The sequence below is a fragment of the Planifilum fulgidum genome (genome assembly GCF_900113175.1).
GTDB classification, from domain to species: Bacteria; Bacillota; Bacilli; order Thermoactinomycetales; family DSM-44946; genus Planifilum; species Planifilum fulgidum.
Map to the genome: position 1 here is coordinate 1 of NZ_FOOK01000003.1, position 56,781 is coordinate 56,781.

Here is a 56,781-nt window from a genome sequence, read left to right on the forward strand (position 1 = left end):
TGGGTTCAGAACGTCGTGAGACAGTTCGGTCCCTATCTGTCGCGGGCGCAGGAAATCTGAGAGGATCTGCCCCTAGTACGAGAGGACCGGGGTGGACGCACCGCTGGTGTACCAGTTGTGCCGCCAGGCGCACCGCTGGGTAGCCAAGTGCGGACGGGATAAGCGCTGAAAGCATCTAAGCGCGAAGCCCCCCTCAAGATGAGATTTCCCACTCGCAGGCTTGCCTGCGAGGTAAGACCCCTCGGAGAAGACGAGGTGGATCGGTCCGAGGTGTAAGCGCAGCAATGCGTTCAGCTGACGGATCCGAATCGGTCGAGGGCTTCTCCTTGCACCTCCACGCACTTGATCCCGTAGCCAATTTTGAGGGTGCGGAGCATCCTCAGCCACAATGCCGTCTGGTGGCAATAGCGGAGGGGACCCACCCGTTCCCATTCCGAACACGGAAGTTAAGCCCTCCAGCGCCGATGGTACTGGGGGCGGGAGCCCCCGGGAGAGTAGGTCGCTGCCAGGCGGCCAAAAAAGACCCGGTCTTAGTGACCGGGTCTTTGATTTTTTGAAGAAAGACATCCAGGGAAAGCGGGAAATGCATCCCGTTTTTTTGTCCGTTCCTTTAAGCCATCGTCCGCCAAATCCGGCAAGGTTTTCTTCCGATTTTCAAGGCCAAAACCTTCCCACTCCGCTGATCTATCGCGCCACTTCGGCGGCGAAGCTGAGCGGAGTCGAACCGCTGACCTCACGTTTTCAGGACGGCTCAACGGCGCCGCAGCCCACATGCCAGCTTCCTTCAGGGGAAAAAAGGAATAAACCAGCGGCTTCCGCGTTTTACCGGGTGCCGGAGATGAAAAGGGCCGGCGGATCGCCGCCGAAATTCCCGGCGCGACCTGCCCTTCGAATGTCTCGATCCTCTGTGGTGAAGGAAAAGGTCCGGGGCTGGCAGGGACCTTCATCCTATGCCGCTCAGACCCGCAGTCTGACTTCCGGAAAGCGAGTCCGCTCCCTTCGAAGTTTGACTCGGCAGCTGGGGAGGTCCCCCTGCCCGGTGTTCCAGGTCATCTTTCTGCATCATCCGAGGCCGGAAAAATTTTGGGAAAGAAGTGGCAATTTTCATTTCGTTCGATTATAATCGAATCAAGCATATTGTTCGATGGAGGACGAACGATGGGCATCCGGATAGAGATCGATGCGGCGCCGGCCTATGAATTGTATCCCAGCCTGTTGGCTTATCTGGGGAAAGACAAGAGTCTCGACCGGGGGCCGTCGTGGGCCCGGCAGGTCAGAAAGGGGTTGGACAAAGAACTTGCGGAAGACCTGAAATCCCTCGGGAAACCGGTGGCATTCAGCGAGCCGAAGAGGAAGTTTTCCGACAACCCCCTGTTTCAGCTGATCTGGCTGCTTCCTCCGCTGATCCGGGATTGTCCGGAGGATCGAAGCGTCTCCGGTTTTTTGCGCTGGTTGGAGGGACTCAGCTCCGGCGAGCTCTACGAGCGGGCGGCCGAACGGCTGCCGGAGGGAATGTTCCTGCCCGCCGGGATCGGGGTTGTGCGGGATCGGGCCGTGTCGCTGTTGAGGCGATGGGACCGTCAGTATTTGAGCCGGCTGGATTCCGCCGTCTGGGAACATCTACAGCGGGATGCCGAGCGGAAGCGCCGGCGGTTCGACTCCCTGAAACCCGTAGAGTTGATCGAAGAGGCGACCAATGGCCTGTGGCTGTCTCCCGCAGAGAAGGATGTCACGGTGCTGCTGGTGCCCCAGGTCCATTGCGTTCCCGCAAACCTTTATGAGAGGTACAAAGACCTGCTCTTTATTCAATATCCCTGTGAATTGCCCTCCGGCGAGGGAAATCCTCCCACTTCCCTCCTCCGGATGGCCCGCAGCCTGGCGGACAAAAACCGCCTGCGCATCCTCCGCTATCTGTCCGGAGGCCCCCGCAGCTTTATGGAAATCGTCCGCCATACGGGACTGGCCAAGAGCACCGTGCATCACCATATGGTTTCGCTGCGGTCGGCGGGTCTGGTCCGAATGATGCTGGAAAAGGAGCGAAACGAGGCCCGCTACGCCTTGCGAAGGGAGGTGCCGGATCGCCTTCATGGCCTGCTTGCGGAATATCTGAAGGGGGAAAATCGTCCTTCCGATCCGCCTTGATGTTTCGGTCCTGCTGAACCGGCACGCATCTTCCCGCACGCATCTTCCCGGGGGTGAGAGGGAAACGATGAAGGAATTGATTCGAAACCGCAGGTTTCTTCTGGTCTGGCTGGCCCAGGCCGCATCAGGACTCGGCGGAATCTTCGCCATGTTTATCGAGGCGTGGTTGGTGTATTCCATCACCGGATCCAAGATGGCCATGAGCGGATTGGTCATGGCGTTCATGATCGCCTCCCTCACCGTTCAGTTGGGGGCGGGGCCGTTTCTGGACCGCTGGGACCGGCGCCTTGTGATGGCCCTTTCGCAGTGGTCCCGGGCCGTGGGATATCTGGTTCCCACTGCGCTGTATGTCCTGGATTCCCTCTCCTTGTGGCATCTGTACCTGGCGGTCGTGATCGGAGGGATGGCCGAGCCCCTATTTCGGTCCTCCAGCATGGCTTACCTTCCGGATCTTCTTCCCGAAAAGCAGCTGGTCAAGGGAAACGCCGTGTTGGAAGGAACCATGAACGGGATGGCCCTGGTCGGCCCTCCCCTGGCAGGGGTGGCGCTGGGGTGGCTGGGCCCGGAGATGATCCTGTCCGCTTTGGTCTTTTTGCTGGCGCTGTCGGGAACTCTGCTCATCCTGTTGCCCGGGAGCCGTCCGGACGCCAAGGGCGAAAAACAATCCTGGATCGCCCAGTTCAAGGAAGGGTTGGGCATTTTCAGGGTGCATCCGATGCTGCTGGGGACGGCTCTGCTGATCATGACGAGCAATTTCGCCTACGGGGCGATCGAACCCCTGTTTCTTCCCTATGTGTCGGAACTTCTCCACGGCACACCGGTGCAATTCGGCCTGCTCACCTCCGCCTTCTCCCTGGGCATGCTGTTGGGTTCCGTGTGGATGAGTTTTCGGGAGGAACCCCGAAACCGCCGCATGTACATGATTTTGTCCAACGGGGTGGCGGGGGTGGCCATTGCCGTGATGGGCGCTGTTCACCTGTTCCCCGTCGCACTCTTGATGGGCTTCGTGTCCGGGATCTGCGCCATCGTTTTCAACGTGCTGAACACCACCCTTTACCAGCGCTTTGTTCCCAAGGAGATTCGCGGTCGCGTCTTCACCGTCCGCATCCTGCTGGCCCAGTCGGCCATTCCCCTCGGCGCGTTTTTGGGCGGCGGATTTGCGGAGCTGTGGGGTCTTGCCCCCCTGTTTCTCATCGCGGGAGGGGTGGTGATCCTGGTGACGGTGGTCGCCTGGTTCCATCCGGTGTTCCATCGATTGAACCAGCAGGTGTCCGCCCCGCAGAAGGAGGAAATCTCCTTGTCGGGCTGAGGTCACTGGCTGCCGAAGGCTTGGGAACGCGATGAGACGTGCGCAGGGCGCGGAGGGCTGCCGTGTCGTGCCCCGAGCGTGTGAACCGGAAAATGCGGCGGAACTTGCCGGCTTTCGGCCGGGGCGTTTTTTGATCGGAGAGAGGTTTGCGGGAAGGGGGTGAAGAAGAGAAATAAAACCGAAAATATGTTCCTGTTCCTGGAGGCCGGGCTGTCGATGCATTCCTTCTTTATTCACACGGCCTTATCTTCCGATCTGGATCGGCCAGGCGGCCGCCGGGATGGGCGGCAGTTTCGCCACCTTTGTCCAGTCCTGGCTGATGTATGAACTGACGGGCTCCAAACTGGCGATGGGGAGCCTGTGGCTGGTGTTTATGCTGCCGGGCGTTTTGGTGAAGCTGGTGTCGGGGCCCTGTCTGGACCGGTGGGATCCGAAGCGGCTGATGATCGCCGTCCAATGGTCGAGGGCGGCGATTTTTCTCCTGCCTTTCGGGATGTTGGCGCTGCATGCGCTGGAGGTATGGCACCTGTGCCTGACGACGATCGCCGCGGGCATGACGGAGCAGCTCTTTCGCCCGGACGGCATGGCCTATGTGGCCGGGACCTTTCCGGGGGAGAAGATGGCGAGGGTCAATTCCCTCCTGGAAGGAACCATGCAGTTGACGCAGCTGACGGGACCGGCGCTGGCGGGCTGGGCGTTGGCGGAAGCGGAGGGGGACAGTTTACCCGTCTTGGCCGCTCTGGTCGCGATGACCGCCGGTTCGGGAGCGGCGCCCCTTCCTCTGCCCCGGGCGGAGGGAGGAGTGCGGAGAAAAAAAGCCGGTTGGTTGGGGCAGTTGATCGAGGGATTCCGCTTTTTCCGGCTGTCTCCCCTTTTCTGTGGACCGGGTTGCTCATGACGGCGGTCAACTTCTGCACCGGGGCGTTTCTTCCGATGATCCTCCCCTTTGTGACGGAGCGGCTGGGGGGATCATCGGCGGAATATGGCTTGTATATGGCCGCCTATCCCTTGGGCTTCATGTTGGGGGCCCTTTACACCGGGTGGATCGGGGAACCCTCGGACCGACGGCGGCGGATGCTCGGTGCGCTGTTCTTCCAGGGCGGCTTTATGTGCCTTCCCGCATGGACCCGCTCCTTTCCCGTCGCGCTGGTGCCGGAGACCGGTGTCGGCGTCTGCGCGCCCTGTTTACCGTTCAGAACACCCCCTTTTACCGGAGGCACGTCCCGGCGGATCTGCGCGGAAGAGTCTTCGCCCTGCGCATGTTGATCGCCCGGTCCGGTTTTCCCCTGGGTGCGCTGTTTGCCGCGGGATTTACGGAATGGATGGGCCTTTCGCTTCTGTTCACCCTTCTCGGAGGGATTGTTTTGACGGCGGCGGCATCGGCCTGGTTTTCCCCCGTGTACCGGGAGTTAAACCGGGCGGCGATGCGGAATTCGGAGGAGGGAGCGCGGCGGGTGAGGATCAGATAATTTCTTTTATTCGGTAAAAAATGCGAAAACTTTCCTTCCTCATCAATATAAATGGTATACTAAAGAAGTGGTGTAAAACCGCTGCTTTCGTGAAAAATTCCTGAAGTTCCGGGGAGGTTCCCTTTGAAAAAGGAGTGATGGGATGAAGTTAACCACCAAGATCTTGATCGGGATTGTGCTCGGCCTCATTGTAGGTGCGGCGCTTCATTTGTACTTTCCGTCGGTCTTTGACGTTTTGAATGAATATATCTTCGATCCCGTTGCGGTGTTGTTCATCAAGGCGATCAAGATGATCGTGGTTCCGCTGGTTTTCTTCTCGATCGCGTCGGGAGCGGCGGGAATCGCAGATCCCCGGAAGCTGGGGCGGATCGGGGGAAAAACGATCTTATTGTATCTTTTGACGACGGCGGTGGCGATCACCGTCGGGTTGATGCTGGCCAACGTCATCGCTCCCGGCGAGGGAGTCCACATCGGAGAAGCCTCGGAAAAACCCGATATCCAAGAAGCTCCTCCGATCAAGGAGACGCTGCTTAACATCATTCCGGAAAACCCGGTCCAGGCGATGGCGGAGGCGGAGATGCTTCAAATCATCTTTTTCGCCCTGTTCTTCGGGATCGCCATGGCACTGCTGGGTGAAAAGGCGGACCGGGTGAAAGCGGTGATCGAACAGGGGAACGAAGTGACCATCAAGATGGTGGATCTGGTGATGAAAACCGCCCCCTATGCCGCCTTCGCCCTGATGGCCCGGGCCATCGGTCAAGCGGGGATCGAACTGATCGGATCCATGGCCTGGTATATGGTCACCATCCTCGGGGCGCTGCTTTTGCATATGGCCATTATCTACAGCTTGCTGATCTGGGCATTGGGGAAAATGAATCCGCTTCAATTCTTCAAGGCGATGGGGCCGGCCATGGAAGTGGCCTTCACCACCAGCAGCAGCGCGGCAACCCTTCCGGTCACGATGGAGTGTGTGGAAAGGGATCTGAAGGTGCCCAAAAGCATCAGCAGCTTTGTCCTGCCCCTGGGCGCGACGGTGAACATGGACGGCACGGCGATCATGCAGGGGGTGGCCGCCGTATTCATCGCCCAACTGTACGGCATCGATCTATCGCTGGTGGAGCAGGGAATGATCCTTCTGACCGCCACCCTGGCCTCCATCGGAACGGCGGCGGTCCCCGGGGCGGGTCTGGTGATCCTGTCGATGGTGCTCACCTCCGTCGGATTGCCGGTGGAGGGAATCGCCATCATCATGGGCGTGGACCGGCTTTTGGACATGAGCCGGACCGTGACCAACATCACCGGCGACGCCTGCGTGGCCGTCTGCGTGGCGAGGACGGAGGAACGACGTGCGGAGGCGGCTTCCGCGGCGGAACTCAGTGCGTAAATCAAACCCGGCGCCTCATGGGCGCCGGGTTTCTTGGCTCTGGAAGGAGAGGCTGGATGGCTGACTTGATCCGTGGAAGGGGCGGATTCCGACGGAAGGGAAGGGCCGGGTGGTTTAATCCCCGAGCCTGTAGCGGAAGACGCCGCCTTTTTCCTCTTTTTTCACCGCCCCCCATTCCTCCAGCAGGTCCAGGTGGCCGAGGGTTTCCGACATGGCCAAGGGAAGCTGTTCCAAGTACTTGGAAGGGAAAAGTCGCTTGCAGAGCTCGAAGCAGGTCAGCGCTTCCCCCTCCGACAGGAAGTCGCGCAGGGTGAGGGCGCGCTTATCCTGCTGGGCAAGCCGCTCCCTAATCAGGGAATGGGCGTGGGAGATCTCTTTTCCGTGGCCGGCGAGGACCAGGGCCAAATCCATATCGAGACAGCTCCTGAGGGACTGGCGATACTGAAGGAGCGGCTTCGCCCGCTCGTCCTCCCCGGGATAGGGCGGTTCGATTAATGCATTGGAGGATACGTGCGCGATCAGATGATCTCCTCCGATCATCAGTCCGTCCGCCTCCCGGTAAAGGGAGATATGGCTTTGGGCATGGCCCTTCGTCTCCTTCACCCGCCATCCGGGCATCCCCGGGACCTCGTCTCCCTCGGCGATTTCCCCGTCCAGATCCGTCCGGCAATTGAATTGCTGCAGCAGTTTGTGCAGCTCGATGTTGGGTCCGATGAGGGATTCCGCCACGCCTCCGGAGTGGAACAGCTCTTCCATGTACCGGTACCATCGGCGGTAAAAGGATTCGTCTTGAAGGATCCAGGGGCGGTTTCGCGGGTGGCCGATGAGGCGGAAATTTCCGTGTTCCCGGAGATAATCGAGCAGGCCCACATGGTCGATATGGTGATGGGTGAGCACCACCTGTTCGATGTCCGAAGGGGAGTAACCCCGCTCCCGCAGCTGGGTTTTCAGGCTTTCCCACGCTTCGTCCGTTTTTGGCCCGGCGTCCACCAGGGTGAGCGATTCGCCCTCCACCAGATAAACGTTGACGGGGCCGATGGGAAAAGGCGTGGGCAGGGAGATCCGATGAATGCCTTTCAGTTTCGCGGAAGTGTTCAACGCCTTCGCCTCCGGTTCGCAAAATGATCGAGGGTCGTTGCTGCGGTTTCCGCCGGTTTCGCGGCGGAAGGCGGGGATGGAACCGAATTGTGAATGAACGGTCATTCATTATATATTATCCATATTATAATGGATTTCGGGGAATTCGGCAACCCAGGAGGGAAGAGGGGCGTTGAAAAACGAACGCTTAGATATAATTACCGTCTTAATGTTCGTCTTTTCCGTTGACTTCCCCTTTCGGGGCTGTTACACTGGGGGTGACGGGATTTTTCTCATATATGCTCGGGAATAGGGCCCGAGTGTCTCTACCCGGAAACCGTAAATTTCCGGACTATGGGAAAAATCCTCCTTTCGGCGTGCGCAAAAGCGCCCGGACGGTGGATTTTTCGGAGGTCCGAAATCCTTGTCCGGGCTCTTTTTGTGAGAAGGAGAAGGGAAGATCCCTCTGCTCATTCATATCGGATCCTTCCGTTGAAAATACTTGCGGATAGGGGAGAAGGCGCATGGAGAAGCCGCTGGTGGGAATCATCATGGGATCGACGTCCGACTGGCCGACGATGAAACGGGCCGCGGAGGTGCTGAAAGAACTGGAGATTCCCCACGAGAAGCGGGTGGTGTCCGCCCACCGGACGCCCGACGAGATGTTTCGTTACGCGGAGGAAGCCGCGGACCGGGGCATCGAAGTAATCATCGCCGGCGCGGGCGGGGCGGCTCACCTGCCGGGGATGGTGGCGGCGAAGACGGTCTTGCCCGTCATCGGTGTGCCGATCAGGACATCGGCGTTGAACGGCCTGGATTCGCTGCTCTCCATCGTGCAGATGCCCGGCGGCGTGCCCGTGGCCACGGTGGCCATCGGGGAGGCGGGGGCCATAAATGCCGGTCTTCTGGCGGCGGAGATCCTGGGCGTCAAGGATCCGTCCATCCGGCAGCGCCTGATCGCCCGGCGGGAGGCGATCCGCCGGCGCGTGCTGGAGGCGGCCGATCCGGAGGCGCAGGGATGATGGGACAAAAGGACATGCCGGGGGATGCCGCATGGGCGTCCGGTGACGGCAAACCACATGCGAAGTGAGTGATCATCCGTGAAAGCGACAACGGAGAGAAAGCGGTCCACCGGCCGGGTGTTCCTCCCCGGGAGCGTGGTGGGCATCCTGGGCGGGGGACAGCTGGGGCGCATGGTGATCCTGGAGGGGCGCAAGATGGGATACCGCTTCGTCACCCTGGATCCCGCCTCCGATTGCCCCGCAGGTCAGGTGGCCGACCGGCACATCGCCAGGGGATTCGATGACCCGGAGGGAGCGGAAGCCCTGGCGGAGGCCGCCGATGTGATCGCCTACGAGTTTGAGAATGTCAGCGCGGATGTCGTCAAGCGTCTGGAGCGGAAGGCGGCGCTTCCCCAGGGGAGCCGGCTGCTGGAGGTGACGCAGCACCGCTTGCGGGAAAAGGAGACCCTCGCGGCGGGCGGTCTCCCGGTGACTCCCTTCCGGGCGGTGAGGAGCCCGCAGGAGGCGGAGCGGGCAGCCAAAGAACTGGGCCTCCCCTGTGTCATGAAGACGGCCACGGGCGGATACGACGGCAAGGGACAGCGGCTGATCCGCTCCGCCGAGGAAGCGGCGTCCAGCTGGACCGAACTTTCCGCCGGCGGCCGGGAACTGATATTGGAAGCGTTCGTCCCCTTTCGGAAAGAACTGTCCGTGGTGGTGGCCCGGGGGATCGGAGGGGAGACGGCCGCCTTTCCCGTGGCGGAGAACATCCACCGGGACCACATTTTGCACATGTCCATCGTACCCGCCCCTATCGACGGGGAGATCGCCCGGCGGGCGGAAAAGCTCGCCCGGGATGTGGCCCGGCACTTGGGGGTTGTGGGCTTGATCGCCGTCGAGATGTTTCTTCTGGAGGACGGGCGCCTCCTGATCAACGAGCTGGCGCCCCGCCCGCACAATTCGGGCCATTACACCTACGACGCCTGCGCCACTTCTCAATTTGAACAATTTCTGCGGGCGATATGCGGGCTGCCCCTGGGTTCACCCCGGCTGCTCACTCCCGCCGTCATGGTGAATGTCCTGGGACAGCACCTGCCCGGCCTGCTGGAAAAGCTGCCCTCCCTGCCTCCGCAGGTGAAGGTGCACCTGTACGGAAAGCGGGAGGCCCGGCACGGAAGAAAGATGGGACATGTGACCATTTTGGCGGACGCGGCGGAAGCGCTTGAAATCATCCAACAAATCGGCCTTTGGGAAAGGTAGAAAGGGTTGGGACATCATGATCGAACGTTACACCCGCCCCGAAATGGGAGAGATCTGGACGGAGGAAAACCGGTTCCGCGCCTGGCTGAAGGTGGAGATTCTCGCCTGCGAGGCCTGGGCGGAGCTGGGGGTGATTCCCCGGGAAGACGTGGAGAAAATCCGGAAAAACGCCCGGATCGACGTCGCCCGCATTCACGAGATCGAGCGGGAGACCCGGCACGATGTGGTGGCCTTCACCCGGGCGGTGTCGGAAACCCTGGGTCCCGAGTCCAAATGGGTCCATTACGGTCTCACCTCCACCGACGTGGTGGATACGGCCTTATCTTATCTGCTGCTTCAGGCCAACCGGATTTTGCTTAAGGATATTGACCGCTTTCTGGAGGTGCTGAAGAAGAAGGCCCTCCGCTACAAGGACACCGTGATGATGGGGCGCACCCACGGGGTGCACGCGGAACCCACCACCTTCGGCCTGAAAATGGCCCTGTGGTACGCGGAGATGAAGCGAAACCGGGAGCGTTTCGTCCGGGCGATGGAGGAGGTGCGGGTGGGGAAAATCTCCGGCGCCGTGGGCACCTACGCCAACGTCGATCCCTTTGTGGAGGAGTATGTGTGCCGGAAGCTGGGCCTTGAGCCCGCGCCCATTTCGACCCAGACCCTGCAGCGGGACCGCCACGCGGCGTACATGGCCACCCTGGCCCTGATCGCCACCTCCCTGGACAAGTTTGCCACCGAAATCCGCGGCTTGCAGAAGAGCGAGACCCGCGAGGTGGAGGAGGCCTTCAAGGCGGGACAAAAGGGCTCTTCGGCCATGCCCCACAAGCGGAATCCCGTCGGTTCGGAAAATGTGAGCGGCTTGGCCCGGGTGATCCGGGGACACATGATTTCCGCCTACGAAAACGTCCCCCTGTGGCACGAGCGGGACATCTCCCACTCCTCCGTGGAGCGGGTGATCCTGCCCGATGCGACGATCCTCCTCAATTACCTCCTCAACCGCTTTGCGGGAATCGTGGAAGAGCTGACCGTGTTCCCAGAAAACATGAAGCGGAACATGGAGCGCACCTTCGGCCTGATTTATTCCCAGCGGGTCCTCCTCACCCTCATCGACAAGGGAATGAAGCGGGAAGAGGCCTACGACCGGGTGCAGCGCCTGGCGATGCGGGCCTGGGAGGAGCAGCGCCCCTTCCGCCCGCTGGTGGAGGCGGACGAGGTGATATCCAAGGTGCTCACGCCGGAGGAGGTCGCCGACTGTTTCGACTACCGGTACCATCTGAAACACGTGGACACTCTGTTCCGCCGGCTGGGCCTGTTGGACGAGTGATCGGGCCGGCCAAACCTGTGGAGAGGAGTCGGAAAACATGAACCGGGGTGAACTGCTGTACGAGGGGAAGGCGAAAAAGCTGTTTAGGACGGAGGACCCGGATGTGGTGCGGGTGGTGTACAAGGATGATGCCACCGCCTTTGACGGAAAGAAAAAGGGGCATCTTCCGGGCAAGGGGGAGATGAACAACCGGATCAGCGCGTTCTTTTTCCGCTATTTGGCCGAGAAGGGAGTGGACAACCACTTTGTCCGCCGCCTTTCGCCGACGGAGCAGCTGGTCCGGAGGGTGAGGATTCTTCCCCTGGAAGTGGTGGTGCGGAACCGGGCGGCCGGCTCCCTCGCCAAGCGGCTGGGGCTGGAGGAGGGGACGTCCCTGCCCCGGCCGGTGGTGGAGTTTTATTACAAGAACGATGAGCTGGGGGATCCCCTGGTCAACGAGGATCACATCGCCGCCCTTCAGCTGGCGTCTCCGGATCAGCTGGAGGAGATGAAGCATATCGCCCTGCGCGTCAATGGGCTCCTGAAGGAGCTGATGGAGGAGCGCGGGGTGATTCTGGTGGATTTCAAGCTGGAGTTCGGCCTGGACCGGGAGGGCCGGCTTCTGCTGGCGGACGAGATCTCGCCGGATACGTGCCGCTTTTGGGATGCCCGGACGGAAGAGAAGCTGGACAAGGATCGCTTTCGCCGGGACCTGGGGGGCGTCGTGGAGGCGTACCGCGAAATTTGGCGACGGCTGGGAGGAGAAATCCGTGATTAAGGCCACGATCACCGTGAAACTGAAACCGGGCGTGCTGGATCCCCAGGGGGAGGCGGTCAAGAAAGCGCTGCACACCCTGGGATTTGATGAAGTGTCCGATTTGCGCATCGGGAAGACGATGGAGGTTTGGCTAAGCGCCGATGATCCGGCGCAGGCGGAGGAACGGGTGCAGGCCATGTGCGAGAAACTGCTGGCCAATCCGGTCATCGAGACCTATTCCTTCTCGGTGGAGGAGGGGCTCTGATGCGCTTCGCCGTTCCCGTGTTTCCCGGTTCCAACTGCGACGTGGATTGCGTGAAGGCGGTGGAGGAGGTTCTGGAGCAGCCCGTGGATCTGGTGTGGCACACCCAAACTGATCTGTCCGTCTATGACGCCATCATCCTCCCCGGCGGCTTCTCCTACGGGGACTACCTGCGGACGGGGGCCCTGGCCCGCTTTTCCCCGGTGATGGAAGGGGTGAGGGAGGCGGCCGAAAAGGGCAAACTGGTCGTCGGCATCTGCAACGGCTTTCAGATCCTGCTCGAGGCGGGGCTGCTTCCCGGAGCGATGAGGCGGAACGATCATCTGCAGTTCCGCTGCGACATTCAGCTTCTGCGGGTGGAAAAACGCCCGGCTTCCCTTCACCCGGGATTACCGGGAGGGGGAGACGATCCGCATCCCCATCGCCCACGGCGAGGGAAACTATTACTGCGACGAGGAAACCCTGGCGGAGATCAAGCGAAACAATCAGATCGTCTTCCGCTACGCCGGGGAAAACCCGAACGGTTCGGTGGACGACATCGCCGGGATCGTCAACCGGGAGGGGAATGTGCTCGGCATGATGCCCCATCCGGAACGGGCGGTCCACCGCTGGATGGGTTCGGCGGACGGAGTGCGATTCTTCACTTCGATGCTGAAATATTGGAGGGAGAGCGGTGCAGCCTAAGCAAACGACCCGTTCCCGGGAGCCGGGTCCGGAGAGGATCCGCGACAGGAAGCTGTACCGGGAGCTGGGATTGACCGATGAGGAATACGAGCGGGTGGTCCGCTGTCTCGGCCGGCTGCCCAACTGGACGGAGACGGGCATCTACAGCGTGATGTGGTCGGAACACTGCAGTTACAAAAACTCCAAGCCGCTTCTCAGGCGCTTTCCCGTCGACGGCCCCCGGGTTCTGCAGGGGCCCGGGGAGGGGGCCGGCGTGATCGACATCGGGGACGGGCAGGCGGTGGTGTTCAAGATCGAAAGCCACAACCACCCGTCGGCCGTGGAGCCCTTCCAGGGGGCGGCGACGGGCGTCGGCGGGATCATTCGCGACGTTTTCTCCATGGGGGCGCGTCCGGTTGCCCTGCTCAATTCCCTCCGGTTCGGAACTCTGGACCGGCCCCGGGTCCGCTACCTGTTCGGCCAGGTGGTGGCCGGAATCGCCCACTACGGCAACTGCGTCGGGATTCCCACCGTGGGCGGGGAAGTCTGCTTCGACCCCCGTTACGAGGGCAATCCCCTGGTGAACGCCATGTGCGTGGGCATCCTCGACCACGAGGACCTGCAGAAGGGGGTGGCCTCCGGCGAGGGCAATCCGGTGATCTACGTGGGGGCCAGCACCGGACGGGACGGCATTCACGGGGCCACCTTCGCCTCCGAAGAGCTGAGCGAAGCTTCCGAAGAGAAGCGCCCTTCGGTGCAGGTGGGGGATCCCTTCAAGGAGAAATTGCTCCTCGAGGCGTGCCTGGAGATGGTGAAGGAGAACCTGCTGGTCGGGATCCAGGACATGGGCGCCGCCGGCCTCACCTGTTCCAGCGCCGAGATGGCGGCCAAGGGAAAGGTCGGCATGGTGCTGGATCTGGACCGGGTGCCCCAGCGGGAAGCGGAGATGACTCCCTATGAAATGATGCTGTCGGAATCCCAGGAGCGGATGCTCCTGGTCGTGGAAAAGGGGCGCGAGGAGGACATCAGGCGCATCTGCGACAAGTGGGGCCTCATCTGCGCCGTGATCGGGCGGGTGACGGGGGACGGGCGGCTTCGCCTCCTTCACAAGGGAGAGCAAGTGGCGGACATCCCCGTCCAGACCCTGACGGATGCGCCGGTGTACGTCCGGGAAGGGAAGGAGCCCGGTTACTACCGGGAGTTTGCCGCCTTCGATCCGGAGCCGGAGCTTTCGGGAATCGATCCCCAGGAGGCGCTGAGGAAGGTGCTCGCCTCTCCGACGGTGGCCAGCAAGCGCTGGGTGTACCGGCAATATGACCACATGGTGCGCGCCAGCACCGCCGTCCGGCCGGGTTCCGACGCGGCGGTGATCGTCCTGCGGGGGACGGACAAGGCGCTGGCGATGTGCACCGACGGGAACGGCCGGTATGTTTATCTCGATCCGAAGCGAGGCGGGGCGATCGCCGTCGCCGAGGCGGCGCGCAATGTGGTCTGCTCCGGGGCGGAACCTCTGGGAATCACCGACTGCCTCAACTTCGGCAACCCGGAAAAGCCGGAAATTTACTGGCAACTGGCCGGGGCGATCGACGGGATGAGCGAAGCGTGCCGCGTCCTGGGCACCCCGGTGGTCAGCGGGAATGTGAGCCTGTACAACGAGACGAAGGGGCAGGCCGTTCTTCCCACCCCCGTGGTCGGCATGGTGGGGCTGATCCAGAGCCGCCGGCACATCACCACCCAGGACTTCAAGGAGGAGGGCGACCTGATTTTCCTCCTGGGGGAGACCCGGGCGGAGTTGGGCGGAAGCGAGCTGCAGCAGGTGATCACCGGCCGGATCGCCGGGCGTCCGCCGGCGATCGACCTGGAAAAGGAAAAGCGCCTTCAGGATGCGGTGCTTGAGGCGATCCGAAGGGGCTGGGTTTCGTCGGCCCATGACCTGTCCGAGGGCGGGCTGGCCGTGGCGCTGGCGGAGTCCTGCATCGGCGGCGGCCGGGGGGCGGAGATCGATGTCCGGACGGATCTGTCGGCCATCGCCTTCCTCTTCAGTGAAAGCCAATCCCGGGTGCTTCTCAGCGCTTCTCCGGACGCGGCCGAGGAACTGGAACACTTTTTGCGGGAGCGGGGAGTTCCCTTTGAGCGGATCGGGCGGGTGACCGAAGGGCGACTCCGGGTGCGCCTGAACGGCAGGGAAGTGATCGACGCCGGCGTGGGCGAGCTCTCCGACGTGTGGGAAGGGGCGATACCGTGCGCGATGAATCCGTCTTCGACGAACTGAAGGAAGAATGCGGGGTGTTCGGCATCGCCGGCCATCCGGAGGCGGTCCGGCTCACCTATTACGGGCTGCACGCGCTGCAGCACCGGGGACAGGAAAGCGCCGGCATCGCCGCCACCGACGGGGGGGCTTTCCGGCACCACCGCGGCATGGGGCTGGTGACGGAAGTGTTTGATGACGACGGGCTGCGAAAATTGTCGGGGCACACCGCCATCGGCCACGTCCGCTACTCCACCACCGGGGAGAGCGGCCTCCTCAACGCCCAGCCCCTGGTTTTCAACTATCCCTTCGGGCCCTTGGCCCTGGCGACCAACGGCAACCTGGTGAACGCGGGACGCCTGAGGGAGGAACTGGAGCGGGCGGGCTCCATTTTCCAGACCACCACCGACACCGAGGTGATCGCCCATCTGATCGCCCGCTCCCGCCGGGAGCGGCTGGAGGATGCCGTCGTCGACGCCCTGGCGCAGCTGACGGGGGCTTTCGCCCTGTTGATCCTGACCAAGGACCGGCTGCTGGTGGCCCAGGATCCCCACGGCCTGCGCCCCCTCTCCATCGGCCGGCTGGGAGACGCCCACGTCTTTTCCTCGGAAACCTGCGCCTTTGACGCCATCGGGGCGGAGCTGATCCGGGAAGTGCGGCCCGGCGAGCTGATCATCCTGGACCGAAGCGGGCTGCGGAGCCGAACCTTCGCCCCGCCGGCCCGGAGGGCGGTCTGTTCCTTCGAATATATCTACTTCGCCCGTCCCGACAGCGAAATCGGAGGCATCAACGTGCACGCGGCCCGGAAGCGGCTGGGGCGGCAGCTGGCCAAGGAAGCCCCCGCCGAAGCGGACGTGGTGACCGGCGTGCCCGACTCCAGCATTTCCGCGGCCATCGGCTATGCGGAGGAGGCGGGCATCCCTTATGAGCTGGGACTGATCAAAAACCGGTACGTGGGCCGGACCTTCATTCAGCCCAGCCAGGAGATGCGGGAACAGGGAGTCAAGATGAAACTGTCCGCGGTGCGCAAGGTGGTGGAGGGGAAACGGGTGGTCATGGTGGATGACTCCCTTGTCCGGGGAACCACCAGCCGCCGGATCGTAAGGATGCTCCGGGAGGCGGGAGCCGCGGAGGTGCACGTTCGCATCAGTTCCCCGCCGGTCCGGTTTCCCTGCTTTTACGGGATCGACACCTCCGACCGGGATCAGCTGATCGCCGCCGGCCATTCGGTGGAGGAGATCCGGAAAATCATCGGCGCCGACTCCCTGGCCTTTTTGAGCGCCGAGGGGATGCTGGAGGCCATCGGACGCCATCCGGGCGAACCGAACCGCGGCCACTGTCTGGCCTGCTTCGACGGAAGGTATCCGACAAAAATCGGGGACGCCCTGGTGATGGAGGGGAGACGATGAGCGAAGCGTATCGCGCGGCCGGAGTGGACATCGACGCCGGCAACGAGGCGGTTCGGCGGATCAAAGAACATGTCCGGCGCACCCGCCGCCGAGAGGTGATCGGCGACATCGGCGGTTTCGGCGGACTTTTCGCCCTGAAATCCTTCGATCAGCCCGTGCTGGTTTCCGCCACGGACGGGGTGGGGACCAAGCTGAAAATCGCCTTTGCCCTGGACCGCCACGACACCATCGGCATCGACTGCGTCGCCATGTGCGTCAACGACGTTGTGGTGCAGGGGGCGGAGCCCCTGTTTTTTCTCGATTATCTGGCCACCGGAAAGCTGGTTCCCGAACAGGCGGAAGCGGTGGTCAAGGGGGTGGCCGACGGATGCGTGGAGGCGGGCTGCGCCCTGATCGGCGGGGAGACGGCGGAAATGCCGGACATGTACGCCCCCGGTGAATACGACATCGCCGGCTTTTGCGTCGGCGTCGCGGAACGGGAACGCCTGCTCACGGGAACGTCCATCCGTCCCGGGGACGTTTTGCTCGGCCTCTCCTCCAGCGGATTGCACAGCAACGGGTTTTCCCTGGCGCGGAAGGTGTTGTTAAGCGGCGGCCCGGATCGGCTGGGGGAAAAACTCCCCGAGGAGGGTTGCACCCTGGGGGAGGAGCTGCTTAGGCCGACGCGGATTTATGTGAAAACGTTTCTCTCCCTGCTCAGGCGCTTCGACGTGAAGGGGGGCGCCCACATCACCGGCGGCGGCCTCGTCGAAAACGTCCCCCGGATGTTGCCGGAAGGGTGCCGGGCCGTCATCGACCGGGGCAGCTGGCCGGTTCCGCCCATTTTTCGGCGGATCGCCCGGGAAGGGGGCATCGGCGACGAGGACATGTTCCGCACCTTCAACATGGGGATCGGCATGGTCCTCTGCCTGCCGGCGGGCCAGGCGGAGGAGGCCAAAGCCCGGGCCGAGTCGCTGGGGGAGCGGGCCTGGATCATCGGCCGGGTGACGGAAGGAAGCCGCGGGGTCGCCTGGACCGGAAGGGAGGACCGTCGATGAGCATCGCCGTGTTTGCCTCCGGGAGCGGGAGCAATTTTCAGGCCCTGGTGGAGGCTTCCCGCGCCGAGGACTGGCCGGAGCCGATTCGACTCCTCGTCTGCGACCGCCCGGGGGCGCGGGTGCTGGAGCGGGCCGAGAAGTTGGGCGTTCCTTCCCTTCTGGTCGACCCGAAGGAATTTTCCTCCAAGGCCGACTACGAGGCGGAAATTCTGGCCCGCCTCCGGCGGGAGGGGATTCGGCGACTGGTGCTGGCGGGATACATGCGGCTGATCGGACCGACCCTTCTGGACGCCTACCGGTGGCGAATCGTCAACATCCATCCCTCCCTTTTGCCGGCCTTTCCGGGGAAGGATGCCGTCGGGCAAGCGCTGGATTACGGCGTGAAATGGACCGGGGTCACCGTTCATTTCGTCGACGAGGGGATGGACACCGGGCCGATCATCGCCCAGGAGCCGGTCCGCGTCGACGAGGGGGACGACCGCGCATCGCTCACCCGCAAGATCCAGGCGGTGGAGCACCGGCTTTATCCATCGGTGATCCTCGACTGGATCAGCGGCCGGATCAAGGAGCCCGCCGGCAGATGACGGGTTTGTTCAAAAGGATGGGAAGTTTCCCGCTAAAAAAAGAGGCTTCCTGGGTGCCGGCCGGGGGAGGCGGGGCCGATATGCGCCCCTTTTCGGAAAGGACGGATTGCCCGGCCTGCCCGCGGGAGGGCGGAAGCCGGATTTAGGAAATTTCATCCCACACCGTAGCGGAAGGTAAAGGAGGAAGCCATGCTTACCATCCGACGCGCATTGATCAGTGTGTCCGACAAGACCGGAGTCGTCTCGTTGGCCCGGGAGTTGGCCGCAAGGGGCATCGAGATCGTCTCCACGGGCGGAACCGCCCGGCTGCTGAAGGAATCCGGCGTTCCGGTCACCGGCGTTTCCGACGTGACCGGTTTTCCGGAGATCCTGGACGGGAGGGTGAAAACCCTGCATCCGAAGATCCACGCCGGGCTCTTGGCCCGTCAGGATGAGGAGGAGCACCGCCGACAGCTCCGGGAGCACGGGATCCAACCCTTCGAGCTGGTGGTGATCTCCCTCTACCCCTTCCGGGAGACGGCGGGGCGGCCGGGGGTGTCCTTTGAGGAAGTGATCGAAAACATCGACATCGGCGGTCCGGCGATGATCCGGGCGGCGGCCAAGAACCACCGCCATGTGACGGTGTTGGTGGACCCGGAAGATTACGGGGTCGTGCTTTCCCAGATCCGGGAGCGGGGGAGCGTGGATGATGAAACCCGCCTTCGCCTGGCGGCCAAGGCGTTTCGCCACACGGCGGCCTACGACGCCCTGATCGCCCAATATCTCAGCGGACGGGCGAAAGAAGCGTTTCCGGAAAAGCTGACGGTCACCTTCGACAAGGTCCGGGATCTTCGATACGGGGAAAATCCGCACCAGAAGGCCGCCTTTTACCGGGATCCCTTCGCGGGGCCGGGGCGGATCGCCACCGCCGAAAAGCTGCACGGCAAAGAGCTTTCCTACAACAACATTCAGGATGCCGGCGCCGCCTGGGAGGCGGTCCGGGAGTTTGCGGAGCCGGCGGCGGTGGTGGTGAAACACACCAACCCCTGCGGGGTGGGGTTGGGCTCCTCCCTGCCGGAGGCCTTCCGGAAAGCCCATGAGGCGGACCCGGTTTCCATCTTCGGGGGCATCGTCGCCCTGAACCGGCCCGTCGACCGGGAGACGGCCGAGCAACTGAAAGGCATCTTCCTGGAGATCGTCCTCGCCCCCGATTTCACCCCGGAGGCGCTGGAGGTGCTCAAGCAGAAGAAAAATCTGCGCCTGCTCCGGATGGCGGGGGAAGGAGAGGAAGCCGGGACGGAGGGGGCCCCTTGGCGCTTCACGGCGGCGGATGGGGGCCTGTTGATGCAGGAGGCGGACCGGAAGGGTCTGGACCGCGCCGAATGCCGGGTCGTCACCCGGCGGGCCCCCTCGGAGGGGGAGTGGAAGGAGCTCCTCTTCGCCTGGAAGGTGGTCAAGCACGTCAAGTCCAACGCCATCGTCCTGGCCAAGGATCAGCGGACCGTCGGGATCGGCGCCGGACAGATGAACCGGGTGGGCGCGGCGGAGATCGCCATCCGGCAGGCCGGCGATCGAGCCCGGGGAGCGGTCCTCGCCTCCGACGCCTTTTTCCCGATGAAGGATACGGTGGAGGCGGCGGCCCGGGCCGGGATTGCGGCCATCATCCAGCCCGGGGGATCGATCCGGGATGAGGAGTCGATTGCCGAAGCGGATCGGCACGGGATCGCCATGGTGTTCACGGGGATCCGCCATTTCAAACATTGAGGGAGGAAGAGGGATGCGCGTCCTGGTGATCGGAAGCGGCGGACGGGAACATGCGCTGGTGTGGAAACTCCGGCAGAGCCCCCGGGTTTCCCGGGTGTACGCCGCCCCGGGCAACGGGGGGATGGCGGAAGGGGCGGAGTGCCTGCCCTTTTCGGCGACGGCGGTGGATGAGCTGGTGCGCTTTGCGGAGGACGAGGGGATCGACCTGACGGTGGTCGGCCCCGAGGCGCCGCTGATGGCCGGCTTGGTCGACCGGTTTGAGGAGCGGGGACTGAAGGTGTTCGGACCGCGCCGGAAAGCGGCGCTCATCGAGGGGAGCAAGCGGTTTGCCAAGGAGCTGATGGCCCGGCACGGCATTCCGACCGCCCGTTTCCGCGCCTTCAACGATGCGGAGGAGGCCAAGCGCTACGTTCGGGCGCAGGGGGCACCCGTCGTGGTGAAGGCGGACGGATTGGCGGCGGGGAAAGGCGTGGTGGTGGCCCGCACCGTCGAGGAGGCCGAGGAGGCGATCCGGCAGGCGATGGAGGAGCGGGTATTCGGTGCGGCGGGCGAGGAAGTGGTGATCGAGGAATGCCTTTTCGGACAGGAGATGTCCCTGATGGCCTTCGTCGACGGGGAGACGGTCCGCCCGATGGAGCCGGCCCAGGATCACAAGCCCGTGTTCGATGGAGACCGCGGTCCCAACACGGGCGGCATGGGGGCCTACTCGCCGGTCCCGCAGATTCCCCGGGAGGTGGTCCGCCGGGCGGTGGACAAGATCCTGAAGCCGACGGCCCGGGCGCTGGCGGAGGAGGGGATTCTTTACCGCGGCGTGCTGTATGCGGGGCTGATGATCACGCCGGAGGGGCCCAAGGTGATCGAGTTTAACGCCCGCTTCGGCGATCCGGAGGCCCAGGTGATTCTTCCCCGGCTGGAGTCGGACCTGGTGGAAATCCTCCTGGCCACGGCGGAGGGTCGGCTGGCGGAGGTGGAGATCCGCTGGAGGGAGGAGGCCGCCGTCTGCGTGGTGATGGCCTCCGAAGGGTATCCGGGTTGTTATCGCACCGGGCTGCCCGTCACCGGATTGCCGGAGCCCGCCGCCGACCGGATCGTCTTCCACGCCGGCACCCGGCGGGAAGGGGACCGGATCGTCACCGCCGGCGGCCGGGTGCTCGGCGTGACCGCCCTTGGCTCCGACATCGCGGAGGCCCGGAACAAAGCCTACGACGCGGTGGAGGCCATTCGCTTTGAAGGGGCCCACTTCCGCCGGGACATCGCCGCCCGGGCGCTGAAGGGGTAGAATGCGCCTCCGATGATCCGGGAGGGTTTCAGCTTTGGAGAACCCGAAAGAACCAGGTGATGACCCCCCACAAACCGATGCCGAACAACAGGGACCAATGGAACGAAACATGATGTCTCAGACAAATCACGATGATCAGTAAGAGAAAGGCCGTGGGAATCAATCCCCACAACACCCCGGTTAAAAAATCGGCGATTTCCCGGGATTTTGGCTGTTCCAGGGACAGCCAGAAAGCCGACAGCAAACTCACCAGCGGGAGCGCCGCGATCCATCCCCCGAGCACGGGGGATTTTTTGCCGAACCAGGTGACGAGCAGGATGATCAGGGCGGAGGCGATCGCTTTGGTCAAGGTGTAGAGCATTCCGGCGCCTCCTCCTTCAATCGCCTGAGAAGAAGCGAAAACCCTTGAAAAATGACGTCTTTTTCCTCCTTCGGAATGCGGGTGAGAAGGCGCTCCAATTTCGCAATGTCCAGTCCCGTGTGTTCCTCCAGGACTTTCCGGCCTGAAGGGGTAAGGTTGAGCTCCACGACCCGCTCGTCGTCCCTTCTCCGTTTCCGAAAGATCAGTTTTTTATCCTCCAGGCGGCGCAGGATTTCGGAAGCGGTGTTGTGGGCACACCCCAGATGTTCCGCCACCGCCCGGACGGTTGTTCCGGGATTCATGGCGATGCAGTGGAGGGCCCGGACCGAAGAGTGGGAGAGCGGCACGGTGAAATGCGGGTGGCAGTGATAATAAATGGAAGAAAACAGTTGGGAAAGTTCCCTTGCATCCATAAGGATCCCTCCTATATCGGTTATAACGATTATATCGTCTAAAACGATATATTTGCAACATGCTTTCGGCGATGGGGACTGCATGTCCAAAAGGTGTGAACATATCACGACCGGGCCTTGCCGGTCCGTCGGCATGTCGGTGAATCAAAAAGGGCGCGGAATGTCTCCGCGCGGGCTGACTCGGAAGGGAAGCGATTTTTCGCCCGGGTCGCGCATTGGCCAGTCGTTTGGCGAAAAACCGCCTCCCGTTTCCGTTTGTTGAGGTTATTAAGCTGCTGCGCGGAAGCCGCTTTGCGACTTTACAGCTCGTCGAAGCCGTTTAAATCCCCCACCTTTACGTATTGACGGGATTTCTGCTCGAAAAAGTCCGTCTTGGTCCCGTCGAAGTTGTCCGCGTACGCGCGAATCCATTTCATGGGATTCTCCGTGCGGTTTTCATAGAGATCGCTCAAGCCGAGGAGGCGGAGCATCTTGTTGGCCCGGTATTGGATGTAGCCTTCCATTTCGCCGAGGTCGATGCCCTCGATATCCTGCAAAATATAGCGGCTCCAGGTCGTTTCCTGTTCCACGGCGTGCCGGAATTGATCGTACACCCAGCCGGCAAACTCCTCCGTGTTATGTTCCGGATGTTCCGCCAGGGTGGCCCGGAACAGTTCGCCGATGAAGCGCCCGTGCTGCAGTTCGTCCCGGTTGATGTAGGAAATCATCGTCGACGTGCCGACCATCTTCTGATGCCGGGCCAAGTGATAGAAAAAGGCGAAACCGGAGTAGAAGAACAGCCCCTCCAGCAGGGCGGAGTAAACCATGGCCTTCAACACGTTCAAGAGGGTGGGGCGGCTTGCGAATTCGTTGTATACCTGCTTGATCCGTTCGTTCCGCTTGAGCAGGACGGGATCTTTCCGGCCGTACTCAAAGGTTTCGATCTGCTGATCGTAGGTGGCGACGGAGGAGAGCACATAGGCGTAACTGTGATTGTGTTCGCTCTCCTGGTCGGCGATGGTGGCCATGATCGCCTTGACCGAGGGGTCCGTCGAGTAATGGGCGATGCGCAGGGCGATGTCCGTTTGCGGCCCGTCCAGGGTGGCCAGCAGACCGATGATTTTCAGAAAAGCGTTTCGTTCAGCGGGGGAGAGTTCGGGAAACTGCTTGATGTCGTGGGTCATGTCCACTTCGCTCGCCCGCCAGAACAGGGACCGGATCTGCTCCCGAAAATCATAGAAATGGGGATAGGCGAGATCGTTCCAGTTCAAAATGCCGCTCGCCTTGCCGCCGAAGAGGGCGGTGGATTTGTTGGGGTTTTCCGGCTCCAGCACGGTCACTTTTTTGAGGAGCTGATCCAATGTTTCAGCACTCCTTCCGTCCATTTGGTCACGGTTTCTTCCTGCGCCCCCCGGGGGCTCTGTTCGATCTTCAGGGGCGCATAGGTCGAACCGTAGAAGGTTGCCAGTTTGTCGCAGGCTTTGCAGAAGAGATCGTCCCCGCCGAACTGGGTGTCACCGGTGCCGAAGACGAAGACGTTGGGGGGCTTGCAGCCGATCTGCCGGACAAAATCCTTGACGATGTCCGGGGTGTCGCCCCTTCCCCAGGTGAAGGTTCCGAGAAGAAAGAGATCAAATTGCGAAGGATCGGGGATTCTCCGGTTCAGCCGGCGGATCCGGTGCATCTCGACGGCACAGCCTTCCTTCGTCAATCGCTGTTCGATGATTTCGGCGACCTCCTTGGTGTTTCCGCTGAAACTGGCGTAACTGATCAGGATGCGCACCAGGTGCACTCCTCGACGTCCGAGGCGGTGGACCGCACGTAATAGGTGGATTTGAGCCCCGATTTCCATGCCTTTAGGTGGAGGTCCAGCAGCACCTTTGCGTGGATGTTGTGGGGGACGTAGAGGTTGAAGGAGATCGCCTGGTCAATATGCCTTTGCCGGGCCGCGTTCTGCCGGATCGACCAGCGCTGGTCGACGATATGGGCCGAGCGCCGGTAGATCGCGTAGGTGCGATGGTCCAGGTCGGGGGCGACGACGGGCAGTTTGTAATCCTTTTTCTCCTCGTAATAGAAGGGTTTGAACACCGGGTCGATGCCGGCGGTGGAACCGGCGATGACGGACGTGCTGGAATTGGGGGCGACGGCCATCAGATAGCCGTTGCGGATGCCCCACCTCCGGATCATGTTTCGGATTTCTTTCCACTCTTCGGCGCTGTTCCCCGAGAGGTATCCTCTCTTCTCGAAGTACGCCCCGGTCTGCCAGTCGCTGCCTTCAAACAGCGGGTAAGCTCCCTTCTCCTTTGCCAGTTCGCAGCTCGCCCGGATTGTCAGGCGGGCGATGGTTTCATACAGCCGGTCCGCCAGCCGGACCGCTTCCTCCGATTCCCAGGGAATCTCCTCAAGGGCCAGCAGGTGATGCCACCCGAAGGTGCCGAGGCCGATCGCCCGGTATTTTTTGTTGGTCAGGGCCGCTTGCTTGACGCCGATCTTGTTCAGGTCGATCGCGTTGTCCAGCATCCGGACCTGAATGGGGATCAGGCGCTCCAGGACGCCGGCCGGAACCGCTTTTCCCAGATGGATCGAGGACAGGTTGCAGACGACGAAATCCCCCGCCTTCTTGTAAGTGATGATGGTGTCCCCGTCGACCGTTTCCTCGTATTGAACGGTGGGCGACATGTTCTGGGCGATCTCGGTGCACAGGTTGCTGGCATAGATCATGCCGGCGTGCCCGTTGGGATTCATGCGGTTGGCCTGATCCCGGTAAAACATGAAGGGGGATCCCGTCTCCAGCTGGGATTTCATGATCCGGATCATGATTTGAATGGCCGGAACCTTCTGTTTCCTCAGCCGGTCATTCCGGACGCAGGCCTCGTATCTTTCCCGGAAGCTCCCGCCGCCCGGCCGCTCGTCATAATAATCCTCCAGGGAAAATCCCATGACCCGCCGGACTTCGTGGGGGTCGAACAAATACCAGTCCCCCCGCTCTTCGACCCGTTCCATGAACAGGTCGGGGATGCAGACGCCGGTGAAGATGTCGTGGGCCCGCTGCCGTTCATCTCCGTTGTTCAGTTTCAGGTCCAGGAAGGAAAGGATGTCGGCGTGCCAGACGTCCAGATAGACGCAGACAGCCCCCTTTCTCCTCCCGAGCTGATCGACGCTGACGGCGGTGTTGTTGAGTTGCCTCGTCCAGGGGACGATGCCGGAGGAAGCGCCCTTGAAACCTTTGATGTCGCTGCCGCGGCTCCTCACCTTTCCCAGGTAGACGCCGATGCCCCCGCCGTCTTTGGAAAGCCGGGCCACGTCGGTGTTGCTGTTGTAGATGTCGATGAGGGAATCGGAGACCGTGTCGATGAAGCAGCTGGACAGCTGGCCGTGGGAAAGCCCGGCGTTGGCCAGGGTGGGGGTGGCCACCGTCATGTAAAGGTTGGACAGGGCCCAGTAGGCTTCCTGAACCAGGAGGTGTCTCCGCTCCTTCGGCTCATCCTGCATCAGGTGCAAAGCGATCGTCAGCCAGCGCTCCTGGGGGAGTTCATAAATGTTCTTTTCGTGGTCGGTCGCCAGATAGCGGGTGGCCAGCATATGCAGGCCGGGATAATCGAACAGAAGGTCTTTGTCGGGATCGATGAGACGGGCGAGCTGCCGGATCTCCTCCTCCGTGTATTTTTCCAGGATATTGGGGGAGTAGATCCCCTTTTCCGTCAGCGTCCGTTGCAATTGATAGTAATCGCCGTATTTTTTCCCCGCACAGCCCCGGTTTTCCCCCGCTTTGCGATAGAGTTGGTCCAGAAAAATTCTCGCCGCGGCAAAACTCCATGGGGCGTTGGCTTCATCCACGTTTTCCAGGGCGGTCGCGATCAAGAGGTTCGTCAGCTGGTCCCTCGAAAGGCCGGGTTTTTGGGAGACCCTCCGGAAGATCTTTTCTTTGAATTCCGGAAGGCCCTTCAGCCGGAGCCCCGAGAGGACCCGGTCGATGTATGATTCCAACGCTTTTTGGTCAGATGCCGGATTTTGCGATGCCGGGATGGATCGGCTCAAGGTTTCCCTCTCCTTTCGGTTCAAATAAAAAATCCGCCCGGGATGGAGCGGATAAGCGGCCTGAAAAAGGCACAAGAATTCCCCCGCTTCCACTTCTCACCCCCCGAAGAAGTGTCCAGCCGGGCGGGAAGGCAGGTCTCCTGACTCATGCGTCATCCGGCCGGGTCCCTTCCCGCATCGGCAGCCGGTGGCACGCGCCGCCGACCTTTCCGATGCAGTGGATATGACCCGGTCGTCCGCATTCACAGTTGCGGGGACAGTTCCGGATTTTCACCGGATTCCCTTTTAAGCCTTTACCAGGCACCTTCCCGCCGTAACTCAATATGTTGTAGTATACTCATCGAGTTACAACAAAATATAGTGTCTGATTTAAGATACCACGGGGGATCGGAGGTTGTCAATACTTGCAAAACAAAAGGTGAGCGCAGGGAAAAGGCGCGGATGGATCCCGGATTTGCGGATGAATCCCGTTGAAACCGCTTCTGCAAATGTTTATGATGAGTGAAAAACGCGGCTGAACGCCTTTCGAGGAGGATTCCGATGCGCATTCAACCGTCAAAAAATATCCAACAGTTGCCCTTGGGTGTTTTTAACCAATTGTTGCGGGCGAAGCGACGGGTGATGGAGAGCGGAAAACCGGTGATCGATCTGAGCGTGGGCAGCCCGGACCTGCCGCCTCCCCGGGAGGTGATGGAGGAGATCCGGAAGTGGTCGATGGACGGGAGCAAGTACGGCTACACCCTGGAGGCGATTCCGTCCTTCAACGGCAAGGTGGCGGCCTTCTACGAGGAGCGGTACGGGGTTCGGCTCAATCCCCGGGACGAGGTGCTGCAGCTGATCGGCTCCCAGGACGGGCTGGCCCATCTGGCCATGACCGTGATCGATCCCGGCGATGTCGTCCTCGTTCCCGATCCCGGCTACCCCATCTACGAGGCGAGCGTGCGGATTGCCGGCGGGGTTCCTTATCCGATGCCCCTGGAGGAGGAAAACGGGTTTCTGCCCCGGCTGGAGGCGATTCCCGAAGCGGTCCTCGGGCGGGCCAAAATGATGCTCCTCAACTATCCCGGCAATCCGGTCACCGCCATGGCGGATCGCGCCTTTTTCGAGGAGTTGGTCCGCTTTGCGAAAAAACACGAGATCCTGATCGCCCACGATTTCACCTATTCCGAGCTGGTCTTCGACGGGCGGCGGGCGGTCAGCTTCCTGTCCGTTCCGGGGGCGAAGGAGGTCGGCGTCGAGTTCAATTCCTTCTCCAAGACCTTCAACATGGCCGGATGCCGCATCGGCTACGTGGTCGGGCATCCGGAGGTGCTTCAGGCCCTCGGCCGGCTGATGTCCCACACCCAATACGGAATCTTTTATCCGATTCAAAAGGCGGCCGAGGCGGCGCTGGACACGGGGGACGCCTTTATCCGGAGACAGGTGGAGACGTATCAGGCGCGGCGGGATGCGCTGGTCGAGCGGCTCGCCGCAGGCGGATGGGAGGTGGCCAAGCCCCCGGCCACCATGTACGTGTGGGCGAAAATTCCCGAGGGGTGGAGTTCCGAATCCTTTGTGTTCCGGGTGCTGGAGGAGACCGGGGTGGTGCTCACCCCCGGCCGGGCTTTCGGAGAAAAGGGGGAAGGATATGTCCGGATCACCCTCGTCCAGCCCGAAGACCGGCTTAAGGAGGCCGCTGATCGGATCGGGCGGTTTTTAGAGGGCAGGTAGAGCGACTGTCCGGTTACTGCGAAAGAAGGATGCCGGCGGAAGGGGAACAGGCCCTTCCTGCCGGCGGCAACCGCGTCGGAAGGAGATGAGCCATGGAGGAGTTGCTGGAAGGCTTGTGGCGGCTGATTACGGGATTTTTCCGGTTTTTGTCCGCCCTGTTGCGAGTGGGGGAGATTATCGGAACCATCTTGGATTTTTTCGATATGATCAGGGACTTCTTCAAATGGTTGTGGCGGAAGCTGTTTCGCCGCTCCGAAGATCCCGCCGAAAATAAAAAGAACCCCGGCGATGGTTCTTGACGGGGACGTTTAGAGGCGGTGACGTTGACCGGGAACGGTCGGACGGGAGCTTTACGCCGGGCCGGGACATCAGCGTCGAGGCAGGGCGGAGTGCCGCTCGCCAGTCCCGGTTTTCAGCGCCAACCTGCTGATTGGGGCCGGAAGGCCCCGGTTTTTTTTCGGTTTCACCCCTTCAGCTGCCGCTGGCGGTTGGGGTCAGCTTTTCTCCCTGAATGCTCATGGCATCGAGGGGGATTTCGAACCACCAGCCGCCCGGGGTCTTCTTGATCGGCCGGTAGCCGGCCCGCCTCACCCTGCGGGCGACGTTCCAGCTGGCCGTGTACAAAATGGCCTTGTCCCGGGATTCATCGAACTGGATGACCGTTTCTTTTTCTTCGTCGGTGAGCGCCATGTTACCTCACTCCCGCATGGAAAATGATCACAAACATACGATCGTATGTTCCCCTTTATATTATTCTACCATGTTTTCTCCGGTTTGCCATCCTCCCTTCGGTTTTCCCGAAAGAATGTTCATGATCCGCTCCCATCCGGCGTGCGGCCGGATCCTTGCCGATCGGCCGGCGCAAGGGCAGGAAACGGAATTTTCTGTATACAACCGATAGGGTAATCACATGGTCTAAAGTATCTATCCCACAAAAAGAATTGGGGTAAACATATTTTTCTTTTGAAACTGCGAAGATCGCCATCTCCCTGCAGGGGCGGGGATGTCCGCGGGAGACCGCGGCCTGTTCTAAAAGAAAAAATACCAATCGTATATTTGAAAAAAGGGTTTTCCAACCAGACGCCTCGGCGGGAAGGGGGTGGGCCCGTGACGCTCCTCGGCATCCTGCTCATACTCTTCACTTGTCTGGTGGCTGTCGGCATCGGATACGTGGCCAATGAAAATGTTCGCCGCTTTGATGAAAGGGAACACGTCGATTTCCTGGGGCGGGAAGACGGAAAGGAGGGGGACGGCGGTGAAGAGGGATTACGCCAAGGAGAAACAACGGGATGAGGACAAAAGGGATTTGCACAAGTTCGGGTATGCCCAGGAACTGTTCCGGGATATGGGGGGCTTTTCCAATTTCGCGATTTCCTTCTCGATCATCTCGGTCCTGACCGGTGCCGTTTCCCTATACGGACACGGTCTCACCTACGGCGGCACCGGCATGATGGGTTTCGGCTGGCCCCTGGTCGCCCTGTTCGTCCTGCTGGTGGCGGCGGCGATGGCGGAATTGGCATCGGCGATTCCCACCGCGGGCGCTTTGTACCACTGGGCCTCCCTGCTCGGGAACAAGCGATGGGGTTGGTATACGGCCTGGATCAACCTGATCGGCCAGATCGGCATCGTGGCCGGGATCGACTATTCGGCGGCCATTTTCATCGACGGCCTCCTGTCGCCGGTGCTGGGCTACCGGATGACGGAGACCTCCACCCTGATCGTTTTCGCTTTGGTCCTCCTCTCCCACGGTCTGTTCAACCACCTGGGGATCCGCATCGTCGCGCGGTTGAACGATTTTTCCGCCTGGTATCACATCGGGGTCGTCCTGATCCTGGTGTTCAGCCTCGCCTTTTTCACCCGGGGAGGACTGCAGCCGGTGGAGACGCTGTTCCGGGTCGGGGAGACCTTTTCCGACAAACCCTACGCCCTGGCCTTCCTGATCGGTCTCCTGCAGGCGCAGTGGACCTTCACCGGTTATGACGCCTCCGCCCACACGATCGAGGAGACCCTCCATCCGCGGGTCCGGGCGCCCTGGGGGATTTTCACCTCCGTCGCTTTCTCCTTCGTGACCGGAATGATCATGCTCGCCTTCGTGACGCTGGCCATCAAGGACGTCGGCGCGGCGGTCGCCGCGGACAATCCCTTCATCCACGTCATCAGCCAGGCCTTGGGCGGCGTGTTCGGGCAGACGCTCCTGTGGCTGATCACCCTTGCCATGTGGTTCTGCGGCCTTTCCTCGGTCACCTCCTTTTCGCGGATGATGTTCGCCTTCTCCCGCGACAAGGGGATGCCCCGGAGCGACCTGTGGGCCCGCATCAGCAAAAAATACCGCACGCCTGCCCACGCCATCTGGCTGTCGGTCATCCTTTCCTTCGGCCTGGCTCTGATCGATTACGTCATCAAGCGGATCCATCCGGATACGTCCTACACCACCCTCACTTTTTTGACGGGAGTCAGCGTGGTCGGTCTGTATGTGGCCTACGGCATTCCGGTGCTGCTGCGCCTTAGGGCCGAAGCGAAGGGGAAGTTTTCCCGGAAGCATCTGGGCCCGTGGAATCTGGGAAAATGGGGCCGGCCCATTTCGGTCGTCGCCCTGCTGTGGATCGCCTTCATCAGCATCATCATGGTGATCCCTCCCAATCAGAACGCCGGGTACACCCTCGCCGTCATGATGCTCCTGCTGCTCATCATGGATTTCTCCTATTACCGCAAACATTTCCGGGGACCGCAGGCCGCCCTGGGCACGACGGAGGAGGAGCTCCGGCGCCGGGAAGCGGAGCTGGAAGGATCGTGAGACGTTGCCGGACTGCTGAAGGAGGCGATGTGATGGAATCCCTGGCGAAACGGATGAAGGATGCGGCGGAGCGGGTTTCCCGGGATTGGGAGGACCGCCTGCGCCGGCTGGTGGAAGTGGATTGCGGGACGCACAACCTGTCCGGCGTCACCGCCGTCGGCGAACGCTTCGCTTCCTGGCTCCGGGAGGCGGGTTTTTCCGTGGAGCACCTTCCCGCTCCGGGATGCGCCGGGGTGTGGGTGGGACGGCTCCCCGGGAGGGGAAAGGGGCGAATCGGACTCCTGGGGCATTTGGACACGGTGTATCCCGACGGCACGGCGGCGGAGCGGCCCCTCCGACGGGAGGGCAGCCGCTTGCTCGGGCCCGGCGTATCCGACATGAAGGGCGGATTGCTCGTCGGCCTCTACGCGGTGCGCACCCTTTCGGAGGTTTTGCCCGGCGCGTGGGGGGAGATCCGCTTCGTCCTCAACAGCGAGGAGGAGAGGGGCTCCCCCCACACAAAGGAGGCGATGCTGGGAGCCCTGGAAGGTTCCGATGCGGTGTTCGTGCTGGAGGCGGCCCGGGTCGACGGGAGCCTCGTCAGCGCCCGCGCCGGCGTCGCCTCCTTTGTCCTGGAATCCTTCGGCAAGGCGGCCCACGCCGGGGTGGAGCCGGAAAAGGGGAGAAATGCCATCGTCGACCTGGTCGCGCGTCTCTCCGCCCTGCAGGAACGGGCCGCCGGCCAAAGGGGCTTTCGCATCAACATCGGAAGAATCGAAGGGGGGACGGTGTCCAACGTGGTTCCGGACCGGGCCCGGGCGGAAATCGACGTCCGCCTCTTCAGCGCAGGCGGGCTGCAGGCTGCGACCCGGCTGTTGGAAGAGGTGGCCGCCCTCCCGTCCGTGACCGGCGGAGAGGCCCGGGTGGAGGGCATGCTGTGGTTTCCGCCGATGGAGAAGACGGAAGGGAACCGGCGCCTCGCCGAACTGGCCAAGCGGTGCGCCCGGTCTCTGAATTTCTCCGTGGAGGATGTTTGGACGGGAGGCGGTTCCGACGCCAACTGGGTTTCGTCCCGGGGGATCCCCTGCCTCGACGGGCTGGGGCCGGTGGGCGGATCGGACCACAGCCCCGGCGAATACCTGGAAGCGGACAGCATGGTGCCCCGCATCGCCCTTTTGGCCCTTCTGATGGCGGAGGTCGCCGGTGACGCCGCGGAGGGATGATCACGGGTTTGGACGGGAAGCCGGCGGGGGCGACTATTTCGCCGGAGACAAGCATAAGCATGGAGCAGGGGCGGGAACTTCCCGGTCCGCCCCCCGGAGTCTGCAGTTCCTTGAGACACCGCGAAAAGCGTTTGGGCATGCCGCGGGCGGAGCGGCCAGGGCCATGTCCTGCCGCGGCATGGCAGACAGAGAGAAGGGGGGAGAGCGATGGGCGAGTTGACATCCGCCGTCCTGGGCGGCGAAAGCCGGATGTGGATCGGCGGGCGGTGGGTGGAAGCCGTCTCGGGTGAATTTGTCGATGTGACCGATCCGGCCACGGGGGAGGTGGTGGGCCGGGTTCCGAAGGGCGGAGGAAAAGACGCCGCCCGGGCGATCGACGCGGCCTTTTCGGCCTTTCCCGGCTGGTCCCGGCGCACGGGAGCGGAGCGGGCGTCGGTGTTGAAGCGGTGGGCGGAGGCGATCCGAAACCATCGGCAGGAAATTTCCCGGATCCTGACCCTGGAGCAGGGAAAGCCCCTCGCCGAGTCGCTGGAGGAGGCGGACGGGGCGGCCGACTTCGTGGAATGGTACGCCGAGGAGGCGAAGCGGATCTGCGGCGAGACCTTGCCCGGATCCCGAGGGAATCAGCGCATCCTCGTGATCCGCCAGCCCGTCGGGGTGGCGGCCCTGATCACTCCCTGGAATTATCCCGCCACGATGGTGACGCGCAAAATGGCGGCGGCCCTGGCGGCGGGATGCACCGTCGTGCTGAAGCCGGCCAGCCAGACCCCCCTTACCGCCGTCGCCTTGCTGAAGCTGCTGGAGGAGGCGGGCCTTCCGCCGGGAGCGGCCAACCTGGTCACCGGAGAGGCGGGGGCCATCGGCCGGGAAATGATGGCCGATCCGCGGGTTCGCAAAGTGTCCTTCACCGGTTCGACGGAGACGGGCAAGAAGCTGATCCGCGCTTCGGCGGAACGGGTGAAGCGCCTCTCCTTGGAATTGGGAGGCAACGCTCCCCTGATCGTCTTTCCCGACTCCGACCTGGAGCGGGCGGTGGAGGCGACGATCGGGAACAAATTTGAAAACGCGGGGCAGATGTGTAACGGCATCAACGTCCTGTACGTCCACGAGTCGATCGTCGACCGTTTTTCCGAACGGCTGGTGAGCCGGGTGCAAAGTCTCCGGGTCGGGCGGGGGACGGAACCGGGGGTGAGAATGGGGCCGCTGATCGACGAGCGGAATTTGCGCAAGGTGGAGGCCCTCGTCGAAGATGCGGTCCGGAAGGGCGCCCGGGTCCTGACCGGTGGATGCCGCCTCACCGGGGAGCCCCACCGCTCGGGAACCTTTTATGCTCCGACGGTGATCGGCGATGTCACTCTGGAGATGCGCCTGGTTCATGAGGAGATTTTCGGGCCGGTGGCTCCCGTCGTCCCCTTCCGGGAGGAAGGGGAGGTGCTGGCGCGCGTCAATGCCACTCCCTACGGCTTGGCCGCCTACGTGTTCACCCGGGACGTCGGGCGGGTGTTCCGCATGGCGGAGAATCTGGAGTTCGGCATGGTGGCCGTCAACGGCACCTCCCTCAGCGTGCCCCAGGCACCCTTCGGGGGCATCAAGGAGAGCGGCCAGGGGAGGGAAGGAGGCCGGCACGGCATGGAGGAGTTTCTCCATTTGAAGTACATTTCCCTGAATTTGTAAGGAGCGGGAGAAAAACACTCAGCGACCGAAGCCATCCGGACGGGGCCGCCCGGTCCTCCCGCCCGAAGGCGTCTTCGCCGGGGATCCCGTCCGAGAAAAGGGGATGGACTGCGGATAAGGAGGAGGGAGCATGGCGGAAGCCGGGAAGGTGACGCTGGACCGGCTGAAGGAGCTGATCAAAGCGGGAGAGGTGGACACCGTCGCCGTCGGGTTTTGCGACATGCAGGGGCGGTTGATGGGGAAGCGGTACACCGGCGAGCATTTCCTGCGCATCGCCGATGAGGGCAGCCATTTCTGCGACTACCTCCTGGGGACCGACATGGAGATGACCACGCCCCAGGGATTTTCCGTCGTCGGCTGGGAGAAGGGTTACGGCGATTGGACCGCCAAGCCGGACTGGAATACCCTGCGGGTGATTCCTTGGCTGGAGAAGACCGCCTGCGTGCTGGCGGACGTGGTGGATGAGGAAGGAAAACCGGTGATGGTCGCCCCGCGCTCGGTGCTGAAGCGGCAGGTGGGGCGGGCGGCGGCCCTGGGATTCGAGGTGATGATGGCCAGCGAGCTGGAGTTTTACCTGGTGCGGGACTCCTATGAGGAGGCGTTCCGGAAGGGGTATGCGGGTCTGGAGCTTGGCGGCCATTACAACGAGGATTATCACCTGCTTCAGGGGATGCGCAACGAAGGGCTGTACCGTCGGTTCCGGGAACAGTTTTCCCGGGCGGACATCCCCATCGAATGCACCAAGGGGGAGGCCGGCATCGCCCAGCACGAGATCAATGTGCGCTATGCCGACGCCCTGGAATCCGCCGACAGGCACGTTCTGCTGAAGCACGGGATGAAGGAGATGGCCATCCAGAGCGGCGTGTCGGTCACCTTCATGGCCAAGCCCGACCATTCCTGGACCGGTTCCAGCTGCCACATCCACCTGAGCCTCCGGGACAGGAAAACCGGCCGGAACGCCTTTTACGATCCGGCGGCGGAGGGGGGCATGTCGAAGACGATGCGGAGTTTTCTCGCCGGCGTGATGCGCCACATGCGCGAAACGGCGATTCTGTTCGCCCCCAACGTCAATTCCTACAAGCGGTACATCGCCGAAAGCTGGGCGCCCACCCACATCGTGTGGGGCTGGGACAACCGGACCTGCGGCCTGCGGATCGTGGGCAGCGGGGAAAGTCTGCGCATCGAGAACCGCTTCCCCGGGGCGGACGCCAACCCCTATCTGGCCTACGCGGCGATGATCGCCTCCGGCCTGGAGGGGCTCGTGAACGGTTACGAGTTGGAGGAGCCCTGCGAAGGCAACGGTTACGCCCGGCAGGGGTCCGAAACCCTGCCCGCATCCCTGGCCGAGGCGATCGAAGCCTTTGCGGGCAGCACCTTCGTCAGGAGGGCTTTCGGCGAAACGGTGTCCGATCACTACTTGAACGCCGCCCGGGTGGAGCAGCGGTTCTATGACCAGGTGGTCACCGATTGGGAAAAGCGGCGGTACTTTGAGCGGATCTGATCCGTAGACTGGAGGGAAGCATTCATGCGCTTGAAGGACAAGGTCTGCATCATCACCGGCGCCGGAAGCGGCATGGGGAAGCGGGCCGCGGAGATGTTCGCCGCCGAGGGGGCAAAGGTGGCGGTGTTTGAGCTGAAGGAAACCGCCGGGCGCTCCGTCGCGGAAGCGATCAACCGCGCCGGGGGAGAGGCCGCCTTTTTTCCCTGCGACGTTTCCGATGAGGCCAGCGTCCGGTCCGCCGTCGAAGCGGCCCGCCGGCGGTTCGGCCGGCTGGATGTCCTGTACAACAACGCCGGGATTATGCCCGAGGAGGACCACTCGGTGATCGACACCTCCGTCGAGGTGTGGGACCGGGTGATGGCCGTCAACGTGCGGGGGATTTTCCTCACCTGCAAATATGTGATACCGGTCATGATCGAGCAGGGGAAAGGCTCCATCATCAACATCGCTTCCTTCGTCGCCTTCGTCGGCTGCAGCGTGCCCCAGGACGCCTATACGGCCTCCAAGGGAGCCGTCGTTTCCCTGACCAAATCCCTGGCCATCCAGTTTCGGCCCAAGGGCATCCGCTCCAACGCCATCTGCCCGGGACCGATCGAGACCCCGCTGCTCACCGAGTGGCTCCTCCGGGACGAGGAGGCCCGCAAACTCCGACTCAGCCGGCAGCCCAGCGGACGCTTCGGCCGGCCGGAGGACATCGTCTACTGCGCCATCTATCTTGCCTCCGACGAATCCGACTGGACCAACGGCGCCATCATCACCATCGACGGGGGAATCACCAGCAATTATTTTTGAAGGGGCAAAAGGGAATTCCACCCGGCGGGATTCCCTTTTTCGCCGTCCTTCTTGATCATTGCGGGGTTTTTTTCCGACACCGGGGTTTTTGCCGCTGTCCGGGAGTGTTTGACGGCCGACTGGGGACTTGGGGGGTTTTCAACGACACTTGGATCACATATTTTTCATCCGTTATGGGTTTCGCCGTCACGTTCCCCTTTTTCGATGGATGGAAGGATGGGATGGGGATCGGATCGTCCGATCCGGGGCTTTTGAACGGTTCATTTTCCGTTTCCGCTGCGGCTGGCTTCCGACAAGGGCAACCCGTCTTGGTATTGCATGGTTGACAGGGGACGTTTCAGGTCGGCATGCTTTTTCCGATTCGACACAGCCGGGCCAAGAAAAATCATCAGACGTCCGTTGATCATTCCCCCGTTTGGATGCAACAGGAGGATGGGCGGGTTCCCGCGCCTTACAATGCATTGGCATGTATCGCAAGGATTTCCAAAAAAGTTTTCCTTTCCTGGTTGGCAACCCGCAGCGAGATGCCGAAGGTCTGAAAAAAACCGTTGACTCTGCCGATCACTGACTTTTCGTATTTGCATGCAATTGCCATCGACCTCTCCATGTGCCACAATCCCTGTTAAGAACCCCGTCTTGAGATGATCGGATGAAGAAAGGATGGATCCTGCCCCTCTCCGCTGTCCTGATCTCTGCACTTTTCGGCTGTTCTCAGGTAGAACCTTGGAAGCCGCAGATGCTTCCAAAACAATCGCTCGAAAGCGGGAACCGATCCGAGCTCCGCGAGATCCGAGCTCCGCGAGAAAAAAGAAATTCACCCGAGCGAGCCGCTGATTCGTCCCGGACAGATCACGAAGATCAACGGGTTCGGCACCTTTGAGCTCCTGTACAACGTTCATCCCTTCGAAGAGGTCCATCTTTCCCCCCTGAAAATCGATCTGGATAGGATCAAAATCTTCAAAGTGACTGACATCACCTCGCCGTTTCGGGAAGATCTGAAGAAGTTTGGTTGGAAGGGGAATAAAGCGGCATACATGGTTCAAATCGAGTATTCCATTGAAAATCCGGGGGATGCCGCGCTCCGGCTGGAACCGGCTCCCTTTCAGTCCCTCGTCCTGTCCGGCGGCGGACAGGCAACCGGGCGGCCAATGCAAAGTGATTCCGACAGCAGGTTTGAGGGGAAAGGGAAGAAAAACCGTCAGGTCATCTGGTTTGTCTTGGATCGAAAACCCGGAAAGGTCCGATCCCTTCGGCTGACAACCGGAAAAGTTTATAATCTGGATGCTGCCCGCTGGCACGGCGAATCCAAAAGGGTTGAGATTTTCATAAATTGATGATGGGAAGTTGATATTCTCCAGGCGTCGCCGCGGTTTGATTTTTTTGGTGGGGGCAGGTGAATCCCGAAAGAGGAGACGGAATGCACGTTTCAAGGAAGCGGTTTTTCGCGAGGTGATTTTATTGCGCGTGGTGATCGTTTCCGACACGCACATCCCCAAGCGGGCGAAGCGCTTGCCTTCGGCGTTGATCCGGGGGCTTGAGCGGGCGGACGCCATCCTGCACGCCGGCGACTGGGTGGATGAGGCGGTCATCGAGGAGTTGGAAGCGTACGCGCCGGTGTACGGGGTGGCCGGAAACTGCGATCCCCCGGAACTCCGCCGGCGATTGGGGGAGAGGCGCATCGTCCGGCTCGGGGGATACCGGATCGGGTTGGTGCACGGGGAGGGGCGAAAGGGCACCACCCTTGAAAGGGCCTTCGCCGCCTTCGCGGGGGAACCTCTCCATCTGCTCGTCTTCGGGCACACGCACCTTCCCTACAAGGGAAGGCACGGGAACACCCTGGTCTTCAACCCGGGTTCCCCCACCGACCGGCGGCGCAGTCCCCGCTTCTCCTACGGCGTGGCCCTGCTGGGGAAAAGGGGGATCCGCGTGCGCCACGTCTGGTTTTCCAGTCGGGAGTGAGGAAGTGGAATACCTACATTAGGGTGAGTCGGGTTCCCGGCCCTATTTTTATATCAGGGTTTACCGATTCAGTTGGTGGTACTGTGCCCAGGAGTAATTGGGCGATTCTGATCCGTGGGAAGCAAGGGGTGGAGGCATTTCTCCTTCACCGGCTCGCGTTCGTCCCTGAGAACAGTGTTTCTATCCGAGCGCTGGAGGATCAGGTTCTGGAAGGTCTACAAGATGGCGACGCGTTTTCACATGTCGTTCCGATTCATGGAAGAAGGTCCGGGAAGTTTTCATCCAGTTCGACGACCTTTTTTCCGATCAGATAGCGTTTCCCGCCGGGGTACGTTTCGAAGCGCAGCACGTACACAACCGGCTGATACTTGCCGGATGTCAAGTGAATGTATTGGACCCTTGCCGGTTTAAGGTTTTCCGGCAATTTCGCCGTTGGCTGTTCCGACATCGCCCGGACCAAACGGCCAATTTTCCCCTTGTCCCGAATCGTGGCCCGTTGCTTTTCCTCCGGGGCATACTCAAGCAGAATCATCTTTGTCGGGGCAAATTCCTCCAGGCTGATCTCGCCGAGACTTTTTTCCGTGTACACCGAACATCGGTTGGTATGGCCGTTGCGAATGGCCAGCCATCGGTCTTGAGGCAATCCTTTGATGGTTCGAATGGCTTCCCCTGAATCCGTTTCGGCGACCGCTTTCCCGGCGGCCTCTTCTTTTATTTCCAACTGAGGGTGCAGGTTGTACTCGGCGTTGTTGTAAAGAAACCTCCGTCCGTCAAAGGGGACCTCCGGCAACGGAGAGCAGCCGGCGATCCACAGGAGCGAAGCGAGCAACAGACCTGAAACGGATCCTTTGAACATGTGCATTCTCCCCCGAACCAATTTTTCCTTAAATCTACAATAAAGGCAAGCGCGATGGGAATCCTTTTTTCTCATCGCGATGCGCGAAGGTCCGGCTCCCGGGCGCTTAAGACCAGTCGATGGTCCTTGGGCGGCAAACGTCCACCCTTCCGGCACCGTCCATCTATGCCGAAAAAACCCGTCCTCTCCGCGATTTTCATGAAAATCCTGACCGCCGGACGGTCAGAGGCCCTCCGGGCCCACTGTCGGGACCGGGGGGCATTTGTTAAAATGAAACCAGATTTTCTTTTTTGATGGACAAAATCCTGATTGTAATTTCGCTCGCGGGAGGGAGAAAGGATGCCCAAAGGCCTTTACAATAAACTGTTCGGCACCTATTGGAACCCGTATTTGGCTGTCGGCCTGGCGGGAGTGCTGAGCGCCCTCTACTTCGGCGCGACCGGCACCGTCTGGGCGGTGACCGGCGAGTTTACCCGTTTCGGCGGACATCTCCTGGAGGCGGTGGGGGTGGACATTTCCCGATGGGCATACTTCGAGATGGTGAAGATGGAGGGAATGCCCTGGATGCGCACCGATGGCTGGATCGTCTTCGGCATGCTGTTCGGTGCGCTGATCACCGTTTTGTTGGGCAATCATTTCAAGCTGCGCGTCCCGCAGTTGAAGCGCCGCCTCGTGCAGGGGTTCGTCGGCGGAGCGATCGCGGGCTTCGGGGCGAGGATGGCGCTGGGCTGCAATCTGGCCGCCTTTTTCACGGGAGTGCCGCAGTTCTCCTTCCATTCGTGGATCTTCATGGTGTTTACGGCGGCGGGAACTTATCTCGGCGTCAAGGTGGTGCAAACCCCCTGGTGGAGGGGAAAGCCCAATTTGAAGCGCGTTTCGGCGGGGAAAAGCGCCCTGCCCGGGAAGAAGGCGCCGCGGCGGAAGGTGCAGCCCGTGCTGGGACTGCTGGTGATGATCCTGTTTGCCGCCATCGTCGTCCACTATTTTCTTTCGGGAAAGCCCCTTTTGGCCGTGGCCGCCCTGTTCGGAGCCGGCTTCGGGATCCTGATTGAGCGGGGGCAGATCTGCTTCACCTCCGCCTTTCGGGATCTCTGGGTCAGCGGGCGCGCCGTGATGACCAAGGCGCTGGCCGTGGGGATGATGATCTCGGTGGTGCTGACCTTCTGGCTCATCCAGTCCGGGATGACGCCGATCATCAAGGTGGCCGCCCCCAGCACGGCGCTGGGAGGTCTCCTGTTCGGATTGGGCATCGTGCTCGCCGGCGGCTGCGAAACGGGCTGGATGTACCGCGCCATGGAGGGGCAGGTGCTCTTTTGGGTGGTGGGAGCGGGCAATATCGCCGGGGCGACGTTCCTGGCCTATGCCTGGGACCACCTGGGCCTGTACGACGTGCTGACGAAGGGATTTGCGCCGATCAACCTGCTGGAGGAGTGGGGTTCCTGGGGAGCCCTGTTCGGAACCCTGGCGATGTTGCTCTGCTGGTTCCTGCTCGCCTCCTGGTGGGAGAAGTTTTACCGGTTCGGCAAGGGACTCAGGGTGGAAAAACCCCGGGTGGCCCTTGGCAGGATGGCCGGAAAACATCAATAAGGAGGTGTGGAGAGATGGAGCGTCGCAAAGAGGATCTGGTGGACTATATCCTCGATATCCGCGGGGAGCCTTGACCCTATCCGGTGATTTACGCGCTGGATGCGCTGGGTCAGATGAAAGCCGGAGAAGTGTTGCTGGTGATCGCCGACTGTCCGCAGTCATTCCGCAGCGTGCCCGAAGAGGTGGTCAAGCACGGGTACGAGCTGCTAAGCGAACCGGAGCAGCAAGGGCAGGATCTCTATTTTTACATCCGGGTGCCCGGAAGCGGATAAAAAGGCGGCACCTTCGCCCGGGCGAAGGTGCCTTCAAAAAAGGTGGAATGTTATGACCAAACCTGTCGTCTTGTCGTACAGCGGCGGCAAAGATTGCACCTACGCCCTTCACGTGCTGAAGCAGGATCCCGACTGGCAGGTCGTCCGCCTCCTCACCACGGCCGCCCGGCCTCACCGGCGCACTTCCATGCACGGCGTTCGGATTGAGCTGTTGAAGCGGCAGGCGGCGTCCCTCGGACTGCCCCTCGACATCGTCTGGCTGGATGAGGACGGCCGGGATTACGAGAGCCGCATGGCGGAGATGCTCGCAGGGTACAAAAAGCGGGGGATTGAGCGGGTCGCCTTCGGGGATCTCTATCTGGAGGACATCCGGGAATACCGGGAGCATCTGAACGCCTCCGTCGGCCTGGGATCGCTTTTTCCCCTCTGGGGCATTCCGGTCCGGGAACTGGCGAAGCGGTTTATCGACGACGGATTTCGCGCCGTCGTCGTCTGCGTCGACACCGAGCAGCTGGACGCTTCCTTCTGCGGCAGGGAATACGATCTCTCCCTGCTGAAGGATCTTCCCGACTCCGTGGATTGGTGCGCCGAGAAGGGGGAGTTTCACACCTTTTGTTACGACGGCCCCGCATTCCGGAAAGCCGTCCCATTTTCCCGGGGAGAAAAGGTGCTGAGGGAGGGGCGGTTTTACTACCTCGACCTTCTGCCTGCAACGGGTCCGTGACGGGGAGGGAATGTGGAAAAAGGCCCTTTCAGGGCCTCATCGCGGTTGGCGCCGGCGGAAGCGGTCGGCGACCAAGCCGAGGACGACCAGTGCGCCGATCACCATCAGGATGACAAAGCCGTAATCCGTCAAGATTTCGCTGATAACCGGTCCCGGGTCCATCGCGATCCATCCTTCAGTGCTCCGCATAAGGAGCGGCGGTTTTCTCCGCCTCGTCCGCGGAGCCGTGTTGATCGGAATGGTTGGTTCGCGTTCCCAACAGGTGGAGCATGGGGCAAAACCGGGTGATCCCCTCGGCCACCTTCATTCCCGAAAGGATCGCCACCAGAACCGGGAATCCCCGGTAGGGATGGCGGGCCATGCGGGCGGTGCTCCAGGCGAGGCCGACCAACCCGATGGTGATGCGCATGATGGCGTCCCATGTGCCGACATTTTTTCGCATGAAAAACCCTCCTTTGCAAGCATCGAGAGATCCTTCCGCTCCGGATTCCGGCAGGCGGCAGAAGAAAATCTTTCTTCCGGAAGTGGAAACATCTTTTTCTCGGGTTAGTATCTGTTCGATCCGCTTCATTATGCAATGCAGGTTTAATCACCCGACGACAGGGGAGGAGGGAACAAGCAAATGATGTGGCAGGATTCCGGCGTTTTGTCCCGGATCATCGACGTGTCTGCCGGAAGGGAGGAACCGGATCTCCTGTTGACGGGAGGGCGGGTTCTCAATGTGTATACCGGCCGGCTGGAAGAGGCGGATGTGGCCATCGCCGCGGGGCGGATTGCCTATGTGGGTTCCCTGAAGGAGGCGAAGATTGAGCCGGGGGATGGGACCCGGATCATCGACGTGACGGGGCGGGTGTTGGTTCCGGGGTACATCGAGCCCCACGCCCATCCATTTCAGCTGTATCATCCGGTCACGCTGACGGAAAAGGTGCTGCCCCTCGGAACGACGGCGATGATCTGCGACAATCTGTTCCTGTTCAGCCGAATGGAGACCGGCGAATTTCTTTCCCTGGCGGAGGAGCTCAGCCGCTTGCCGGTCCGTCTGTTCTGGTGGGCCCGGTTCGATTCCCAGGCCACGCTGCCCGACGAAGACAAGCTGTTTTCCGATGAGCGGATGCGGGATCTGCTGTCCCACCCGCGGGTGCTGCAGGGAGGGGAGCTGACCGCCTGGCCTTCCCTGCTGGCGGGGGAGGAGCGGATGGTGCGCTGGATCGAAGAGCTCCGCCGGCAGGGAAAGCGGGTGGAGGGGCATGCTCCGGGCGCTTCGCACAAAACCCTGGCCCGGCTGGCGGCGGCGGGGGTGACGGGAGACCACGAGCCGATATCCCCGGAAGAGGTGTGGGATCGTCTGCGCCTCGGCTACATGACAACCCTGCGCCACAGTTCCCTCCGGCCCGACCTGCCGACCCTTTTGGAAGGCCTTTTGAAGGAGGACGGCGTCCCTTGGCACCGGCTGATGATGACCACCGACGGCCCCACGCCGGCTTACCTGCGCCACGGCTTCGTCGATTACCTGATCAAGACGGCCCTTAAGGCGGGATGCGATCCGGTGGAGGCGTACCGGATGGTGACGATCAACCCCGCCGTCTATTACCGGCTGGATGAGCATCTGGGAGGGATCGCCCCGGGCCGGGTGGCCGACATCAACGTGCTTTCCGGCCTGGATCAGCCGACTCCGGTGCAGGTGATCGCCGGGGGCCGCGTCGTCGCCGAGGAGGGCCGCCTGCTCATCCCCCTTCCCCGGGTGGACTTTTTCCGGTACCAAGGTCTGGTCACCTCCTTCTCCTGGCGGGCCGAGGAGGATCATTTTGCTCTCCCCCTCGAAGCCGGCGAGCCGTATCCGGTGATCCAGCTGCTCAACCCGGTGATCACCCGGGTCGCCGAGGAGGAACTGCCCGTGGCCGGGGGGCGGGTGCAGCTTTCGCCGGAGGATGACCGCCTGCTGGCCCATCTGGTGGACCGCGGCGGCGCCTGGATCACCCGGGGCGTCCTGCGGGGCTTCGGCCGGGGAATCGACGGTCTGGCATCCACCTACAACGGGTCCGGCGACCTGCTGGTGTTGGGGCAAAAGCCGGACGCCATGGCCCGGGCCGCCAACCGGGCGCTGGAACAGGGAGGCGGGATCGTCTGGATCCAGGGGGGCGAGGAGCGCTTCAACCTTCCCCTGCCGATCGCCGGAGCGATGAGCGAGCGGCCGGTGGACGAGCTGATTTCCCTGACGGAACGGCTGACCCGGGAACTGAAGGCCTTCGGCCACCCCTTTCACGACCCGATTTACACGTTTTTGTTCCTCTCCTCCACCCATTTGCCGCAGGTCCGCTTGACCGCCCGCGGCTTGCTGAGGATCAAGGACGGGCGGGTCCTGGTCCCGTCGGAGCCGCTGAAGTAGGTCGAGGGGCGCGGAGCCCTTTCGAGGATTTTTCTAAATCAGGAAAACCGGGAGCCTAGAGCGTTTTTCGCCGCCCTCCCGGGAAAACCGCTCTGGCATGCGCCAATTTCTGCGACGGCCGATTTCCCGGCCTTTCTTTTTTGGGTCATTTTCGTGGCAACTTTGATGAAGCTTGCGTGACAGCTCTGTTGAGAAACGGTGACACCGATTGACACGGGTGAATCCGGCACCCTAAATATAGCATAGGGGGTATCCTATTTAGACCGGGAGGTGAACTCGCATGGATCAAAACGTCGGGCGCGTCGATCGCTGGATTCGGATCCTTGTCGGCCTGGCCCTCCTGTCCTTGCTGGTGTGGGCGGAAGGGAACCTCAAGTGGCTGGGCCTTGTCGGCCTGATCCCGCTGCTGACGGCGGCCGCGGGCCGGTGTCCTTTGTATTCCCTGTGCGGGATTTCCACGTGTCCCGTGAAAAAAGGGAAATGAGGAGGCGCCTTTCAAAAGGGGATGGGGAAACCGATGCGAAAGATCGTGATTGTCGGAGGAGTGGCGGGCGGAGCGACGGCTGCCGCCCGCCTGCGCCGGTTGAGCGAAGGGTATCGGATCGTCCTGTTTGAAAGAGGGGAGTACATTTCCTTTGCGAATTGCGGCCTGCCCTATTACATCGGCGGCGTCATCCGGGACCGGAATCGGCTTTTGCTTCAAACCGCCTCCGGGATGTCGAAGCGCTTTCGGATCGACCTTCGCCCGATGACCGAAGTGACGGCCATTCATCGGGACCGGAAGGCGGTGACGGCCAAAGATCTCCGCACGGGGGAGGAATACGAGGAAACCTACGATGTGCTGATCTTGTCCCCCGGCGCCCGGCCGATCCTGCCGCCGATCGAGGGCATGGATCGGGCGAAGTCCGTGTTTACGCTTCGGACCATTCCCGATGCGGACCGCATCAAAGCCTATGTCGAGGAAGAAAAGTCGGCAACCGCCGCGATCATCGGCGGCGGTTTCATCGGCCTCGAGATGGCGGAGAATCTGGTCGAACGGGGCGTGAAGGTGTCGCTGGTGGAGATGGCGGATCAGGTGCTGCCGCCCCTGGACTATGAGATGGCGTCCATCGTTCATGACTATATGAGAAAGCGCGGCATCCGCCTGCACCTGGGGGACGGGGCGAAGGCTTTGGATCGGGGAGGCCGGCGTCTGATTCTGAGGAGCGGGAAGACCCTTGAAGCCGACATGATCATCCTGGCGGTCGGGGTGGAGCCGGAAAGCGAACTGGCCAGGGAAGCCGGCCTCGAACTGGGCGTCCGCGGCGCCATCCGGGTGAATCGGCGCCTGCAGACCTCCGATCCCGACATCTATGCGATCGGGGATGCCGTCGAAGTGAAGGACTACATCCACGGCTTTCCGACCCACGTCCCCCTCGCCTGGCCGGCGAACAGGCAGGGACGTCTGGTGGCCGACATCATTCACGGCTTTGACGTGCAATACGCGGGAACCCTCGGCACCGCCGTGGTGAAGTTTTTGGGCCTGACCGCCGCGACGACGGGCAACAACGAGAAAACGCTGAGACGGCTCGGAATTCCCCATGAAGCGGTCCACGTCTTTCCGCCGAGCCACGCTTCTTACTATCCGAACGCGGCGCCGCTGGCGCTGAAACTGATATTTGATCCGAAAACGGGCAGGATCTTCGGCGCCCAGGCCGTCGGCGAAGAAGGGGTCGACAAACGGATTGACGTGATCGCAACGGCGATCAAGGGAGGTCTCACGGTCCGGGACCTGCCCGACTTGGAACTGGCCTATGCACCGCCCTATTCCTCCGCGAAGGATCCGGTCAATATCGCCGGTTATGTGGCGTCAAACATCCTCGATCGTCTGGTGGAGACCCTTCAGTGGCACGAGCTGGATGACCATCTCGCTTCCGGAGGCATTCTTCTCGATGTGCGGACGCCGGAAGAGGCGGCAAGGGGAGGAATCGGCGGGGCCGTTCACATCCCGCTGGATGAACTGCGGCAGCGTTTGGCGGAGCTTCCGAAGGACAAAACGATTTGCGTGATGTGCGGGGTGGGCCTGCGGGCTTATTTGGCGTGCCGGATCCTCACGGAAAACGGTTTTCGGGCGATAAACCTGGATGGGGGTCATCGGCTGTATTTCTATGCCAAGGGCGGGCAGTCTTGAGGCCGTGAGGGTGCGGCGGCGATGCCGCGCCTTTTTTTCTTCGACTTTTTGTCCTTTTTTCTTCCCGTTTCCGTCAACGGATTGCCATGGACTGCGGAAATGGCGCGAATTCGTCGAGGTACAATGGAATTGGGAGGATTTAGGACAAAAAGGGGGGAGGGAAGCATTCATGGGCAAGCGGATTGTTGTTCTCGGCGGGGGGACGGCCGGCACCATGGTGGCCAACCGGCTCGCGCGGCGGCTGATGGATTTGATCCGGTCCGGGGAGCTGGAAATTTTGTTGATCACCCGTTCCGGGCGGCATGTGTACCAGCCGGGGCTCTTGTCCGTCGTGTTCAGTGAGGCGTTCCCGGAACAGATTGTCCGGGAGGAAAAGAGCCTGGTTCATCGGGACGTGACGCTCGTGTTTGACGAGATCCGGCGGATCCGGCCCGACCAAAGCTGCGTGCAGTCCCGGACGACGGAGTATCCATATGATTACCTGGTTATCGCCACGGGTTCCCGGCCGGATTTTGACGGCGTTCCCGGGCTGAAGGAAAGCGCCCGCCATTTTTACAACCTGGAAGGGGCCCTGCGGTTGAGGGATGCGCTGGCTTCCATGAAAAAGGGGCGGATTCTCGTCGTGGTGGAACATCCCCACAAGGGGCCGGGGGCTCCGGTGGAATTCGTCTTGATGCTGGACGACTATCTCCGAAGGCGGGGGCTCCGGGAAGGGATTCAGCTGACCTACGCCTTTTCCGACGGCCGCATCCACTTCCTGGAACCGGTGGCCGACTGGGCCTTGTCCCAATTCGAAAGGCGCGGCATCGCCCACCAGCCCTTTTTCCGGCTGGAAAAGGTGGATCCTTTTAAGCAAAGGGCCTTCACTTCGGATGGGGAAGAGCATCCCTTCGATGTGCTGATTGCCGTTCCCGCCCATCGGGGCGCTCCCGTCGTCATGCAGTCCGGGATCGGTGACGACCGGGGATTTATTCCCACCGACCGCCACACCTTGAAAATGGAGGGCGACGATCGGGTGTACGTCATCGGGGATGCGGCCAATTTGCCGATTCCGAAAGGCGGTTCGGCCTATTACCAGAGCGAGATCGTGGCCCAGAACCTGGTCAGCCGGTTGAAGGGTTTGCCGGAAACCTCCGTCTACGACGGAAAAGGGACGTTCTTTTTGGGAAGCAGCCTTCGGGAAGCCGGTTTTATCGCCTACGATTACGGCTCCTTTCCGAAATTCGCCTTTGGCTCCGAAGTGTTGCGGTGGATCAAGGACATGCAGGGGCCGGCGTACTGGCTGAAGGTCCGCGCGATCCTGTGAGGGGGAAAAGGAATGGAAGACATCACTCGGATAAGCGGGCGGGAGGGGGACCGGGAGGAGGACGCCCTTCGGTCGATGACCGCGGAGATGGCCGGACGGTTGGCCGAAAAGGGGGGCGTTGCCCTGGAATTGCTCGATGACATCCTGCAGCCCGAAACCCAGGCCCTTCTGCGCCGGCTGTCCGGGGCGAGCGACAGCCTGTGCCGCCTTCTGGACTTGGTGCAGCGGCTGGAAGAAAGCGGGGTGCTGAAAACACTGGCCGAAATGGCGGAGCTTTTGGACCGGATCAAATGGGCCTGGACCGGTTCGATGGCCGCGGCCGCGGCGGAGAGGGCGGGAAAGGCGATCGAAGCGGCAGACGACCTGGTGCAGAAGGGTTATCCGGAGCTTGTGGACGGAGTTTTGACGGCCGTTGAGTCGGCGCGTGAAGAGCTGCGGGATACCGGCGGTTCCCCCTCCCTGTTTCGGCTCCTGAAGACGATGCGGGATCCGGAGGTTCGGGAAGGGATCTATTTCCTGCTCTCCTTTGCCAAGGCTTTGTCCAAAGGATTGAAGGGCGGCTGACGGTGTGCCGCAACGCCCGCCACTCGCCCGGCTTTTTTCTGCCCTTTGTGAGGGCGGTGATTCGCTCCGGACGGCGGAGTGGGGGCGGGCAAGGTCTGGTGGCGCCCGAGGAGGGCTTTTTTTGTTTGAAGCGATTGCGGTTGGTTTTGGCGTCAATTGCTTTTTCGAAATCTTTTTTCTGTATTTTAAAGAGAAAAACTTTTTTGTTTATAGTAACATGAAAGGATGAGATGACCGGAAGGGAGGGATTGGGGATGCGGCGGGACGCGCGCCTGTGGCACCATTGCTGAGGTTGGGTGGAGAGTGTGAATGTCCAAGGGCAATCGAACTCATTTTTCGTTATTTGCCGGATGATGAGAAGGCCGCGGCCAAGTGCCGTCGCCTTGGGATGTCTTTCATGGAAAAGTTTGGAATATAGAGGGGGAGAGAGATGGAGAGATCCGTACAGATTGTGAGCACCGGCAAATATTTGCCGGAGAAGATCGTATCCTCGGAGGAGTTGGATGAGAAACTGGGGGTGCCGCGGGGTTGGAGCTATGAGCACTCCCTGGTGAAGACCCGGCGGTACGTGGCGGAGGAAACGGCGTCGGAGATGGGAGCCTTGGCGGCGGAGGAGGCGCTGAAGAAGGCAGGGCTTTCGATTGGGGACATAGACTGCATCGTATCGGTCAGCGGGACGATGGAGCAGGCGATCCCCTGCAACGCCGCCCTGATTCACCGGCGGCTGACGGGGGGGAGCCGACCGATTCCCGCCTTTGACATCAACTCCACCTGTCTCGGTTTCATCACGGGGCTGGATCTCATTTCCCACGCGATCCAGGCGGGACAGTACCGCCGCGTTCTTCTCGTGGCCAGCGAAATTGCCTCCGTCGGACTGAACCCTGATCACAAGAAAAGCTGTGTCCTGTTCAGCGACGGAGCGGCGGCGGCGGTCGTGCAGAAGACCGATTCCGAAAGCCCTTCCCGGATCCTGGCGTCGGATATGGAAACCTACAGCCGGGGAGCCGAGTATATTCAGATCCGGGGCGGAGGCACCAAGCACCATCCCCGCACCAACCCGCCGCCGGAGTATTTTTTGTTCGAGATGAACGGATCGGCGGTGTACCGCCTGGTCGCCCGCCATCTGCCCTCCTTTGTGGAACGGCTGCTTTACCGGGCGGGCGTCGGGATGGAGGACGTCGATCTGGTGATTCCCCACCAAGCCAGCGGGCTCGCGATGGAACTTATGCGGAAAAAGCTGGCCATCCCGAAGGAGAAGTTTCTGTCCATCCTGGCGGACCACGGCAACACCATCGCGGCTTCCCTCCCGATGGCCCTGCATGAAGCCCTTCAACAGGGTCGCCTGCACCGGGGCTCCCTCGTGATGATGCTGGGGACATCGGCGGGCGCCTCCCTCGGAGGTGTCGTGTTTGTCTACTGAACCCACGGTTCTTTTGACTGGCGGACGGGCGCCGGTGGCGCTCCACCTGGCGCGGCTGTTCAGGGAAGCCGGGTTTCGGGTGCTTTCGGCGGAGAGCATGAAATATCCGTTGCTCTCCTTTTCCAACGCCGTGGATCGCTGTTTTTCCCTGCCGGGTCCCGCCGTCGATGAGGCCGGCTTTGTGGAGGGGCTTGCGTCCCTGATCCGGGAGCACGCCGTGGACTGGCTGATTCCCACCTGCGAGGAGACCTTCTATGTCGCCAAATACCGCCGGGAACTGGGATCTTTTTGCCGGGTGCTTGCGGACGACCTGGACACCCTGGCGCGGCTTCACCACAAGGGGGTTTTTATCGAGGAGCTGAATCGGGCGGGGGAGCTCGTTCCGAAAACCGCGGTGGTTTGCGACCTTTCGGATTGGCGGCGCGCCGTGGAGGAGATTCCCTTTCCCGCCGTGCTTAAGCCGGCTTATTCCCGGTTTGCGACGCAGGTGCACTTTTTGGAGGAGCCGGCGGCGGAGCCGCCCGTCTCCCTCGATCGGCCCTGGGTGCTTCAGGAGCGGATTCCGGGACCCCAGTTTTCCACCTACGCGGTGGCGCAACGGGGCCGGTTGACGGCGTACAGCTGTTACCGGAGGGTTTTCAGAGTGGGGACCGGTTCGTCGATCACGTTTCGTCACGAACCGGAACCGCTTTTGTACCGATGGACGGAACGACTGGTGAAGCGGTACCGCTACACCGGACAGATCGCCTTTGATTTCATTCGATCGGACGAGGATGGGAAGTATTATCCCCTGGAATGCAATCCCCGCGCCACCAGCGGGATTCACCTGTTTACGGACGCATCTTTGGTGGAGGCGATGACGGGAAATCCCCCCGCTTGTGCGTTTCCCGATCTCGGCGTGAAAGCGATGCTGGGAATTCCGGTGCTGTTGTACGGGTGGAGGCAGGAAAAGCCCCGCAAGTGGCTCAAAACCCTCGCCACACACCGGGATGTGATCTTTGACCGGAGGGATCTGCTGCCTTCCCTGGGACAGGGGATTTCCCTGCTTTATCTGTTCATGACAGCCCTTCGGCGGCGGATCCCGCTGCTTAAGCTGACCACCTGGGATATCGAATGGGAAGGAGAAGAGGATGGCAAGGGCACTGATCACCGGAGGAACGGGATTTCTCGGACAAGCCCTGGCCCGGCGCCTGAGGCGGTCGGGGCGGGAGGTGACCGTTTTCGGCCGGAATGAGGCCGTCGGTGCGGAGCTGGAACGGGAGGGGATCCGTTTTGTGCGGGGCAGGCTGCAGGACCTGGAGTCGGTGATGGCGGCCTGCGCGGGGCAGGAAGTGGTGTTTCACTGCGGCGCCCTCTCCTCTCCCTGGGGACGCTACCGGGATTTTTACGAGAGCAATGTGATCGGGACGAAACATGTGATCGAGGCGTGCTTCAAACACCGCGTGCGCCGCCTGATCCACGTGTCCACCCCGTCTCTCCTCTTCCGCTACAATGAAGGGCTGGACGTGTCGGAGGAGGCCCCGTTGCCGAAGCGGTTCGCCAACCATTACGCCAAGACCAAGTTCCTGGCGGAACAGCTGGCGGACCGGGCATTCCGGGACGGGCTGCCCGTGATCACCATACGCCCCCGCGCCCTGTTCGGTCCGGGGGACACCACCATCATTCCCCGCTTGATCGAGGCCAACCGGCGGCGGTTCATTCCCCTGATGAACGAGGGGAAGGTGTGGGTGGACCTGACATACGTCGAAAACGCCGTCGACGCTCTGCTCCTCTGCGAGACGGCGCCGGAATCCTGTCTGGGGCGGAAATATCACATCACCAACGGGGAGCCGGTGCTGCTGATCGATGTGTTGCGCCGGTTGTTTGAAAAGCTGGGCCTGCCCCTGCGCATCAAGCCGGTCTCCTATCGCACGGCCTTTTATGCGGCCTGGGCGATGGAGGGGATCGCCCGATGCCTCCCCTGGATGAAGGAGCCGCCCTTCACCCGCTATACCGTCAGCGTCCTGGGGAAAAGTCAGACCCTCAACATCGACCGGGCGCGCCGGGAACTGGGATACTCACCCCGCATCAGCGTCTCCGAAGGAGTGGATCGGTATGTCGAGTGGTACCGAAATCAAGGTGGAATGTAAGTTGTTTCGCACAGGATACTGCCGGCAACTCGAAAAGATGGCCCGGCGGGACGCCCCGCTGCGCCCGGCGTCTTTTTATTCGCTGGCCGCGCTGATCCGGCATCCCGAAGAGGGGCTCATCCTGTTTGACACCGGCTATTCCGCCCATTTTTTCAGGGAGACCTCCCGCCTTCCCTATCTGCTTTACCGCTGGGCCGTTCCGGTGGTATTCCGGAAGGAGGAGGCGCTGGCGGAGCAACTGAAGGCCCTGGGGATTTCCCCGGGAGAGATTCGGCACATCTTCCTGTCCCATTTCCACGGGGACCACATCGGGGGCGTCCGCGACTTTCCCGAAGCGTCGATTCTCTGTTCCCGGGAAGCCTATGACCACATCCGGGAGATGCGGGGGTTGCGGGCGGTGCGGAACGGTTTCGTGCCCGGATTGCTCCCACCGGACTTTGACAAGCGGGTTCAGTTTATTGAGGACAAGGAGCGCTTCCCCTTCCGGGAACGCTACGGCGTGTTCGATCCGGTGTTCGACTGCTTCGGGGACGGTTCGCTCCTCGCCGTCCGCCTGTCGGGGCACGCGCCGGGGCAGTACGGCCTCTTCTTCGTCGATGAGGAACGGGGCCCCACCCTGCTGTGCGCCGATGCCACCTGGTCGCTGGAGGCGCTCCGCCGGCAAGTGGAGCCCCATCCCCTCACCTTCGCCGTGATGGGAGGGCGGCGGGAGTTTCGCCGCAGTTTTCTTCAGCTGACGGAGTTTCACCGGTTGAACCCGTCGGTGCGCATTTTTCCCTCCCATTGCCCCGAAGCGGCGGCGTTGGCGGAGGGGGTGAAAGGATGAACCTGTTCCGCATGGGGCTGGCTTACATCCAGGCCCGGCGGGCGATGGCGATCCGTTCCCGCCGGAAGCTGGAAGAGCGCCAGCTGCGCCTGCTCAGACGCCACTTCCGGTTTGTCCTGGAGCATTCGCCCTTTTACCGCCGCCGCTTTCGGGAGGCGATGAAGGGATGGGAGAGCCCGGAACTGACTTGGGAGCGGCTCGGGACGCTGCCCTTGATGGACAAGGAGACGATGATGTCCCATTTCGATGAGCTGAACACCGCCGGCATCCGGAAGGAGGAGGCGTTTCGCGTCGCGTGGCGGGCGGAGGAGACGCGGGATTTCACGCCCCAGATCGGCGGCGTGACGGTCGGCCTCTCCTCGGGCACGACCCACAACCGCGGATTGTTTCTGGTCAGCAAGGAGGAGCGGGAGAGGTGGGCCGGCAACGTGCTCGCCAAGCTGTTGCCCCGGGGTGTCACGGGCCGGGAGAGCGTGGCCTTTTTCCTGCGGGCCAACAGCAATCTGTACACCACCGTTTCGCAGCGGTGGCTCACCTTCGCCTACTATGACCTGATGGAGGACCTTTCCGCCCATGTGGAGCGGCTGAACCGGCAAAAGCCCACCATTTTGGTGGCGCCTCCCGCCGTGTTGACCTTTTTGAGCGAGGAAAAGGAGCGGGGGCGGCTGGACATCGCGCCGGTGAAGGTGATCTCCGTCGCCGACGTCCTGGATGACCGGGACCGGCAAAAGATCGAAGGGCAGTTCGGGAAGCCGGTTCACCAGATCTACCAGTGCACGGAGGGGTTTTTGGCCGCCACGTGTTCCCACGGGACCCTCCACCTCAACGAGGATATCGTCCACATCGAGCGGGAGTGGATCGACCGGGAAAGCGGCCGGTTCGTCCCGATCGTGACGGACTTTTGCCGTAAGACCCAGCCCATCATCCGCTACCGGCTGAATGACATCCTGGTGCTGGCCGACAAGCCGTGTCCCTGCGGCTCGGCGATGACCGCCATCGAACGGGTGGAGGGGCGCTGCGACGATATGTTTTATCTGAAGGATGAAGGCAGCGGGCGATACCGCCCGGTCTTCCCCGATTTCATCCGGCGTGCGATGTGGCAGGCGGGGGATGAGATCCGTCACTATCAGGTGGTGCAAGAAGGGCCGGATCGGATCGCCGTCGCCTTTGAGGAGCGGAGGGGAACGGACCGCAAGCGGTTGGAGGCGGCGATCCGTTCCTCCTTTGCCCAGCTGTTTCGGCGGCTTGGGGTCGAGGAGGCGGCGATCCGTTTTGCGCCGTACCGGCACCCGCCGGCGGACAGAAAGCTGCGGCGGGTGAAGAGGGACTGGTCGCCGTGACGGCAATGGCGGGAAAAAAAGCCCTGCCGAGGCGAGGGAAGGAAGGCGGTGGCGGGTGGCATAAGCGTCCCGGTTACCGGCTCCGGATCCTGTGCCGCCCGAAAGATGGCCCGCCGCTTCAAGGAAGCCGGATGGGACGTCTGTGCGGGACAGCGAGAGGTTTCCCGCCTGCCGGAACTTTAGGGCGATCGCCCAATCCCTTCTCCCGCCGTCGCCGCGGGGGAACTTGCGGGGGTTCGTCGACGGTCTGATCCGGGTGTCGAGCGGCGCGGCCTCGATTTTACATGCCCGGCAGCGAGGAAATTTTCCATGTTGTGGGCCTTGGATTCCTCCTTGGAACCATTGCCGGGCTTATTGCGACGCCCTGAAAAAGCTGCGCCTCCTTCACAACAAGCGGGGGGCGCGGCGCCCGTGACGATTCTCCTGCCGTCGCCGGAAGATATGGATCTCTTTGAAGGTTCCGGAAAGCGCTGTGTGCTGGGGCCGGTGTACGGCCGCTTCCCCGCCTGCAACCGGTTCGGGTTTCTGCGATGTCCGGCCCGGGGAGGGCGACCCTGGATCGCCAGGGGGGAGGTTCAGGGAGCGGAATGCAGCGATCATCTGGCGGCGGAGGCGGGATGATGCCCATGCCTGCCATCGGCCGGTCTATCGCTGGGGCAGGGTCTCCGGATGCTGTTTTCAGCCGGTGGAAAACCGGAATTCGTCCGGTTTGCGGAGGAGGTGGCGCGGAAACTCCGCTTCACCGGTCATCGGGCTTTTGATTTCAACCTCCTCGGGGAACCTGTACGTGCTGGAGCGCAATCCCCGCGCCACGGCGGGATGCACCTGCTGTCGCCAAAGGAGTTGACGGGTTCCTTTTCGTCGGGGGAGCGGGGGAGACGGTCCGCGCCGGCGGGCCCAAAATGATCGGCTGCGCGATGCCCCTGAGGCCCTTTGAACGCGGCATCTGGGGGCTGCGCCGCTGGGGGGCGGATTTTGCCCGGGCGCAGGCTGTGCTGTTTGAGCCCCTGTCCTGGGTGCCTTTCTATCACTTGGCCTTTTTGAAACCGTCCGCGCCAGCCGGTCCAGGGGCGGCGGTTTCAAGGATGCGGCCACCGCCGACATCGAATGGGATGGTGAGGATATCGAGCCATGCGGATTCAGCGATTCGGTCGAGATCATCCGGAACTGCAACAGTTGCGGCATCAACATCAGTGGAAGATGGAAACCGCCTATGCATTGCCGCTCATCCGGGAAGGCTCCTCCGCCTACGTCCGCAATGTGGAGACCGAGGTGCAACTTTTGCAGGCGGGCAGGCATCTTCTGCCGATCACCGTCAATTACGCGGAGTACTCAAATTCCTACGTGTGTTCGCCCTACTCCACCTATGTCCGCTATGCGCAGGAGGAGCTGTATCTGCTTCAGTCCCGCCTCCTTAAAAAAAACCTCGGCACCGTGATCGGGGGAATCGGCCCCCTGCTGAAAAAGGCCGGAATCGACCAAAACGTCCACGTGAACAATTGGCTTTTGTCCACCAATTTGTACGAACCGATCGAAGGGGAAGTGCTTCGGGAACTGACCCGCCGCCTGACCGAGGAGTTTCCCGGTCACGCCCTGATTTTCCGCTCCTTGAACCGTGTGACCAATGCGGACATGATGGAGAAACTGCGCCGTCTGGGCTACATCCTGGTGCCCAGCCGGCAGGTGTATTTTTTTGACGGCCGGTCGCCCGATTATCTGCGGAAGAAGAACAATAAATGGGACCGCAAGCTGTTGGAAAACGCCCCCTATGACCTCGTCGAACATGAGGCGATTCAGCCGGAGGATTACCCCAGGATCAAGGAGTTGTACGATCTGCTTTACATCAAGAAGTATTCGCCCATCAATCCGCAGTTTACGACGGCGTACATCGAGAACGCCCACCGGCAAAAGCTGATCCGCATGCGGGGCCTTCGGGACGGCGAGGGGGTTTTGCAGGGGGTTGTCGGCTGTTTTGTCAGGGGAGGCGTCATGACGGTGCCCATCGTCGGTTACAATACGGCGCTTCCGCAGCGGACCGGCCTGTACCGGATGCTGATGTCCATGGTGTTGCAGGAGGCGGCGGAGCGGAGCATGCTGCTTCATCTGAGCTCCGGAGCCGCCCACTTCAAACGTCTCCGCGGCGGGAAGCCCGCCATCGAGTACAGCGCCGTCTATGTCCGGCATCTGCCGGCCGGGAGAAGGATTGTCTGGGAGCTTTTGAGCTTCCTGCTGAACCGGGTGGGGGTTCCGATCATGAGGAGGTACCGGTTATGAAGAACCACTACGCGCGGATGAAGGAAGTGCTGAAGCGGTACTGGCTCGTGGCCTGCCGGGAAAGCGAGCTGAGGCGCAAACCGGTGGGGGTGACCGTGCTCGATGAACCCGTCGTCCTGTTTCGGACCGAGCGGGGAATCCACGCCCTCAGGGACGTTTGTCCCCACCGCAGGGTGCCGCTGTCGAAGGGCTGGGTGAAGGGGGACGCGATCGTGTGCCCCTATCATGGCTGGGAATTTGACGGGGAAGGCGCCTGCCGGCGCGTGCCGGGGCTGGTGGACGATGCCTGCAAAGAGCGGATCCGGGCGACGGCTTTGCCGGTCCGGGTGCGGGACGGATTCGTCTGGATCCAATTGCAGGGGGAGACTGACGGGACCGGTGAAACGGAAGGGAAAGAGAAAGGCGAGGTTGCCGACGGATTCAAGGAACCCGTTGATCTGTCCTTCCTGCGGGACCCCTCCCTGTACTCCTTCGTCTGGAAAGTGAAGGTGAAGGGGAACCTGGTCAATGCCTTTGAAAACCTGCTGGACGGAACCCACACCCACTATGTCCATGCCGGACTCATCCGGACCGATGCATACCGGCAGAAGGTCAGCGCCAAACTGACCGCCCACCGCGACCATGTGGAGATCGAATACAGCGGGGAATCGAAGCAGGCCGGCCTGATCTCCCAATTGCTGGAACGGGACCGTCAGACGAGTTACGGGCGGTTTTTCATGCCGGGGATCGCCCAGATCGAATACCGGTCCAGCAAAGGGTTGAGCATGCTCATCACGGCGGTGGCCCGCCCCGTCTCCGAGTTCGTCCAGGATGTGTACGCCATCATCACCGTCAAGCGGGGGATCGTCCCCAATTTCATCAAGCGGCTGGTCATTTCCCCCTTTTTCAAGCGGGCCCTGAAACAGGATCTCCGCATCGTCGAACTGCAGCAGGAGTGGATCGAGCGGCACGGGGAAGGAAGGTTGGTGTCCACCGAAGCGGACCTGATGCGCCCGTTCATCGAACAGCTGACAAGGGGGCGGTACTACGACAAACCCCTTGAACGGAAAGTGCAGCTTTTGCTGTGATCTGAAGGTCGGATTCTCCCGGATGCGGTCGCGGACTGCCGGGAAAACCGCCTTATGAATCCGCATATCAGGAGTTTGACTCCCTTTTCCTTTGGGAAAGGGCTTTTTTATTGAACCGGCGGCGTCCGGAGATGTCCGGGCGAGCCGAAAATCCGAACGGGGAAACGAGGAGGCGCTTTTTTTGGAACGCCGCCGGACGCTCCGTGGATGTCCCCGGCCGACGGGATCGCGGTTCGAACATTTTTCTCCGATTCGTCAAGGAATGGACACCAAATACATATACCCGTAATAGTATAATGGAGGCGCAACACGCACAAAAAGCACAGGGGGGATGGTCCGTGAACCAGCAACAGGCGCCAACTCTGGCCATCATCCTTTTGTCCAAGGATCTGGAGAGGTTGCACGCCGGATCGCTGGTGGGCTCCGTGGCGGCGATGTCCGGGATGAGCGTCCGCCTGTTTGTCACCATGAATGCCCTGGAAGCCTTCCTGAAGGAAAACGTGGAAAAGAGAGCGT

General features: G+C 61.8%; 54 protein-coding genes, 2 rRNA genes, 1 pseudogene and 2 riboswitches (1 of these 59 only partly in view). Of the genes and pseudogenes, 46 read left to right on the top strand and 11 right to left on the bottom strand.

Annotated elements, in window-relative coordinates; all coding sequences use genetic code 11:
- From BM063_RS01990 to BM063_RS02030, 7 genes are all read left to right on the top strand, one after another.
- Positions 1-328: ribosomal RNA gene (locus tag BM063_RS01990) — 23S ribosomal RNA — on the top strand; the annotation flags it as partial.
- A gap of 66 nt (positions 329-394) precedes the next feature.
- Positions 395-511 (top strand): 5S ribosomal RNA (gene rrf, locus BM063_RS01995).
- Between the two features lie 647 nt (positions 512-1,158).
- Complete coding sequence (locus BM063_RS02005; protein ID WP_092035660.1) at positions 1,159-2,142, top strand: ArsR/SmtB family transcription factor; 984 nt, start codon at positions 1,159-1,161, stop codon at positions 2,140-2,142.
- Between the two features lie 67 nt (positions 2,143-2,209).
- Positions 2,210-3,451 carry an MFS transporter gene (locus tag BM063_RS02010; RefSeq protein WP_092035661.1) on the top strand — a complete coding sequence of 414 codons (1,242 nt, stop codon included), beginning with the start codon at positions 2,210-2,212 and terminating at the stop codon, positions 3,449-3,451.
- Between the two features lie 259 nt (positions 3,452-3,710).
- Entirely contained in the window at positions 3,711-4,349 is a 639-nt protein-coding gene (locus BM063_RS02015; RefSeq protein WP_281246672.1) for an MFS transporter, read from the top strand.
- A 211-nt stretch (positions 4,350-4,560) separates the two neighbouring features.
- Positions 4,561-4,920: an MFS transporter gene (locus tag BM063_RS17155; protein WP_143085203.1), complete on the top strand. Its 360-nt coding sequence runs from the start codon at positions 4,561-4,563 to the stop codon at positions 4,918-4,920.
- Positions 4,921-5,062: 142 nt separating this feature from the next.
- Positions 5,063-6,304, top strand: coding sequence for a dicarboxylate/amino acid:cation symporter (locus BM063_RS02030; RefSeq protein WP_092035665.1), 1,242 nt, complete (start codon positions 5,063-5,065; stop codon positions 6,302-6,304).
- 114 nt (positions 6,305-6,418) lie between these two features.
- Here BM063_RS02030 and BM063_RS02035 read toward each other — a convergent pair whose 3' ends face one another.
- Complete coding sequence (locus BM063_RS02035) at positions 6,419-7,402, bottom strand: MBL fold metallo-hydrolase (protein WP_245751976.1); 984 nt, start codon at positions 7,400-7,402, stop codon at positions 6,419-6,421.
- Between the two features lie 252 nt (positions 7,403-7,654).
- A riboswitch (purine riboswitch) is annotated at positions 7,655-7,756 on the top strand.
- Between the two features lie 149 nt (positions 7,757-7,905).
- On the opposite strand from BM063_RS02035, the gene purE reads away from it, so the two are divergent.
- The 12 genes and pseudogenes from purE to purD all read left to right on the top strand — a co-directional run bounded on the left by purE (position 7,906) and on the right by purD (position 20,921).
- Positions 7,906-8,403, top strand: coding sequence for a 5-(carboxyamino)imidazole ribonucleotide mutase (gene purE, locus BM063_RS02040; RefSeq protein WP_092035666.1), 498 nt, complete (start codon positions 7,906-7,908; stop codon positions 8,401-8,403).
- 78 nt (positions 8,404-8,481) lie between these two features.
- Positions 8,482-9,642 (top strand): 5-(carboxyamino)imidazole ribonucleotide synthase, encoded by a 1,161-nt coding sequence (purK, locus tag BM063_RS02045; RefSeq protein WP_245751977.1) that lies wholly within the window; start codon positions 8,482-8,484, stop codon positions 9,640-9,642.
- Positions 9,643-9,658: 16 nt separating this feature from the next.
- Positions 9,659-10,960 carry an adenylosuccinate lyase gene (gene purB / locus BM063_RS02050; RefSeq protein ID WP_092035667.1) on the top strand — a complete coding sequence of 434 codons (1,302 nt, stop codon included), beginning with the start codon at positions 9,659-9,661 and terminating at the stop codon, positions 10,958-10,960.
- A 37-nt stretch (positions 10,961-10,997) separates the two neighbouring features.
- Positions 10,998-11,717, top strand: coding sequence for a phosphoribosylaminoimidazolesuccinocarboxamide synthase (purC, locus tag BM063_RS02055; RefSeq protein WP_092035668.1), 720 nt, complete (start codon positions 10,998-11,000; stop codon positions 11,715-11,717).
- Positions 11,710-11,961 (top strand): phosphoribosylformylglycinamidine synthase subunit PurS, encoded by a 252-nt coding sequence (gene purS, locus BM063_RS02060; RefSeq protein ID WP_092035669.1) that lies wholly within the window; start codon positions 11,710-11,712, stop codon positions 11,959-11,961. Before purC ends, purS begins: the two co-directional genes overlap by 8 nt.
- Positions 11,961-12,642: pseudogene (purQ, locus tag BM063_RS02065) on the top strand (phosphoribosylformylglycinamidine synthase subunit PurQ). Before purS ends, purQ begins: the two are co-directional and overlap by 1 nt.
- Entirely contained in the window at positions 12,632-14,893 is a 2,262-nt protein-coding gene (gene purL / locus BM063_RS02070) for a phosphoribosylformylglycinamidine synthase subunit PurL (protein ID WP_092035670.1), read from the top strand. Before purQ ends, purL begins: the two are co-directional and overlap by 11 nt.
- Complete coding sequence (gene purF / locus BM063_RS02075; protein WP_092035671.1) at positions 14,863-16,278, top strand: amidophosphoribosyltransferase; 1,416 nt, start codon at positions 14,863-14,865, stop codon at positions 16,276-16,278. Before purL ends, purF begins: the two co-directional genes overlap by 31 nt.
- Entirely contained in the window at positions 16,275-17,315 is a 1,041-nt protein-coding gene (purM, locus tag BM063_RS02080) for a phosphoribosylformylglycinamidine cyclo-ligase (protein WP_092035672.1), read from the top strand. Before purF ends, purM begins: the two co-directional genes overlap by 4 nt.
- Positions 17,312-17,899 carry a phosphoribosylglycinamide formyltransferase gene (gene purN, locus BM063_RS02085; RefSeq protein ID WP_092035673.1) on the top strand — a complete coding sequence of 196 codons (588 nt, stop codon included), beginning with the start codon at positions 17,312-17,314 and terminating at the stop codon, positions 17,897-17,899. The genes purM and purN overlap by 4 nt, the downstream gene beginning before the upstream one ends.
- Positions 17,900-18,088: 189 nt before the next feature.
- Positions 18,089-19,642 (top strand): bifunctional phosphoribosylaminoimidazolecarboxamide formyltransferase/IMP cyclohydrolase, encoded by a 1,554-nt coding sequence (gene purH, locus BM063_RS02090; protein WP_092035674.1) that lies wholly within the window; start codon positions 18,089-18,091, stop codon positions 19,640-19,642.
- Between the two features lie 13 nt (positions 19,643-19,655).
- Entirely contained in the window at positions 19,656-20,921 is a 1,266-nt protein-coding gene (gene purD, locus BM063_RS02095; protein WP_092035675.1) for a phosphoribosylamine--glycine ligase, read from the top strand.
- 28 nt (positions 20,922-20,949) lie between these two features.
- On the opposite strand, the gene BM063_RS02100 is transcribed toward purD, so the two are convergent.
- From BM063_RS02100 to BM063_RS02120, 5 genes are all read right to left on the bottom strand, one after another.
- A complete protein-coding gene (locus BM063_RS02100; RefSeq protein ID WP_092035676.1) occupies positions 20,950-21,282 on the bottom strand; it encodes a DUF3147 family protein in 333 nt (110 codons plus the stop codon).
- Positions 21,267-21,695, bottom strand: a complete 429-nt coding sequence (locus BM063_RS02105) for a MarR family winged helix-turn-helix transcriptional regulator (RefSeq protein WP_177198932.1) — start codon at positions 21,693-21,695, stop codon at positions 21,267-21,269. The genes BM063_RS02100 and BM063_RS02105 overlap by 16 nt, the downstream gene beginning before the upstream one ends.
- 299 nt (positions 21,696-21,994) lie before the next feature.
- Positions 21,995-23,035, bottom strand: a complete 1,041-nt coding sequence (locus BM063_RS02110; RefSeq protein ID WP_245751978.1) for a ribonucleotide-diphosphate reductase subunit beta — start codon at positions 23,033-23,035, stop codon at positions 21,995-21,997.
- Positions 23,011-23,457 carry a flavodoxin gene (locus BM063_RS02115; RefSeq protein WP_245751979.1) on the bottom strand — a complete coding sequence of 149 codons (447 nt, stop codon included), beginning with the start codon at positions 23,455-23,457 and terminating at the stop codon, positions 23,011-23,013. Before BM063_RS02115 ends, BM063_RS02110 begins: the two co-directional genes overlap by 25 nt.
- Positions 23,445-25,700 carry a ribonucleoside-diphosphate reductase subunit alpha gene (locus BM063_RS02120; RefSeq protein ID WP_092035813.1) on the bottom strand — a complete coding sequence of 752 codons (2,256 nt, stop codon included), beginning with the start codon at positions 25,698-25,700 and terminating at the stop codon, positions 23,445-23,447. Before BM063_RS02120 ends, BM063_RS02115 begins: the two co-directional genes overlap by 13 nt.
- A 125-nt stretch (positions 25,701-25,825) precedes the next feature.
- A riboswitch (cobalamin riboswitch) is annotated at positions 25,826-26,035 on the bottom strand.
- Positions 26,036-26,252: 217 nt separating this feature from the next.
- Between BM063_RS02120 and BM063_RS02125 the strand changes: the two genes are divergently transcribed.
- Both BM063_RS02125 and BM063_RS02130 read left to right on the top strand, forming a co-directional pair.
- Positions 26,253-27,422 carry an aminotransferase class I/II-fold pyridoxal phosphate-dependent enzyme gene (locus BM063_RS02125; protein WP_092035680.1) on the top strand — a complete coding sequence of 390 codons (1,170 nt, stop codon included), beginning with the start codon at positions 26,253-26,255 and terminating at the stop codon, positions 27,420-27,422.
- A 92-nt stretch (positions 27,423-27,514) separates the two neighbouring features.
- Complete coding sequence (locus BM063_RS02130) at positions 27,515-27,721, top strand: hypothetical protein (RefSeq protein ID WP_092035681.1); 207 nt, start codon at positions 27,515-27,517, stop codon at positions 27,719-27,721.
- A gap of 172 nt (positions 27,722-27,893) precedes the next feature.
- Here BM063_RS02130 and BM063_RS02135 read toward each other — a convergent pair whose 3' ends face one another.
- Positions 27,894-28,112, bottom strand: a complete 219-nt coding sequence (locus BM063_RS02135) for a hypothetical protein (RefSeq protein WP_092035682.1) — start codon at positions 28,110-28,112, stop codon at positions 27,894-27,896.
- Between the two features lie 417 nt (positions 28,113-28,529).
- On the opposite strand from BM063_RS02135, the gene BM063_RS02145 reads away from it, so the two are divergent.
- The 6 genes from BM063_RS02145 to BM063_RS02175 all read left to right on the top strand — a co-directional run bounded on the left by BM063_RS02145 (position 28,530) and on the right by BM063_RS02175 (position 35,385).
- Positions 28,530-28,715: a hypothetical protein gene (locus BM063_RS02145; RefSeq protein ID WP_092035684.1), complete on the top strand. Its 186-nt coding sequence runs from the start codon at positions 28,530-28,532 to the stop codon at positions 28,713-28,715.
- Entirely contained in the window at positions 28,678-30,216 is a 1,539-nt protein-coding gene (locus tag BM063_RS02150) for an amino acid permease (protein WP_177198930.1), read from the top strand. The genes BM063_RS02145 and BM063_RS02150 overlap by 38 nt, the downstream gene beginning before the upstream one ends.
- Positions 30,217-30,248: 32 nt before the next feature.
- Positions 30,249-31,418 (top strand): M20 family metallopeptidase, encoded by a 1,170-nt coding sequence (locus tag BM063_RS02155; protein ID WP_092035686.1) that lies wholly within the window; start codon positions 30,249-30,251, stop codon positions 31,416-31,418.
- A 207-nt stretch (positions 31,419-31,625) separates the two neighbouring features.
- Positions 31,626-33,092: an NAD-dependent succinate-semialdehyde dehydrogenase gene (locus BM063_RS02165; protein ID WP_218154397.1), complete on the top strand. Its 1,467-nt coding sequence runs from the start codon at positions 31,626-31,628 to the stop codon at positions 33,090-33,092.
- A 130-nt stretch (positions 33,093-33,222) separates the two neighbouring features.
- A complete protein-coding gene (locus BM063_RS02170) occupies positions 33,223-34,593 on the top strand; it encodes a glutamine synthetase family protein (protein WP_092035688.1) in 1,371 nt (456 codons plus the stop codon).
- A gap of 24 nt (positions 34,594-34,617) precedes the next feature.
- Positions 34,618-35,385, top strand: a complete 768-nt coding sequence (locus BM063_RS02175) for an SDR family NAD(P)-dependent oxidoreductase (RefSeq protein ID WP_092035689.1) — start codon at positions 34,618-34,620, stop codon at positions 35,383-35,385.
- Between the two features lie 260 nt (positions 35,386-35,645).
- On the opposite strand, the gene BM063_RS17160 is transcribed toward BM063_RS02175, so the two are convergent.
- Entirely contained in the window at positions 35,646-36,869 is a 1,224-nt protein-coding gene (locus BM063_RS17160; protein ID WP_143085204.1) for a hypothetical protein, read from the bottom strand.
- Between BM063_RS17160 and BM063_RS02185 the strand changes: the two genes are divergently transcribed.
- Positions 36,850-37,344, top strand: coding sequence for a metallophosphoesterase family protein (locus tag BM063_RS02185; protein ID WP_342713729.1), 495 nt, complete (start codon positions 36,850-36,852; stop codon positions 37,342-37,344). The genes BM063_RS17160 and BM063_RS02185 overlap by 20 nt on opposite strands.
- Before the next feature lie 253 nt (positions 37,345-37,597).
- Here the strand turns inward: BM063_RS02185 and BM063_RS02190 are convergent, their stop codons facing one another.
- Positions 37,598-38,200 carry a hypothetical protein gene (locus BM063_RS02190; RefSeq protein WP_092035691.1) on the bottom strand — a complete coding sequence of 201 codons (603 nt, stop codon included), beginning with the start codon at positions 38,198-38,200 and terminating at the stop codon, positions 37,598-37,600.
- Between the two features lie 339 nt (positions 38,201-38,539).
- On the opposite strand from BM063_RS02190, the gene yedE reads away from it, so the two are divergent.
- From yedE to BM063_RS02205, 3 genes are all read left to right on the top strand, one after another.
- Positions 38,540-39,787: a selenium metabolism membrane protein YedE/FdhT gene (gene yedE, locus BM063_RS02195; RefSeq protein ID WP_092035692.1), complete on the top strand. Its 1,248-nt coding sequence runs from the start codon at positions 38,540-38,542 to the stop codon at positions 39,785-39,787.
- An 83-nt stretch (positions 39,788-39,870) separates the two neighbouring features.
- Complete coding sequence (locus BM063_RS02200; protein WP_245751980.1) at positions 39,871-40,059, top strand: sulfurtransferase TusA family protein; 189 nt, start codon at positions 39,871-39,873, stop codon at positions 40,057-40,059.
- A gap of 52 nt (positions 40,060-40,111) precedes the next feature.
- On the top strand, positions 40,112-40,783 hold the full coding sequence (locus BM063_RS02205) for a Dph6-related ATP pyrophosphatase (RefSeq protein ID WP_092035693.1): 672 nt from the start codon (positions 40,112-40,114) through the stop codon (positions 40,781-40,783).
- A 36-nt stretch (positions 40,784-40,819) separates the two neighbouring features.
- Here BM063_RS02205 and BM063_RS18130 read toward each other — a convergent pair whose 3' ends face one another.
- Together BM063_RS18130 and BM063_RS02210 are read right to left on the bottom strand one after the other, a co-directional pair.
- Positions 40,820-40,945: an EYxxD motif small membrane protein gene (locus BM063_RS18130; RefSeq protein WP_281246671.1), complete on the bottom strand. Its 126-nt coding sequence runs from the start codon at positions 40,943-40,945 to the stop codon at positions 40,820-40,822.
- A gap of 13 nt (positions 40,946-40,958) precedes the next feature.
- Positions 40,959-41,225, bottom strand: coding sequence for a YgaP family membrane protein (locus BM063_RS02210; RefSeq protein WP_092035816.1), 267 nt, complete (start codon positions 41,223-41,225; stop codon positions 40,959-40,961).
- 180 nt (positions 41,226-41,405) lie between these two features.
- On the opposite strand from BM063_RS02210, the gene BM063_RS02215 reads away from it, so the two are divergent.
- The 15 genes from BM063_RS02215 to BM063_RS02285 all read left to right on the top strand — a co-directional run.
- A complete protein-coding gene (locus BM063_RS02215) occupies positions 41,406-43,169 on the top strand; it encodes an adenine deaminase C-terminal domain-containing protein (protein ID WP_092035694.1) in 1,764 nt (587 codons plus the stop codon).
- Between the two features lie 280 nt (positions 43,170-43,449).
- Entirely contained in the window at positions 43,450-43,653 is a 204-nt protein-coding gene (locus tag BM063_RS02220) for a YgaP family membrane protein (RefSeq protein WP_092035695.1), read from the top strand.
- Positions 43,654-43,686: 33 nt separating this feature from the next.
- Positions 43,687-45,339 (top strand): FAD-dependent oxidoreductase, encoded by a 1,653-nt coding sequence (locus BM063_RS02225; protein ID WP_092035817.1) that lies wholly within the window; start codon positions 43,687-43,689, stop codon positions 45,337-45,339.
- A 169-nt stretch (positions 45,340-45,508) separates the two neighbouring features.
- On the top strand, positions 45,509-46,645 hold the full coding sequence (locus BM063_RS02230; protein WP_092035696.1) for an NAD(P)/FAD-dependent oxidoreductase: 1,137 nt from the start codon (positions 45,509-45,511) through the stop codon (positions 46,643-46,645).
- A gap of 12 nt (positions 46,646-46,657) precedes the next feature.
- Positions 46,658-47,209 carry a helical membrane plugin domain-containing protein gene (locus BM063_RS02235; protein WP_092035697.1) on the top strand — a complete coding sequence of 184 codons (552 nt, stop codon included), beginning with the start codon at positions 46,658-46,660 and terminating at the stop codon, positions 47,207-47,209.
- A gap of 4 nt (positions 47,210-47,213) precedes the next feature.
- Positions 47,214-47,438: a hypothetical protein gene (locus tag BM063_RS17165; RefSeq protein ID WP_143085205.1), complete on the top strand. Its 225-nt coding sequence runs from the start codon at positions 47,214-47,216 to the stop codon at positions 47,436-47,438.
- Between the two features lie 201 nt (positions 47,439-47,639).
- On the top strand, positions 47,640-48,629 hold the full coding sequence (locus BM063_RS02240; protein WP_092035698.1) for a beta-ketoacyl-ACP synthase III: 990 nt from the start codon (positions 47,640-47,642) through the stop codon (positions 48,627-48,629).
- A complete protein-coding gene (locus BM063_RS02245) occupies positions 48,619-49,863 on the top strand; it encodes an ATP-grasp domain-containing protein (RefSeq protein ID WP_143085206.1) in 1,245 nt (414 codons plus the stop codon). The genes BM063_RS02240 and BM063_RS02245 overlap by 11 nt, the downstream gene beginning before the upstream one ends.
- Positions 49,760-50,758, top strand: coding sequence for an NAD-dependent epimerase/dehydratase family protein (locus BM063_RS02250; RefSeq protein WP_092035700.1), 999 nt, complete (start codon positions 49,760-49,762; stop codon positions 50,756-50,758). The genes BM063_RS02245 and BM063_RS02250 overlap by 104 nt, the downstream gene beginning before the upstream one ends.
- A 1-nt stretch (position 50,759) precedes the next feature.
- Positions 50,760-51,584, top strand: coding sequence for an MBL fold metallo-hydrolase (locus BM063_RS02255; protein WP_177198933.1), 825 nt, complete (start codon positions 50,760-50,762; stop codon positions 51,582-51,584).
- On the top strand, positions 51,581-52,924 hold the full coding sequence (locus tag BM063_RS02260) for a F390 synthetase-related protein (RefSeq protein WP_092035702.1): 1,344 nt from the start codon (positions 51,581-51,583) through the stop codon (positions 52,922-52,924). The genes BM063_RS02255 and BM063_RS02260 overlap by 4 nt, the downstream gene beginning before the upstream one ends.
- A gap of 411 nt (positions 52,925-53,335) precedes the next feature.
- Positions 53,336-53,545, top strand: coding sequence for a hypothetical protein (locus tag BM063_RS02265; protein ID WP_092035703.1), 210 nt, complete (start codon positions 53,336-53,338; stop codon positions 53,543-53,545).
- A gap of 510 nt (positions 53,546-54,055) precedes the next feature.
- Complete coding sequence (locus BM063_RS02270; RefSeq protein WP_092035704.1) at positions 54,056-55,198, top strand: GNAT family N-acetyltransferase; 1,143 nt, start codon at positions 54,056-54,058, stop codon at positions 55,196-55,198.
- Positions 55,195-56,265, top strand: a complete 1,071-nt coding sequence (locus BM063_RS02275) for an aromatic ring-hydroxylating oxygenase subunit alpha (protein WP_092035705.1) — start codon at positions 55,195-55,197, stop codon at positions 56,263-56,265. The genes BM063_RS02270 and BM063_RS02275 overlap by 4 nt, the downstream gene beginning before the upstream one ends.
- A 338-nt stretch (positions 56,266-56,603) precedes the next feature.
- Positions 56,604-56,781, top strand: partial view of a DsrE/DsrF/DrsH-like family protein gene (locus BM063_RS02285; RefSeq protein ID WP_218154398.1) — the start only. Its footprint extends 227 nt past the window's final position; 178 of the gene's 405 nt are visible here — the first part of the coding sequence; its start codon is at positions 56,604-56,606; the stop codon falls past the right edge of the window.

What these genes read in the sequence shown, in the direction of transcription:
- BM063_RS02005 (WP_092035660.1), top strand. Translation starts at nt 1,159, where the DNA reads ATGGGCATCCGGATAGAGATCGATGCGGCGCCGGCCTATGAATTGTAT.
- BM063_RS02010 (WP_092035661.1), top strand. Translation starts at nt 2,210, where the DNA reads ATGAAGGAATTGATTCGAAACCGCAGGTTTCTTCTGGTCTGGCTGGCC.
- BM063_RS02030 (WP_092035665.1), top strand. Translation starts at nt 5,063, where the DNA reads ATGAAGTTAACCACCAAGATCTTGATCGGGATTGTGCTCGGCCTCATT.
- purE (WP_092035666.1), top strand. Translation starts at nt 7,906, where the DNA reads ATGGAGAAGCCGCTGGTGGGAATCATCATGGGATCGACGTCCGACTGG.
- purB (WP_092035667.1), top strand. Translation starts at nt 9,659, where the DNA reads ATGATCGAACGTTACACCCGCCCCGAAATGGGAGAGATCTGGACGGAG.
- purC (WP_092035668.1), top strand. Translation starts at nt 10,998, where the DNA reads ATGAACCGGGGTGAACTGCTGTACGAGGGGAAGGCGAAAAAGCTGTTT.
- purM (WP_092035672.1), top strand. Translation starts at nt 16,275, where the DNA reads ATGAGCGAAGCGTATCGCGCGGCCGGAGTGGACATCGACGCCGGCAAC.
- purN (WP_092035673.1), top strand. Translation starts at nt 17,312, where the DNA reads ATGAGCATCGCCGTGTTTGCCTCCGGGAGCGGGAGCAATTTTCAGGCC.
- purH (WP_092035674.1), top strand. Translation starts at nt 18,089, where the DNA reads ATGCTTACCATCCGACGCGCATTGATCAGTGTGTCCGACAAGACCGGA.
- purD (WP_092035675.1), top strand. Translation starts at nt 19,656, where the DNA reads ATGCGCGTCCTGGTGATCGGAAGCGGCGGACGGGAACATGCGCTGGTG.
- BM063_RS02100 (WP_092035676.1), bottom strand. Translation starts at nt 21,282, where the DNA reads ATGCTCTACACCTTGACCAAAGCGATCGCCTCCGCCCTGATCATCCTG.
- BM063_RS02105 (WP_177198932.1), bottom strand. Translation starts at nt 21,695, where the DNA reads ATGGATGCAAGGGAACTTTCCCAACTGTTTTCTTCCATTTATTATCAC.
- BM063_RS02125 (WP_092035680.1), top strand. Translation starts at nt 26,253, where the DNA reads ATGCGCATTCAACCGTCAAAAAATATCCAACAGTTGCCCTTGGGTGTT.
- BM063_RS02130 (WP_092035681.1), top strand. Translation starts at nt 27,515, where the DNA reads ATGGAGGAGTTGCTGGAAGGCTTGTGGCGGCTGATTACGGGATTTTTC.
- BM063_RS02135 (WP_092035682.1), bottom strand. Translation starts at nt 28,112, where the DNA reads ATGGCGCTCACCGACGAAGAAAAAGAAACGGTCATCCAGTTCGATGAA.
- BM063_RS02155 (WP_092035686.1), top strand. Translation starts at nt 30,249, where the DNA reads ATGGAATCCCTGGCGAAACGGATGAAGGATGCGGCGGAGCGGGTTTCC.
- BM063_RS02165 (WP_218154397.1), top strand. Translation starts at nt 31,626, where the DNA reads ATGGGCGAGTTGACATCCGCCGTCCTGGGCGGCGAAAGCCGGATGTGG.
- BM063_RS02170 (WP_092035688.1), top strand. Translation starts at nt 33,223, where the DNA reads ATGGCGGAAGCCGGGAAGGTGACGCTGGACCGGCTGAAGGAGCTGATC.
- BM063_RS02175 (WP_092035689.1), top strand. Translation starts at nt 34,618, where the DNA reads ATGCGCTTGAAGGACAAGGTCTGCATCATCACCGGCGCCGGAAGCGGC.
- BM063_RS02190 (WP_092035691.1), bottom strand. Translation starts at nt 38,200, where the DNA reads ATGTTCAAAGGATCCGTTTCAGGTCTGTTGCTCGCTTCGCTCCTGTGG.
- yedE (WP_092035692.1), top strand. Translation starts at nt 38,540, where the DNA reads ATGCCCAAAGGCCTTTACAATAAACTGTTCGGCACCTATTGGAACCCG.
- BM063_RS02205 (WP_092035693.1), top strand. Translation starts at nt 40,112, where the DNA reads ATGACCAAACCTGTCGTCTTGTCGTACAGCGGCGGCAAAGATTGCACC.
- BM063_RS18130 (WP_281246671.1), bottom strand. Translation starts at nt 40,945, where the DNA reads ATGGACCCGGGACCGGTTATCAGCGAAATCTTGACGGATTACGGCTTT.
- BM063_RS02210 (WP_092035816.1), bottom strand. Translation starts at nt 41,225, where the DNA reads ATGCGAAAAAATGTCGGCACATGGGACGCCATCATGCGCATCACCATC.
- BM063_RS02215 (WP_092035694.1), top strand. Translation starts at nt 41,406, where the DNA reads ATGATGTGGCAGGATTCCGGCGTTTTGTCCCGGATCATCGACGTGTCT.
- BM063_RS02220 (WP_092035695.1), top strand. Translation starts at nt 43,450, where the DNA reads ATGGATCAAAACGTCGGGCGCGTCGATCGCTGGATTCGGATCCTTGTC.
- BM063_RS02225 (WP_092035817.1), top strand. Translation starts at nt 43,687, where the DNA reads ATGCGAAAGATCGTGATTGTCGGAGGAGTGGCGGGCGGAGCGACGGCT.
- BM063_RS02230 (WP_092035696.1), top strand. Translation starts at nt 45,509, where the DNA reads ATGGGCAAGCGGATTGTTGTTCTCGGCGGGGGGACGGCCGGCACCATG.
- BM063_RS02235 (WP_092035697.1), top strand. Translation starts at nt 46,658, where the DNA reads ATGGAAGACATCACTCGGATAAGCGGGCGGGAGGGGGACCGGGAGGAG.
- BM063_RS02240 (WP_092035698.1), top strand. Translation starts at nt 47,640, where the DNA reads ATGGAGAGATCCGTACAGATTGTGAGCACCGGCAAATATTTGCCGGAG.
- BM063_RS02250 (WP_092035700.1), top strand. Translation starts at nt 49,760, where the DNA reads ATGGCAAGGGCACTGATCACCGGAGGAACGGGATTTCTCGGACAAGCC.
- BM063_RS02260 (WP_092035702.1), top strand. Translation starts at nt 51,581, where the DNA reads ATGAACCTGTTCCGCATGGGGCTGGCTTACATCCAGGCCCGGCGGGCG.
- BM063_RS02270 (WP_092035704.1), top strand. Translation starts at nt 54,056, where the DNA reads ATGCGGATTCAGCGATTCGGTCGAGATCATCCGGAACTGCAACAGTTG.
- BM063_RS02275 (WP_092035705.1), top strand. Translation starts at nt 55,195, where the DNA reads ATGAAGAACCACTACGCGCGGATGAAGGAAGTGCTGAAGCGGTACTGG.